This is a genomic window from Psychroserpens damuponensis (assembly GCF_000826655.1).
GTDB lineage: Bacteria > Bacteroidota > Bacteroidia > Flavobacteriales > Flavobacteriaceae > Psychroserpens > Psychroserpens damuponensis.
On the sequence record NZ_JXJO01000024.1, the window covers coordinates 346,028 to 393,390 of the forward strand.

Annotated in this window: 46 protein-coding genes; 14 read left to right on the plus strand and 32 right to left on the minus strand. The window is 31.5% G+C overall.

What is annotated here, in order from left to right; translation table 11 throughout:
- Positions 1-231 precede the first annotated feature (231 nt).
- The 5 genes from acs to TD29_RS15935 all read right to left on the minus strand — a co-directional run bounded on the left by acs (position 232) and on the right by TD29_RS15935 (position 6,085).
- Entirely contained in the window at positions 232-2,139 is a 1,908-nt protein-coding gene (gene acs / locus TD29_RS15915; protein ID WP_040282093.1) for an acetate--CoA ligase, read from the minus strand.
- A 5-nt stretch (positions 2,140-2,144) separates the two neighbouring features.
- Entirely contained in the window at positions 2,145-3,872 is a 1,728-nt protein-coding gene (locus tag TD29_RS15920; protein WP_040282243.1) for a sodium:solute symporter family protein, read from the minus strand.
- Positions 3,865-4,122, minus strand: a complete 258-nt coding sequence (locus TD29_RS15925) for a DUF4212 domain-containing protein (protein WP_040282095.1) — start codon at positions 4,120-4,122, stop codon at positions 3,865-3,867. Before TD29_RS15925 ends, TD29_RS15920 begins: the two co-directional genes overlap by 8 nt.
- Before the next feature lie 36 nt (positions 4,123-4,158).
- The gene (locus tag TD29_RS15930) at positions 4,159-4,515 is read right to left on the minus strand and encodes a DUF779 domain-containing protein (protein ID WP_040282097.1); all 357 of its coding nucleotides are present in this window, start codon (positions 4,513-4,515) and stop codon (positions 4,159-4,161) included.
- 70 nt (positions 4,516-4,585) lie between these two features.
- A complete protein-coding gene (locus TD29_RS15935; protein WP_040282099.1) occupies positions 4,586-6,085 on the minus strand; it encodes an aldehyde dehydrogenase family protein in 1,500 nt (499 codons plus the stop codon).
- Positions 6,086-6,312: 227 nt separating this feature from the next.
- On the opposite strand from TD29_RS15935, the gene TD29_RS15940 reads away from it, so the two are divergent.
- Positions 6,313-7,233: an AraC family transcriptional regulator gene (locus TD29_RS15940; protein WP_040282101.1), complete on the plus strand. Its 921-nt coding sequence runs from the start codon at positions 6,313-6,315 to the stop codon at positions 7,231-7,233.
- On the opposite strand, the gene TD29_RS15945 is transcribed toward TD29_RS15940, so the two are convergent.
- Positions 7,230-8,612, minus strand: coding sequence for an alanine/glycine:cation symporter family protein (locus TD29_RS15945; protein ID WP_040282103.1), 1,383 nt, complete (start codon positions 8,610-8,612; stop codon positions 7,230-7,232). The genes TD29_RS15940 and TD29_RS15945 overlap by 4 nt on opposite strands.
- Positions 8,613-8,699: 87 nt before the next feature.
- Here TD29_RS15945 and TD29_RS15950 point away from each other — a divergent pair, with 87 nt between their 5' ends.
- Genes TD29_RS15950 through TD29_RS15960 form a run of 3 tightly spaced genes read left to right on the plus strand, consistent with a single transcriptional unit; the run spans position 8,700 to position 10,963 of the window.
- Positions 8,700-9,788, plus strand: coding sequence for a heparan-alpha-glucosaminide N-acetyltransferase domain-containing protein (locus TD29_RS15950; RefSeq protein ID WP_052467148.1), 1,089 nt, complete (start codon positions 8,700-8,702; stop codon positions 9,786-9,788).
- Between the two features lie 22 nt (positions 9,789-9,810).
- The gene (locus tag TD29_RS15955; RefSeq protein WP_040282105.1) at positions 9,811-10,590 is read left to right on the plus strand and encodes a HipA family kinase; all 780 of its coding nucleotides are present in this window, start codon (positions 9,811-9,813) and stop codon (positions 10,588-10,590) included.
- Complete coding sequence (locus TD29_RS15960; RefSeq protein ID WP_040282106.1) at positions 10,580-10,963, plus strand: DUF3037 domain-containing protein; 384 nt, start codon at positions 10,580-10,582, stop codon at positions 10,961-10,963. The genes TD29_RS15955 and TD29_RS15960 overlap by 11 nt, the downstream gene beginning before the upstream one ends.
- Positions 10,964-10,997: 34 nt before the next feature.
- Here TD29_RS15960 and TD29_RS15965 read toward each other — a convergent pair whose 3' ends face one another.
- The 3 genes from TD29_RS15965 to TD29_RS15975 all read right to left on the minus strand — a co-directional run bounded on the left by TD29_RS15965 (position 10,998) and on the right by TD29_RS15975 (position 13,693).
- Positions 10,998-11,654 (minus strand): hypothetical protein, encoded by a 657-nt coding sequence (locus TD29_RS15965; protein ID WP_040282108.1) that lies wholly within the window; start codon positions 11,652-11,654, stop codon positions 10,998-11,000.
- 34 nt (positions 11,655-11,688) lie between these two features.
- On the minus strand, positions 11,689-12,639 hold the full coding sequence (locus TD29_RS15970) for a phosphoribosylaminoimidazolesuccinocarboxamide synthase (RefSeq protein ID WP_040282110.1): 951 nt from the start codon (positions 12,637-12,639) through the stop codon (positions 11,689-11,691).
- A gap of 100 nt (positions 12,640-12,739) precedes the next feature.
- On the minus strand, positions 12,740-13,693 hold the full coding sequence (locus TD29_RS15975; RefSeq protein ID WP_040282112.1) for a PhoH family protein: 954 nt from the start codon (positions 13,691-13,693) through the stop codon (positions 12,740-12,742).
- Between the two features lie 212 nt (positions 13,694-13,905).
- On the opposite strand from TD29_RS15975, the gene TD29_RS15980 reads away from it, so the two are divergent.
- The 8 genes from TD29_RS15980 (at position 13,906) to dnaN (ending at position 19,652) form a co-directional block, all read left to right on the plus strand.
- On the plus strand, positions 13,906-14,742 hold the full coding sequence (locus TD29_RS15980) for an SAM hydrolase/SAM-dependent halogenase family protein (RefSeq protein ID WP_040282114.1): 837 nt from the start codon (positions 13,906-13,908) through the stop codon (positions 14,740-14,742).
- Positions 14,743-14,756: 14 nt separating this feature from the next.
- Positions 14,757-14,954: a hypothetical protein gene (locus TD29_RS15985; RefSeq protein WP_040282116.1), complete on the plus strand. Its 198-nt coding sequence runs from the start codon at positions 14,757-14,759 to the stop codon at positions 14,952-14,954.
- A 29-nt stretch (positions 14,955-14,983) separates the two neighbouring features.
- The gene (locus tag TD29_RS15990) at positions 14,984-15,280 is read left to right on the plus strand and encodes a putative quinol monooxygenase (RefSeq protein WP_040282118.1); all 297 of its coding nucleotides are present in this window, start codon (positions 14,984-14,986) and stop codon (positions 15,278-15,280) included.
- 7 nt (positions 15,281-15,287) lie between these two features.
- Positions 15,288-15,515: a hypothetical protein gene (locus tag TD29_RS15995; protein ID WP_040282119.1), complete on the plus strand. Its 228-nt coding sequence runs from the start codon at positions 15,288-15,290 to the stop codon at positions 15,513-15,515.
- Positions 15,516-16,244: a gliding motility-associated ABC transporter permease subunit GldF gene (gene gldF, locus TD29_RS16000; protein WP_040282121.1), complete on the plus strand. Its 729-nt coding sequence runs from the start codon at positions 15,516-15,518 to the stop codon at positions 16,242-16,244.
- Positions 16,241-16,735, plus strand: coding sequence for a hypothetical protein (locus tag TD29_RS16005; protein WP_040282123.1), 495 nt, complete (start codon positions 16,241-16,243; stop codon positions 16,733-16,735). Before gldF ends, TD29_RS16005 begins: the two co-directional genes overlap by 4 nt.
- Complete coding sequence (gene gldG, locus TD29_RS16010; protein ID WP_040282124.1) at positions 16,722-18,395, plus strand: gliding motility-associated ABC transporter substrate-binding protein GldG; 1,674 nt, start codon at positions 16,722-16,724, stop codon at positions 18,393-18,395. The genes TD29_RS16005 and gldG overlap by 14 nt, the downstream gene beginning before the upstream one ends.
- Positions 18,396-18,533: 138 nt before the next feature.
- The gene (gene dnaN / locus TD29_RS16015; RefSeq protein ID WP_040282126.1) at positions 18,534-19,652 is read left to right on the plus strand and encodes a DNA polymerase III subunit beta; all 1,119 of its coding nucleotides are present in this window, start codon (positions 18,534-18,536) and stop codon (positions 19,650-19,652) included.
- A gap of 112 nt (positions 19,653-19,764) precedes the next feature.
- Here dnaN and TD29_RS16020 read toward each other — a convergent pair whose 3' ends face one another.
- The 4 genes from TD29_RS16020 to TD29_RS16030 all read right to left on the minus strand — a co-directional run bounded on the left by TD29_RS16020 (position 19,765) and on the right by TD29_RS16030 (position 21,898).
- On the minus strand, positions 19,765-20,100 hold the full coding sequence (locus TD29_RS16020; protein WP_040282127.1) for a DUF4870 domain-containing protein: 336 nt from the start codon (positions 20,098-20,100) through the stop codon (positions 19,765-19,767).
- 115 nt (positions 20,101-20,215) lie between these two features.
- Positions 20,216-20,380: a hypothetical protein gene (locus tag TD29_RS18710; protein ID WP_162835823.1), complete on the minus strand. Its 165-nt coding sequence runs from the start codon at positions 20,378-20,380 to the stop codon at positions 20,216-20,218.
- 132 nt (positions 20,381-20,512) lie between these two features.
- A complete protein-coding gene (locus TD29_RS16025) occupies positions 20,513-21,100 on the minus strand; it encodes a methyltransferase domain-containing protein (RefSeq protein WP_040282128.1) in 588 nt (195 codons plus the stop codon).
- Positions 21,101-21,898: a sulfite exporter TauE/SafE family protein gene (locus tag TD29_RS16030; RefSeq protein WP_040282129.1), complete on the minus strand. Its 798-nt coding sequence runs from the start codon at positions 21,896-21,898 to the stop codon at positions 21,101-21,103.
- 360 nt (positions 21,899-22,258) lie between these two features.
- On the opposite strand from TD29_RS16030, the gene TD29_RS16035 reads away from it, so the two are divergent.
- Positions 22,259-22,801 (plus strand): hypothetical protein, encoded by a 543-nt coding sequence (locus tag TD29_RS16035; RefSeq protein ID WP_040282131.1) that lies wholly within the window; start codon positions 22,259-22,261, stop codon positions 22,799-22,801.
- A gap of 16 nt (positions 22,802-22,817) precedes the next feature.
- Here TD29_RS16035 and TD29_RS16040 read toward each other — a convergent pair whose 3' ends face one another.
- The 8 genes from TD29_RS16040 to TD29_RS16075 form a co-directional block, all read right to left on the minus strand.
- A complete protein-coding gene (locus TD29_RS16040) occupies positions 22,818-23,828 on the minus strand; it encodes a LacI family DNA-binding transcriptional regulator (RefSeq protein WP_040282132.1) in 1,011 nt (336 codons plus the stop codon).
- A 609-nt stretch (positions 23,829-24,437) separates the two neighbouring features.
- Positions 24,438-24,851, minus strand: coding sequence for a response regulator (locus tag TD29_RS16045; RefSeq protein ID WP_206539803.1), 414 nt, complete (start codon positions 24,849-24,851; stop codon positions 24,438-24,440).
- 17 nt (positions 24,852-24,868) lie between these two features.
- The gene (locus tag TD29_RS16050; protein WP_052467149.1) at positions 24,869-26,704 is read right to left on the minus strand and encodes a PAS domain S-box protein; all 1,836 of its coding nucleotides are present in this window, start codon (positions 26,702-26,704) and stop codon (positions 24,869-24,871) included.
- The gene (locus TD29_RS16055; protein ID WP_040282136.1) at positions 26,685-27,107 is read right to left on the minus strand and encodes a DUF7793 family protein; all 423 of its coding nucleotides are present in this window, start codon (positions 27,105-27,107) and stop codon (positions 26,685-26,687) included. Before TD29_RS16055 ends, TD29_RS16050 begins: the two co-directional genes overlap by 20 nt.
- A complete protein-coding gene (locus tag TD29_RS16060) occupies positions 27,104-27,532 on the minus strand; it encodes a hypothetical protein (RefSeq protein WP_040282138.1) in 429 nt (142 codons plus the stop codon). The genes TD29_RS16055 and TD29_RS16060 overlap by 4 nt, the downstream gene beginning before the upstream one ends.
- A gap of 173 nt (positions 27,533-27,705) precedes the next feature.
- The gene (locus TD29_RS18790; protein ID WP_052467150.1) at positions 27,706-31,419 is read right to left on the minus strand and encodes a sigma 54-interacting transcriptional regulator; all 3,714 of its coding nucleotides are present in this window, start codon (positions 31,417-31,419) and stop codon (positions 27,706-27,708) included.
- Positions 31,420-31,427: 8 nt separating this feature from the next.
- Entirely contained in the window at positions 31,428-31,796 is a 369-nt protein-coding gene (locus tag TD29_RS16070; protein ID WP_040282140.1) for a response regulator, read from the minus strand.
- 86 nt (positions 31,797-31,882) lie between these two features.
- On the minus strand, positions 31,883-37,297 hold the full coding sequence (locus TD29_RS16075) for a PAS domain S-box protein (RefSeq protein ID WP_040282142.1): 5,415 nt from the start codon (positions 37,295-37,297) through the stop codon (positions 31,883-31,885).
- 173 nt (positions 37,298-37,470) lie between these two features.
- On the opposite strand from TD29_RS16075, the gene TD29_RS18545 reads away from it, so the two are divergent.
- Positions 37,471-37,620, plus strand: coding sequence for a hypothetical protein (locus TD29_RS18545; RefSeq protein WP_161792624.1), 150 nt, complete (start codon positions 37,471-37,473; stop codon positions 37,618-37,620).
- A 191-nt stretch (positions 37,621-37,811) separates the two neighbouring features.
- Here TD29_RS18545 and TD29_RS16080 read toward each other — a convergent pair whose 3' ends face one another.
- The 11 genes from TD29_RS16080 to TD29_RS16125 form a co-directional block, all read right to left on the minus strand.
- A complete protein-coding gene (locus tag TD29_RS16080; protein WP_040282144.1) occupies positions 37,812-38,642 on the minus strand; it encodes a universal stress protein in 831 nt (276 codons plus the stop codon).
- Positions 38,643-38,795: 153 nt separating this feature from the next.
- Entirely contained in the window at positions 38,796-39,185 is a 390-nt protein-coding gene (locus TD29_RS16085; RefSeq protein ID WP_040282147.1) for a hypothetical protein, read from the minus strand.
- 16 nt (positions 39,186-39,201) lie between these two features.
- Complete coding sequence (locus TD29_RS16090; RefSeq protein ID WP_040282149.1) at positions 39,202-39,621, minus strand: hypothetical protein; 420 nt, start codon at positions 39,619-39,621, stop codon at positions 39,202-39,204.
- A gap of 11 nt (positions 39,622-39,632) precedes the next feature.
- Positions 39,633-40,052: a GreA/GreB family elongation factor gene (locus TD29_RS16095; protein WP_040282151.1), complete on the minus strand. Its 420-nt coding sequence runs from the start codon at positions 40,050-40,052 to the stop codon at positions 39,633-39,635.
- 21 nt (positions 40,053-40,073) lie between these two features.
- The gene (locus tag TD29_RS16100; RefSeq protein WP_040282153.1) at positions 40,074-41,378 is read right to left on the minus strand and encodes a Glu/Leu/Phe/Val family dehydrogenase; all 1,305 of its coding nucleotides are present in this window, start codon (positions 41,376-41,378) and stop codon (positions 40,074-40,076) included.
- A 169-nt stretch (positions 41,379-41,547) separates the two neighbouring features.
- On the minus strand, positions 41,548-41,712 hold the full coding sequence (locus TD29_RS18550) for a hypothetical protein (RefSeq protein ID WP_161792625.1): 165 nt from the start codon (positions 41,710-41,712) through the stop codon (positions 41,548-41,550).
- A 186-nt stretch (positions 41,713-41,898) separates the two neighbouring features.
- Positions 41,899-43,227: a sigma-54-dependent transcriptional regulator gene (locus TD29_RS16105; protein ID WP_040282155.1), complete on the minus strand. Its 1,329-nt coding sequence runs from the start codon at positions 43,225-43,227 to the stop codon at positions 41,899-41,901.
- A gap of 7 nt (positions 43,228-43,234) precedes the next feature.
- The gene (locus TD29_RS16110) at positions 43,235-44,326 is read right to left on the minus strand and encodes a sensor histidine kinase (protein ID WP_040282157.1); all 1,092 of its coding nucleotides are present in this window, start codon (positions 44,324-44,326) and stop codon (positions 43,235-43,237) included.
- Between the two features lies 1 nt (position 44,327).
- On the minus strand, positions 44,328-45,635 hold the full coding sequence (gene nhaA, locus TD29_RS16115; protein ID WP_040282160.1) for a Na+/H+ antiporter NhaA: 1,308 nt from the start codon (positions 45,633-45,635) through the stop codon (positions 44,328-44,330).
- A gap of 38 nt (positions 45,636-45,673) precedes the next feature.
- A complete protein-coding gene (locus TD29_RS16120; protein WP_052467152.1) occupies positions 45,674-46,165 on the minus strand; it encodes an META domain-containing protein in 492 nt (163 codons plus the stop codon).
- 99 nt (positions 46,166-46,264) lie between these two features.
- Positions 46,265-47,191, minus strand: coding sequence for a sterol desaturase family protein (locus TD29_RS16125; RefSeq protein WP_040282162.1), 927 nt, complete (start codon positions 47,189-47,191; stop codon positions 46,265-46,267).
- Between the last annotated feature and the right edge of the window lie 172 nt (positions 47,192-47,363).

Genomic DNA, 47,363 nt, shown 5'->3' on the forward strand with positions numbered 1-47,363 from the left:
ATGCATTAGTGATTGAGCCATTGTTGGAGCTCATCTTTGATAGCGACTGGTGAAAGCACGACCTTTTACATTGATTACTTTAACTTATTTTAGTATATTTTGACTATGCGCAATCACCAAAATTAAATGATTAACAACATGACAGCAATGTAAAAGGTAATGCCCAAATTAATTAAAAGATTGTGAGGTCACACTTACTCTTAATGATCATCATACAAAATGATAGCACATCTACAACGCATTATCTTTTATATCCTGAACACATTCTGGATTGAGCAACGTACTAATGTCTCCTAGATTACTGGTATCTTTTTCGGCAATTTTACGTAGAATACGTCGCATAATTTTTCCGCTACGTGTTTTTGGTAAGCCTTCGGTAAATTGTATTTTATCTAATTTAGCTATAGGACCAATTCTATCTGAAATTAATTGATTGATCTCTTTTCTAAGATTGTCATGATTTCTACTTTCACCAACATCTTTTAATGTAATATACCCATACAAGGCAGATCCTTTCACATCATGAGGAAAACCAACAATGGCACTCTCAGAAATTGCAGGATGCTCATTGATGGCATCTTCTATTGGCGCTGTTCCTAAATTATGGCCAGATACAATAATAACGTCATCTACACGACCTGTTATTCTATAATAACCAACTTCGTCTCGCAAGGCACCATCTCCTGTAAAATACTTATTTTCATAGGTAGAAAAATAGGTATCTTTATAACGTTGGTGATTTCCCCAAATGGTACGTGCTATACTTGGCCAAGGAAATTTTATACTCAAACGACCTTCTACCTGATTGCCTTTTAATTCTTCACCATTTTCATCCATTAAACAGGGCTGGATTCCAATAAAAGGCAAAGTTGCATAGGTTGGTTTTGTTGGTGTGACATATGGGATTGGTGTTATCATAATGCCTCCTGTTTCGGTTTGCCACCAAGAATCAATAATGGGGCTTTTTCCTTTACCAACATTATCATTATACCAATGCCATGCTTCTTCATTTATAGGTTCTCCTACGCTTCCCAAAACCTTTAGGGATGATAAATCATATTTTTCTATGAGATCGACACCTTGCTTTGCCAAGGCTCTAATGGCTGTTGGTGCTGTATAAAACTGAGTGACTTTATGTTTTTGTACAATATCCCAAAAGCGTCCAAAATCGGGATAACTTGGCACTCCTTCAAACATAACTGTTGTTGCTCCATTTGCTAAAGGACCATACACAATGTATGAGTGACCAGTAATCCAGCCAATATCTGCTGTACACCAATATACATCACCTTCTCTATATTGAAAGGCATTTTTAAATGTGTAAGCTGTATAAACCATATAACCTGCTGTGGTATGTACCATGCCTTTTGGAGTACCCGTAGATCCAGATGTGTATAAAATAAATAAGGGATCTTCGGCTTGCATTATTTCTGCCTTACATTCATTTGAGGCGCTGTCTAATAAAGGTTGTAGCCATTTATCACGACCTTCTTTCATAGTTATAGCTGAGTTAATTCGCTTTGCGACTAAAACAGTCTCAACACCTTTACAGTTTTCTAATGCGTCGTCTACAATACCTTTTAAATCGATGGTTTTTGCGCCGCGATAAGAGCCATCTGCAGTGATCACTATTTTACAATCACTATCATTAATTCTAGTTGCTAATGCTGTAGAAGAAAACCCAGCAAACACAACGGAATGTATAGCTCCTATTCTAGCACAGGCTAAAATCGAAATTGCTAATTCTGGAATCATGGGTACGTAAATACAAACACGATCGCCTTTTTTTACACCTTGATTTTTTAACACATTTGCAAACTGATTAACGCGTTGATGTAATTGATTGTAAGTTATATGCTCTGCACCTTCGTTGGGATCATTAGGTTCAAACAAAATAGCGGTTTGTTCTCCTCTTGTTGCTAAATGTCTATCAATACAATTTTCGGTAATGTTTAATTGTGCTCCTTCAAACCATTTTACTTCTGGTTTTTTAAAATCCCAACTTAAAACCTTATCCCATTTTTTTCGCCAAAGAAAGTGTTCTCCTGCGATTTCTTCCCAAAAATTTTCAGGATCTCTAACTGATTTTCTGTAAACTTGATAGTATTCTTCTAAATGTTTTATGTGATAATTACTCATGATTATTAATGATTAATGGCATTATTTACTCCGCTTGGAATTCTAATATTTTCAACTATTTCTTGTACGTCTTCTGGTGGTGGTTTTGTAAACTTCATTACAACTATGGATACCATAAAGTTAAGCATCATGGCAATACTTCCAAAACCTTCGGGAGAAATACCAAACCACCATTCGTTTTTGCTTGGTAGTGCGGCATCAAACCAACCTAGTCTATACTTCATCATATAAAGTAACATGGCTGTAATACCTACAACCATACCAGCAATTGCTCCTTCTTTATTCATTTTTTTATAAAATATACCAAGTATAATTGCTGGAAAAAAAGAAGCGGCAGCTAATCCAAAAGCTAAAGCAACCACAGCTGCTACAAAACCAGGTGGATGTATACCAAAATATCCAGCGACACAAACAGCTCCTACGGCTGATAATCGTGCAGCGACTAGTTCTCCTTTTTCTGAAATTTTAGGGTTAAATACTTTCTTTATTAAATCATGAGAAACTGATGCTGAAATCACCAAAAGTAAGCCAGCAGCTGTTGATAACGCAGCAGCCAATCCTCCTGCAGCAACTAGTGCAATCACCCAATTGGGTAGTTTTGCAATTTCGGGATTTGCTAAAACCATAATATCTCTATCAACGACCAATTCATTAATAGTCTCATCTGCTACATATTGAATTTTACCATCCTTATTTTTATCAGTAAATGTGATTAACCCTGTAGTTTCCCATTTTTTAAACCATTGTGGAACATCTGAATACGGTTGATTAGAAACCGTTTCAATCATATTTGTTCTTGCAAAAACAGCTACAGCAGGTGCTGTTGAGTATAAAATTACGATTAACAATAGAGCAATTCCTGCAGATTTGCGTGCATCTTTCACACGTTTTACAGTAAAAAATCGTACAATTACATGAGGTAATCCTGCTGTCCCTACCATTAAAGCCAAGGTAATGGCAAACATATCTACTGTAGATTTAGAACCTTCAGTATATTCTGAAAACCCAAGTTCTGTGCTTAAACCATCTAATTTATCAAGCAAAAATGTACCAGAACCATCACTTAATTGGCTACCAAAACCTAATTGTGGTATTGGATTTCCTGTCATTTGAATTGAAATAAAAATAGCTGGTACCATAAAAGCAAAAATCAGCACACAATATTGAGCTACTTGTGTATAAGTGATACCTTTCATACCTCCTAAAACGGCATAAAATAAAACAATCAACATCCCAATAATAACACCAGTATTAATATCTACTTCTAGAAATCGTGAGAATACGATACCAACACCACGCATTTGACCAGCCACATACGTAAACGATACTATAAGAGCACAAAATACAGCTACGATTCTAGCTGTTTTAGAATAGTAACGATCTCCTATAAAATCAGGAACTGTAAACTTTCCAAATTTTCGCAAATATGGTGCTAATAATAAGGCTAATAGCACATAACCACCTGTCCATCCCATTAAATACACAGCTCCATCGTATCCTGCAAAAGAGATGATGCCTGCCATGGAAATAAATGATGCTGCACTCATCCAATCTGCTGCAGTTGCCATTCCATTTGCTAAAGGAGAAACTCCTCCTCCTGCAACATAAAATTCTTTTGTAGAACTTGCTCTAGACCAAATTGCGATACCAATATATAGCGCAAACGTAATACCAACTAAAATGTAAGTCCACGTTTGAACATCTAAATTTGCAATGAGTAATCCCTTATTCATCATAGCCATATTTTTTATCTAATTTATTCATCAATCTTACATAAACAAATATGAGTATCACAAAAACATACAATGACCCTTGCTGTGCGAACCAAAATCCTAATTTAAAACCTTTAATTTTTATTTGATTTAATTCGTCTTTAAAAACAATACCAGCACCATAGGAGACTAAAAACCATATAAAAAGTAAGATGAGCACATACTTTATATTTTCTTTCCAATAGGCTTTAGCCTTATTTACTTTGGACATAATTATAATTTAGAATGTTAAAAGTTTAAAAGATAGTTATTTTGTGTTAAAAAACATTTCTTCTTCCTTAGTTAACATTCTAGAATGAATTAAAAAACGAAGACCTAACGGGATTTCTAAAGAAAAACTTGCGCCACGACCTTCGGTAATATCAACAGTTAAATGTGTATGTTTCCAATATTCAAATTGATCTTGATTCATGTAAAAGTTAACATCATTTAGAGTTCCTAATAAAACATCGCTGTCATCTAGATACATATCTTCTTTTTCAAAAACCATTGGTGCAGATCCATCACAACAGCCACCACTTTGATGAAAAATTAAATCACCATGTTTTTCTTTTAATTGTTCTAAAACTTTTGCTGCTTTATCTGTAATTGTTACTCGCTCCATAATATAAAGGTATTAAAAAGGCTGAATTTAAATAAGAATCCAGCCTTTAGTGCTATTAATTCAATTTCTACTAAAAGAAACCTAATTTATTCTTGTCATACGAGATGAGCATGTTTTTAGTTTGGCGATAATAATTAAGCATCATCACATGATTCTCTCTACCAAACCCAGATTTTTTGTATCCTCCAAATGGTGCATGTGCTGGATACGCATGGTAACAATTCACCCAAACACGACCTGCTTTTATGGCTCTTGGAATTTGGTATAATTGATGTGCATCTCGTGTCCAAACTCCTGCTCCTAATCCGTAGAGCGTGTCATTTGCAATTTCTATAGCTTCGGCCTCATCTTTAAATTTAGTAACACAAGCTACTGGTCCGAAAATTTCTTCTTGAAAAACCCTCATTTTATTATGGCCTTCTAGAATTGTTGGTTTTATATAAAACCCGTTGGCAAAATCTCCATTTAATGTATTTGCTTCTCCTCCTGTTAATACTTTAGCGCCTTCATCTTTTCCTATTTTGAAATAGGATTGAATTTTTTCATATTGATCATTAGACGCTTGTGCTCCAACCATTGTATTGGTATCATAAGGATTATCTTGAATGATTGCATTTGTACGTTCAATAACACGCTCCATAAAAGCATCATAAATATCTTCTTGAACTAAAATTCTTGAAGGACAGGTACACACTTCTCCTTGATTAAAGGCAAATAAAACAGCACCTTCAATAGCTTTGTCTAAGTAAGCATCATCATGATCCATAACCGAATTAAAGAACACGTTAGGCGATTTACCTCCTAGTTCCATAGTAACTGGATTTAAATTTTTTGAAGCATATTGCATAATAAGTTGCCCTGTAGTTGTTTCTCCAGTAAATGCTACTTTATCAACTTTTGAACTAGAGGCCAAAGGCTTTCCTGCTTCTGGGCCAAAACCGTGAACAACATTCACTACTCCTGGAGGAAATACTTCTGCTATTTTTTCCATTAGTAAGGTTGCTGTTGAAGGCGTTTGTTCTGCAGGTTTTAACACCACACAATTACCTGTAACTAAAGCTGGTGGTAATTTCCAAGATAGCATGAGTAATGGGAAATTCCAAGGAATAATTTGACCAACAACACCTAATGGTTCTTTAATATTCATGGACAACGTATGCTGATCTAATTCTGTTGCGCTTCCTTCTTCAGAACGAATACACGCAGCAAAATAACGCCAATGGTCTACTGCCAATGGAACATCTGCATTGAGGGTTTCTCTAATTGGCTTACCATTATCACAAGTTTCTACTAATGCAAATTCTTCTAAATTAGCTTCAATAATATCTGCAACTTTATTTAAAAGTGTAGAGCGTTCTGTTGCCGATGTATTTCCCCAAGCTTCTTTAGCTGCGTTTGCAGCATCTAAAGCTAACTCGACATCTTCTTTCTGAGAACGTGGATATTTTGCTATTAAAGTATTATCAACAGGAGATGTATTTTCAAAATATTGGCCACCTATAGGATCTACAAATTTTCCATTTATAAAATTGCCATATTTCTCTTTAAATTTTGGTTTTGAATAACTCATTTTATACTAATTTATATGATTAAACTGATTATCTTACTATAAAACCCATGTTAAAAAAAGAACGCTAACCTTAACACATCCTTAACTTTTAACACCAAATATTACTGATAAGATAATTTTTATAAAGATATTTTATAGAATCCTAAATCAATTGCACATAATTATCATTATATTGAACATATCTATTATTATATAATTGTACCTATTAATTTTTTGTAATATTGTATATGAGTCATTTATTAAATCATCATAAAAGCCTGAGAAAACTCTCAACTTTGGTTGAGAATAGAACGACATATAATGCTGAATATGCCGAGTTAAACATTTATGAAACTCATGCTATTGCCGAAAAAGTGTCATTAACTTTTGACTTCCCAATCATTGCTAGTATGTTAACAGGAAAAAAAGTAATGCATATAGATGGCATCCCTTCATTTGACTTTTTCCCAGGAGAATCTGTAGTCATGCCAACCAATAAAGAAATGATTATTGATTTCCCTATTGCTAAAGAAAGTGATCCTACTCAATGTTTAGCTTTAGGAATTGATGCTACTAAAATTGAAGAAGTTGTAGATAATTTTAATAGGATTGTCGCTATTGAAAATGAAAATAAATCTTGGGATTTAGACGCTAATACTTCACATTTAATTAATAATACTGCTGTTAATCATCTCGTAGAGCGTTTAACTTATACGTTTACTAATAACAGTAAATCTAAAGATGTATTATTAGATCTTATGATACAGGAATTAATTGTGAGATTGCTACAAACTAAAGCTAAGTCTTTAATACTTGCCAATCAAGATCAAATTTTTAATGACACTAGAATTGGTACTGTTATCAAATTTATTAAGGAGAACCTTACCAATAAAGACATTACAGTTGATCAATTAGCAAAAAAAGCATACATGAGTACGTCTCATTTTCATAAACAGTTTAAAAACACCTTAGGCATCTCTCCTATTGATTATATCAATTCTGAAAAAATTAAATTTTCAAAACAACTCATCAAACAATCTAAAGATTTTAGAATGTCTGAAATTGCATTTAAATCGGGTTTTAATAATACAAGTTATTTTAATAGGCAATTTAAAAAGATGGAACTCATGACACCTCAGCAATTTAAAAATTCTGTTACCAAAATTTAAGTATTCTTCAAACGTTCGCGATACGCTTTAACCTCTCTCACAACTCGTGGAGCCATAATAATGGTTGCCAACATGGTAGGTATAGCCATAAACGCAAAAATACCATCTATTAAATTTATCATCGCTTCAAAAGGTGTTGTTGCTGCTAGAATAATACTAAGAATATAAAGATAGTTGTAATAGTGTTTTTTATTTGCTCCTATTAGAAATGAAGTACATTTGGTTCCGTAGTAAGCATAAGAAAACAATGACGATACACTAAAAATAAACACACAAATCATAAGAAGATATTGGCCGTAACCTGGCATCGCATTTTGAAAAGCAGAAGCTGTTAGTGACACACCATTATCTGAGGTCGTTTCCCAAACTCCTGTCACTAAAATTGCTAAAGACGTTAGTGTACAAACAATTAGCGTATCAATTACAGGACCTAACATAGCCACTAATCCTTCGCGTACAGGTTCATCGGTTTTGGCTGCACCATGTGCCATTGGAGCTGTACCAATTCCTGCTTCATTAGAAAAAGCTCCTCGTTTTATTCCTAAAAGCACAAGAGCACCAAGAACACCTCCTAACACATCTTTATTACTTTCTGGATCTAAATAATTAGCTTCAAAAGCATCTGTAAAAATCATAATGAAATATTTTGGTACTTCAGTATAATTTACTGCAAGTATAATAAGCACCAAAACAAAATATAAAATAACCATAGATGGCACCATTTTGGAAGCAATATTACTAATACGTTTTAAACCACCAAGAATGACCACACTGGTCAATACAACTAAAACTGCAGCTATAATCAGGTTACTTCCTAAACTTACTTCTACGCCATTTGGGATTAATATAATGTCGTTTATAGCTTGTTTTAATTGATTGACATTTACAACTGGTAATGCTCCTAACATTCCGAAGAAAGAAAACATAACTGCTAAAAACTTCCAATTTTTTCCTAAACCTTCTGTAATAAAATACATGGGACCACCTTGTAAATCGCCATTACTATCCTTACCTCTATACATAATTGCCAATGTTGATGTAAAAAATTTTGTGCTCATACCAACAATGGCACTAATCCACATCCAAAACATGGCTCCTGGTCCACCAACCGAAATCGCTAAAGCCACACCTGCAATATTTCCCATGCCAATAGTAGACGACAATGCAGTTGTTAATGCCTTAAAATGGCTAATTTCTCCAGGATCATTAGGATCATCATACTTACCACGAAGCACTTGAATGGCGTGACCAAAAAACCGAAATGGTAAAAATCTTGAGACGATAAGTAAATATAACCCTCCACCAATTAGTAAAACTAATAATGGAATTCCCCATGCTAAAGAAGAGAAATGACTCGCAAATTCGTTTATAAAATCCATATATTTTTCCTGAATTAATCTTCGAAGATATTAAACTTAGCCAACATAAAAATTAAAAGTATCTTTATCTCCTTAATTTCATCCCAATTGAAAACTAACCGACTCTTTTTTATTGATGCTGTGCGAGCTTTTGCTATCATAATGATGCTACAAGGCCATTTTATTAACACGCTACTCAACCCTATTTACAGAGATGACACTAATATAGCCTTTCAAATTTGGACCTATTTTAGAGGTATAACTGCACCAACATTTTTTACAATATCTGGTTTGGTTTTTTTATACCTGCTTTTACGAGCCAAAAATAAAGGTGACGACACTATAAGAATAAAAAAAGGCCTTTACAGAGGATTACTTTTAATTGGTATTGGTTATGCACTTCGTATTGATTTATTTAGTTTGTTTTATGGTCATTTTAATACTTCTTTTTTTATAATTGATGTCTTGCAATGTATTGGTTTATCACTCATACTTCTTATTGGATGCTATGTTTTACTTCGGAAAAAAGTTTGGCTACTGTCGTTGTTTTTATTCCTTTTAGGTTTTGGTTGCTTTTTAGCCGAACCTTTATACCGTAATTTAGATTTGAGTCATATTCCAATTATTTTTGCTAATTATATGAGCAAAGCCAATGGCTCAATTTTCACGATTTTACCTTGGTTTGGATTTACTGCATTTGGCGGATTTCTAGCAACAGTTTTCTTCTCTCATGCGCATAGAAACCGATTTAGATTAGTGACCGTTATATGTTTTGTGATTTTTGGAAGCATCTTAATTGAATACTCTTCATACTTGTTGATGAGATTGCATCATTTTACAAATATTGAGCTTTTTAAAGCCTCTGCTTATTATAATTATTTGTTTACACGCTTCGGAAATGTGCTTTTGCTTTTTGCTGTATTCTATGCTGCAGAACCGTTTTTAAAGGGTTCACTAATTGGAAAAATCGGACAAAAAACCTTATCCATCTACGTCATTCATTTTATAATCATCTACGGAAGTTTTACAGGTCTTGGACTCAATCACTTTTATTTAAAAGCGTTAAACCCTACACAAGCTATTATTGGAACACTTGTTTTTATCATTGTTGTGTGTTGTATTTCTTTTTATTACGTTAAAACAAATGCATTTATTTATAATGGTGTTAGAAAATTAATACACAAACTTAAAAACTAAAACTTTTACTACTTTAGTAATTATGAATACAATTGATATTAGAACAGTAAATGTTATACAATATATAAATCCCTTGCGAGAAGGCGGCTCACTTCCTGCCATCGTAAAGGCAGATGACGGTTTTCTATATGTATTAAAATTTAGAGGTGCTGGGCAAGGTAAAAAAGCACTTATTGCCGAACTTCTTGGTGGTGAACTAGCACGTGCCATCGGATTAAAAATCCCTGAATTAGTCTTTATGAACCTAGATGATTCATTTAGCAAAACAGAACCAGATGAGGAAATTCAAGATTTACTAAAATTTAGTGTAGGTCTCAATTTAGGACTTCATTTTTTATCAAGTGCTATTACTTTTGACCCACTAGTTGTTGAAGTAGATGCCATAACAGCTTCAAAAATAGTATTGCTTGATAGCATTATAAGCAATATAGATAGAACTGTAAAAAATACTAATTTGCTTCAATGGAATAAAGAATTATGGGTTATTGATAATGGTGCAAGTTTCTATTTTCACCATAATTGGAATACATGGGAAAATCATCTTACCAGAACATTTCCGCTCATAAAAGATCACGTATTGCTTAAAAGTGCTACAAATTTAAAAGAAGCATCTTCTCATATTACTACTACTCTCAATGCTAATAAAATTAAAGAAATCATCTCCTTAATTCCTGAAGATTGGTTAGAAAATGAAGCAGATACAATGGCTACAAGCGACATGAGAACTGCTTATGAAACGTATATTAATACGAGGCTAAATAAAATTGATGAATTAGTTAAAGAAGCGCAAGATGCAAGATAAAATTACATTTGAATATGCCATTATTAGGATTGTTCCAAAAGTAGAGCGTGAAGAATTTTTTAATGTTGGTGTTATTTTATTTTCTAAGCGCAAAAAGTATTTAGGAATCAAATACAATATAGATCCCATAAAGTTAAAGGCATTTTGTAGCGAGTTAGATATTGACGCTTTAAACAAATATTTACACGCCTGGGAATTAATTTGTGAAGGTCATCCAAATGGAGGTGCAATTGGTCAATTCGAATTATCAGATCGCTTTAGATGGTTGGCTGCTTCAAGGAGTACTATTATTCAAAGTTCTAAAACGCATCCTGGATTGTGCGATAATCCAGAACAATCTCTAGAAACCATTTTTGAAACTTATGTATTATAAAAACAATTACTGTTATAAAATGGTAATTGCATTTTCAATAATAAATGAGCGTTCTAGTTTCGGTATTCTCAATTTTATTTGAGTGCTTATATTTTCTTTTGATCCAATGGCCTTTGGTATCAAATTCATAATCATAATACTCTGAAACCCTTGTGGACTTTGAAGGATAAAAAGAGGTCCACTTAGTTTTTACTAAAACATTGTTTTTGTTTATATATTTTACTTGTTGTATAGTATCTCCATTTTGTTTTAAAAAAGTATGAATTGACTTTTCACAACCATCATATTCAAAAAGTACTTTTGTATTATTTTTTTCAATAATTTCTTTTAATCTACCATCTTTATAATGTACAGAAACAAACACTGTATCTACCTTTAACTTTGTTTCATAATCACTAGATGCATCATAAAAATCAGGTCGATTACTTTCATTAATTATGTATATTAATTTTGCACCTTGATAGTTGTAAGTTGTCTTTGTACCATTATTTTCATTGGCGCTTAACGTTGGTTTGCCATTTTTATCATAATGTGTTTCTTGAAAACCTACATCTATATCTTCATAATCGTTTGCGGTATAAGATTTTGCTATTTTAATACCTTTATTTGAGTAACAACCATCTTGAGAATCTGAACTTGAAGCACATGTTAGTATAAACAACAATGGAATTAAGCTATAGATTTGTATCATTTTTAAGTCTTCAAATTTATTAACTACGATCTTGTTAACCTAAATACGCCAAAACATTCTGCTCAATCCTACGCTCAATATCAGAAACATCAGCTTTTACAAAAGGTTCTCCCATAATATTTTCATACAACTCAATATAGCGATCACTTACCGTTTTAATATAGTCGTCACTCATTTCTGGTACCGTTTGTCCGTCAAGACCTTGAAAATCATTAGCAATTAACCATTGTCTCACAAACTCTTTAGACAATTGTTTTTGTGGCTCGTTATTATCTTGTCGCTTTTGGTAGCCTTCTGCATAGAAATAACGTGAAGAATCTGGTGTATGAATTTCATCAATTAGTACAATTTTACCATCTTTAGTTTTTCCAAATTCATACTTTGTATCCACTAAAATTAAACCTCTAGAGGCTGCTATTTCTGTACCACGTTGAAACAACTTACGTGTATAATCTTCTAATATTAGATACTCTTCTTCGGAAACGATATGTTTTGAAATAATGTCTTCTCTAGAAATATCTTCATCATGATCACCCATTTCGGCTTTGGTTGCAGGTGTGATAATTGGCTCAGGAAATTTATCGTTTTCTTTCATCCCTTCTGGCATTGCTACACCACAAAGCAAACGTCGTCCGGCTTTATATTCTCGAGCTGCATGACCAGACATATAACCTCGAATTACCATTTCTACTTTAAAAGGTTCACAAATATGACCTACTGCTACGTTAGGATCTGGAATAGAAGTTAACCAGTTGGGCACTAAATCTTGGGTAGCTTTCATCATGCTTGTTGCAATTTGATTTAAGATTTGACCTTTATAAGGAATCCCTTTAGGCATCACGACATCAAAAGCACTTAAACGATCTGTAGCAATCATGACCAACTCTTGATCATCAATATTATAGACCGCTCTTACTTTACCTTTATAAACACTTTTTTGTTTTGGAAAATTGAAGTTTGATTCTGTTATGGTATTATTAGCCATTATTTATTTTTTTGTTTACAATAACTTGAATTTTAATATTTCCGAAGAACCTATTAAATTCAGTAGTATTCAGTTTTACATTCTCAATTATACGAACGCTCTATTCTCTATTCTCAATACTCTTATAAGCAGCAATTACTTTTTTCACCAACTTATGACGAATAACATCTTTATCATCTAGATATACCATGCCAATACCCTCTACGTTTTTTAATACGAGAAGCGCTTCTTTTAATCCAGAAATAGAACGACGCGGTAAATCTACCTGACCAGGATCTCCTGTTAATAAAAACTTTGCATTTTTCCCCATACGTGTTAAAAACATTTTCATTTGGGCATGAGTTGTATTTTGACCTTCATCTAAAATGACAAAAGCGTTATCTAAAGTTCGACCACGCATAAAAGCTAGAGGCGCAATTTGTATGGTTCCGTTTTCTATAAAACTCGCCAAACGTTCTGCAGGTATCATATCACGAAGTGCGTCATATAATGGTTGCATGTATGGGTCTAATTTTTCTTTTAAATCGCCTGGCAAAAAGCCTAGATTCTCTCCTGCTTCTACTGCTGGTCGTGTTAAAATTATACGTTTAACTTCTTTGGCTTTTAAAGCTTTAACTGCCAAAGCAACACCTGTATATGTTTTTCCGGTTCCTGCAGGACCAATAGCAAACACCATATCATTTTTTCGCATACTCTCTACCAATTTACGTTGGTTTACAGTTTGCGCTTTTATGATTTTACCATTGACACCATGAATTATGGCTTCTCCACTTTTTTCTGAAGTATTATAATCATCGCTACTTTGACTTGTTAAAACCCGTTCAATTACGTTTTCATCTATTTTATTATACTTTCCAAAATGCACCATGAGCATGTTCATTCGTCGGTCAAACTCTTCTAGTAAATCTTCGTCTCCATAAGCTTTAATTGTATTGCCTCTGGCTACAATTTTAAGTTTAGGAAAGTAGGTTTTAAGAAGTTTAATGTTTGCATTTTGAGCTCCAAAAAATTCTTTAGGAGTGATTTCTTCAAGTTCTAAAATAAGTTCGTTCAAAAGCGATGAGAATTATTAATTAATCTGTTTTGTTTTATTAGATTTGTGATGAGACAAATTAAGACTCATTTTCAACATCTATACTACCAAAAATAATTAAACTATTTTACTCTTTAGGTTACCTAAAGGTTAAAATATGATTAGTTTTTAACAGTTTTATTCAAGATTTAAAAATGAGTTCCAACAATCATTAAAACTCTATTGCTTAATCTATGGCAATCATCACATTAACAACAGATTTTGGCGAAAAAGACCACTTCGCTGGAGCCATAAAAGGTGCTATTTATAGCGAATTACCTGATGTGCGAATTGTTGATATCTCACATTCTGTCTCGCCATTTAATGTACCAGAAGCTGCTTACATTATTCAAAATGCCTATAGTAGTTTTCCTAAAGGTACTATTCATATGATTGGGATTGACTCAGAGCTCAATCCTGAAAATAAGCATATTGCAGTGCTACTAAACGATCATTATTTTATATGTGCTAATAACGGCATTATGAGTATGATTTGTTCAGAAATTGTACCACAAAAAATTGTAGAAATAAATATTCATGATCGCGTTGCAACGAGCTTTCCTGTGCTAGATGTATTTGTAAATGTAGCTTGCCATATTGCACGTGGTGGAACGCTTGAAGTTATTGGTAAAATCATTGAAACTATTAAACCTATCAAAAATTTAATTCCGTTTGTGAGTGAAGAACGCAGTCAAATTATTGGAAGCGTTATTTATATTGATAACTACGGAAACGTGATTACTAACATTAAACGTAAGTTTTTTGAAGACATACAGAAAACGCGTAGTTATGAAATTTCTGCACGTAATTATAAGTTTAAAACGATATATGAAAAATATAGCGATGCTATTAATTTTGATATCCCTGAAGAAAAGCGCTATGATGATGGTAAACGCTTAGTGGTATTTAATTCATCTGGTTATTTAGAAATTGCCGTTTATAAAAGTGATAATGGAACTGTTGGAAGCGCTTCTACCCTTTTAGGATTAAAAGTTATGGATACGGTTACGATTAATTTTTCTAAAACCTAATAAAAAATCATTCAATGAAAGACAAACAACGTTGGTCGGAGAAACCAATACCAAGTTTTATAATAGCAATCATCGGCCTATTATTTATAGTATTTGCCTTAGTTAATCTATTAGGTTTTATAGAGCAACCTATGCAAAACACCTCTAGCATTTTAGGGTTAATATTAGGTGTTATCTTAATGTATCCTATCTTTAAGACAAAGCAAAAATAAAATTGAGATAAACTTATACAATAATTAATATGCTCATTAGAATCGTAAAACTAAGCCTAGACCCCTTAAGAATTGAAGAATTTCTAAATAATTTCGAATCTCAAAAAGAGCACATTAGAGGTTTTGAAGGCTGTGAGTTTTTAGAATTGTATCGCGATAAATACAACACCAATATCTTTTTTACGTATAGTTATTGGCAAACCGAAGCCGATTTAGAGAATTACAGACATTCCAATTTATTTCAAGGCATTTGGGCAAAAACAAAACCTATGTTTAATGGAAAGCCTGAAGCTTGGAGTGTCAATAAATTAGCCAGTTTACAGTAAAACTATAATGACCGAAGAAAACATCAAAAAAAGTTGGAGAAACTTACTAATACCAATTTGTATAGGTATTATTATTTTTTTGGTAGCTTTATATTTTAATCGTTTTGGAAGTAAACGCCCAACACCACAAACTATTAGCTTATTTGGTTGTGTACTTGGATTAATATTTATTATTTTTCCCGGAATTAGAATGATTAAATTCAAAACATTTTTAAAACAGCATAACAAACATTAAATGTTCTCAATACTAAAAAAAGAAATAAACACCTTTTTCGCGTCACCAATTGGCTACTTGGTCATTGCGGTATTTTTATTACTTAACGGTTTATTTCTCTGGTTATTTAAAGGTGATTTTAATGTGCTCGATAACGGTTTTGCAGATTTATCTACCTTCTTTTTATTAGCACCTTGGATTCTTATTTTCCTAGTGCCAGCCGTAACCATGAGAAGTTTTGCAGATGAGAAAAAACAAGGCACATTAGAACTTTTACTTACCAAACCCATAAGTCATTTAAACATCGTTTTAGGCAAATATTTAGGTGCATTTGTATTGATCATTTTTGCACTAATCCCAACACTATTATATGTATTTACCATCTCAAAACTAGGAAATCCTGAAGGTAACCTAGACATGGGAAGTGTTATGGGATCGTATTTTGGCTTATTGTTTCTAATCGCTGCTTACACAGCCATTGGTGTATTTGCCTCTAGCCTATCAGACAATCAAATAGTAGCCTTTATCGTTGCCGTATTTATTTGCTTCTTTTTCTATTTTGGCTTTGAAGGCTTATCAAATTACAATCTATTTGGAGATGCATTTTATATAGAAAAATTAGGTATGGAATCGCACTTTAAAAGTATGAGTAGAGGCGTATTAGACTCTAGAGATATCATTTACTTTTTAAGCATAACGGCCTTATTTATTGTATTAACAAAATTAAATATCAAACGCGCTAACCAATGATTATTACAATTAAGTTAGTGGTTTTTATGTGCATTACATTTGTGCTTGTTTTTCTATTTGTAAAAACGATAGACAAACGCATTTGGCTTACATTTTTAGTGAGTTTAGCATTAACACCTTTGGTTTATTTTTATGCTGTATATCCACTAATTAATATTTTTAGTAACTACCATCATGAAAAGCAGTTTTCTTCAAAAATTTGGCAAGACAAACCAGCATTACGTTATGAATTGTCTGAGGATATGATTACTTCGGAAATTTTAGTTGGTAAGACCAAAACAGCCATTGAATCACTTTTAGGAACTTACGAATGGTTATCTTGGGACGATACAAAAAAAGATCACAACCCAAATCAATGGAATTATGGATTAGGCCTAGAACCAGGAGCATTTAACACCAAAAAAGAATGCTTAGAATTAACATTCGAAAATGATAAAGTTGTTAATCTAAGATTATATAAAGAAGAACAAAAATTTGATGCTGAAGAGTAAAAAAAATATCATCGTTATCCTTATGACATTAGTTGCGCTTATCGTAATTAACGTCATTTCTAGTTATGTTTACCAACGCGTTGATTTAACACAAGATAAACGTTACACCTTATCTAATGAGGCTTTACAAACTGTTGAGAATGTAGATTCTCCTTTAATTATAGACGTGTTTTTAGAAGGTGAATTCCCTACAGAGTTTAGACGACTTCGAGATGAAACACAGCAATTATTAGAAGAGTTTACGGTATCTAATGCTCATGTGAAATTTCAATTTATAAATCCGTTAGCCGATGAAAAAACAAGAAACCAAAACATACAGCAATTAGCGCAACGTGGTTTACAACCGTTTCAAGTTAATATTCAAGAAAACGGAAAAACATCACAAGAAGTCATTATACCTTGGGCTTTGGCAAGTTATAATGAGCAAACGGTTATTGTACCGTTAATTAAAAATAAAATAGGTGCAACAGACCAAGAGTTGGTAAATGGTTCTATTCAAAATTTAGAGTATGTATTTGCCGAAGCCTTTAAAAAATTAGTTCATCCAAAGCAAAAAAAGATAGCGGTTTTAAGAGGTAACGGACAATTAAAAGATGTCTACGTTGCTGATTTTCTTAAAAAAATGAGTGAGCACTATTTTCTGGCACCTTTTACTTTAGATAGTGTAGCTAGAAATCCGCAAAAAACCTTGAACGACATTAAACAATATGATTTAATCATCTCAGCAAAACCTAGTGAGCCATTTTCCGAAGAAGAAAAATACCTGCTAGATCAATATACCATGAATGGCGGAAAAAGTTTATGGTTAACCGAAAGCATTATCATGGATCGTGATAGTCTGCTCAACGAATCTGGACGTGGTGTTGCAATTATGAAAGATCTAAATCTCAACGATTTTTTCTTTAAATATGGTGTACGTGTCAACCCAGTAATTGTTAATGATATGTACTCTGCTCCAATCACATTAGCCATTGGAGAAGGCAGTGAATCGCAATTTCAACCTTTACAATGGCCTTATTCTCCTTTAGCAGCGAGCAATCCTAATCATCCAATTACCACAAATTTAGATCCTGTAAAATTTGATTTTGCGAGCCAAATAGACACCTTAAAAAATGGTGTTGATAAAACAATATTATTACGTAGTTCTAAATTATCAAAACTTCAAGGTGTCCCAAGAGAAATTAGCTTAGAGGTGGTTACGCAACAACCAAATCCTGAAGATTATAACGAGCCAAATCAAACCTTAGCTGTATTATTAGAAGGTGAGTTTACATCTGTTTATGACAAACGTGTAAAACCTTTTAAAATTTCCGAAGATAAAACGTTAAGTACGTCAACTAAAATGATTGTTATTTCTGATGGTGATGTCATTAAAAACGAAGTATTAAGAGGACAACCGCAAGAATTAGGTTTTGAGTTTTTAACCAAACGTAAATTTGGAAATAAGGAGTTTCTAGAAAATGCAGTGAATTACCTTTTAAATGATGACGGACTTATAAACATTCGTACCAAAGAGGTAAAACTAGCCTTTTTAGATCCAGAAAAAATTGAAGATCAAAAAACAAAATGGCAAATTATAAATATTGCATTACCACTTGTAATTCTAGGTGTTTTTGGACTTTTATTTAACTATTTAAGAAGAAAACGATATTCAAAATAGATTAAAAACTTGCAATACTATTCTCTTTTTTGAGGGAAATGGTTGTTAATAAGTTTGTTTTAAAAAACAAACCCTTTAAGATATATTTGTAAGGCACAATTTTTATAGTGTTATCATAAAAATATATAGTATATACATATGAAATTTATAGTATCCAGTACATATTTACTAAAGCAATTACAGGTTTTAGGCGGAGTTATCAATAGCTCTAATACGTTACCTATTTTAGATAATTTTTTATTCGATTTAAAAGATTCAAAATTAACAGTATCGGCAAGTGATTTAGAAACAACGATGTCTTCTACGCTTGATGTAGAAAGCGATGTAGATGGTAGTATTGCATTACCAGCACGTTTACTTTTAGACACCTTAAAAACGTTTCCTGAGCAACCATTAACTTTTGTTGTTGAAGATAATAATACGGTAGAAATTAGTTCTAACCATGGTAAATATGCGTTGGCTTATGCAGATGGCAATGAGTTTCCAAAATCTGTAGAATTAGATACTCCTAGTACTACAACAATTTCTGGTGATATATTAGCTACAGCGATTAGCAAAACTATTTTTGCTGCTGGAAACGATGATTTACGTCCTGTGATGAGTGGTGTATTTTTTCAATTCTCTACAGAAGGATTAACCTTTGTAGCAACAGATGCACATAAATTAGTAAAATATACACGTGAAGATGTAAAAGCAGATCAGGTTGCAGAATTTATTATGCCTAAAAAACCTTTAAATTTATTAAAAGGTATTTTAGCTGCTACCGATGATAATGTAATTATTGAATACAATGATTCTAATGCAAAATTTACGTTTGAAAATACAATTTTAGTATGTCGTTTAATTGACGGAAAGTATCCTAATTATGAAGCGGTAATCCCTAAAGAAAACCCAAATAAATTAACGATTGACAGAACACAGTTTTTAAATTCTGTACGTCGTGTGAGTATTTTCTCAAATAAGACAACGCACCAAATACGTTTAAAAATTGCTGGTGCTGAATTAAATATTTCTGCAGAAGATATTGATTATTCTAACAAAGCAGAAGAACGTCTAACTTGTGATTACCAAGGTGATGACATGCAAATTGGGTTTAATTCTCGTTTTTTAACTGAAATGTTAAACAACCTCAATGCAGATAATGTACAATTAGAAATGAGTTTACCAAACAGAGCAGGTATCCTAACTCCTGTTGACGGTTTAGATGTTGGTGAGCAAGTGACTATGTTGGTTATGCCTGTGATGCTGAATAGTTAAACTGCAACGAACTTTGGCAATCGTTACTAAGTTTCCAAATAAAAAATAATAGAACTTAAAAAACGCGCACTTAATAAGTGCGCGTTTCCATTTTATCTCTATTTAAAAATAACTAACTAATAAAATTAAGAGATAAAGGGTATTTTGGTGATTCTCCATGACTTGCTCTAATGGCATTCATAATTGGAAATATAAACGATACTAAGCATAAGGCTAATAACCCAAAAATGCCTACAATTACAAATACCAACGGAATACATATAATACTATATACCAATAAACTTAGTTGGAAATTCACAATATTTTTTCCTTGTTCATCCATGTTATAGACGTTCTCTTTTTGTGATGCCCAAATAACTAAAGGCACTATGAGTCCGCCAAATCCAGTAATAAACGTGAGTAATTGACTTAAATGCGTAATTACTAAAAGTTGATTGTCTTGTCTCATGATGTTTTGAATTTGATTGATTACCTATAGGACGCGATCAGTATCAAAACGTTACATTAAAATTGTATTATTTTAAAAATCACTAAAACAACCTGATTTTAAGAGGTTTTCTCTCCTAAATTTTAGGATCTACATCTATGTCTGATTCTATTTCTTTTTTACCACTACTTGACATAGCTTTTATTAAAAATCCAACTAGCGCTAAACAGACAATAGCAAAAACAACAACCATTACTATGGTTACATTAGAATCGTATAAAGCAATACTTTGAAACATCATAAATTTAATTTAAGGTTATAAATTTACAACGCTTCGTCTAAAAAAAACATGACAAATATCAGGTGTGTCTTTTTTATTTATAAAATATAATAGGTTGTAATAAACAGTTAAGCACGACCAAGCTTAACAGATTTAAGTTTTGTGATGTAATTTAAAAAACAACTCTTTACCACGTCTGCTCTCTATAGAATTATAGCATTTTTCTAGGATTTGAATCTCAAAAACAGGTTCAAATAAATTTGAATACACAGCCTTATTTCCTCCAAAAGGTGGACCTTGTTTATCTAAAGGCAATATAAACAACACACCAACAAGTGTTCCTTTATTAGCTAATAGCGATTGCATTTTTAACACATATTCATTTCTAAGATTTGGCTGTAAGGCGCAAAAAAAAGTTTGTTCTATTATTAGATCGAACGTTAGATCTAATTCAAAAAAATTACAATGCATTAAATGAGCCTGAGGAAACTGAGGCACTCTTAATTTTAAATTTTGCAATGCTGTAGCAGATAAATCAACGACATATACATTTGTAAATCCGTTATTAAAGAGATATTCAGCTTCATAGGAGTTGCCACCTCCTGGAATTAAAATACGTATCGATTTATTTGTTAATTGATCAATAAAAGTTTTAATGGGAGGAGAAATTTCGCCTAAATCCCAACGATCGTCATTGTTTTTGTATCGATTATCCCAATATGAAGCATCAAGATTTTCCATTTAAGCCAGCTCTTTAAAAAGGATATAAATACCCATGATTAATACAAAAAAGCCAAATCCTTTCTTTAATTTTTTTCCGTCGATAAAATTAGACAGGTAGCTACCTACAAAAATACCAACTACAGATATAGCTGTAAAAGTTAATAGAAACGTCCAATCTATACTTAGGTTTTCTACATCACCAATAAAACCTATTAATGATTTTATGGCTATAATTAAAAGTGATGTTGCCACAGCTTTTTTCATTGGTAATTTGGCAAGTAAAACTAAAGCCGGAATGATTAAAAAGCCACCTCCTGCTCCAACGAGACCTGTTAAAACACCAACAACAAGACCTTCTAACGTAATTAATGGGTAATTAAATGTTACAACTTCGGAAATGTGCTTGGTATTCTTTTTTGTCTTTATCATCGAGATAGATGCTAATAGCATAATGATAGCAAAAAATACCATGATAGCGATATCTTTTGTAAGTGTAAAGTTTCCGAAGGTATATAGCTCATTAGGTATGGCTGGCACTACAAATTTTCTAGTTATATAAACGGCAATGAATGCAGGAATTGCAAACACAAAAGCAGTTTTAAAATCTACTAGACCTTTTTTTATGTTTTGAAACACACCAAAAGCAGAAGACACACCAACTACAAAAAGCGAATATGCTGTAGCTGTCACTGGGTTTATAGCTAATAAATATACCAAAATAGGAACCGTTAAAATAGAGCCTCCTCCTCCAATAAGTCCTAAAACGACACCAATGATGAGTGCTCCAAAATACCCTAAAATTTGCGTGAGATCCATAGTTGTAATTTCCTTCAAAATTAAGACCTTTTTTAAAGGTATTAAGTAACCAAAGTTACATTATATAAAATTGAATTAGGGTATGTATTAACGGAGTTTATGATTAACTTTTTTAATTACAAAAACATGTAATGAATTCACAAAGAAACAGCAAATTATAACCCATGAGAACATCAAACTAATTAGGACAGTATTATAAATAACTAATAAAATGCCTATGCTTTAAACTATATTTATTTTAGAATTTAGTTCTAGCTCACATACTAAGAGTACTATATTAACTTCCTTTTTATTTTAATTTATTAAATTAGTTACGTACAAAGATGTTACGCGTATTTTTATTCTTCATACAGCCTATAAATGACACAACTTACATCAATTTTAGCTCTATTATTTAGTGCATTAGTATTTGCTCAACATACTGAGAATTTTAATACAATAGCGTCTCAAATAAAACCATACACAACAGAACTCGTTGATCTTAAATTTAAAAACGGTAATCAAAAAGAAAAAGGAATACTTAACGTATTTCAAATTGATAATTATCAATACACGTTTCCAACAGGAGTTTTTAAAGAATATTATAAAAGTGGTGAATTATTTACGGAAGCCAATTTTGATGCATTTGGCAACGCTTTGTATTGGAAATGCTATGATAAAGATGGCACTTTAGTGATTGATTCTAAAACAATAAAAATAGATACGAATGCTCAAAACCTTAAGCAATTATTAGATTTGGGTAAATTTATTGAAGTGGTCACCTATGAGAAAGAATTTAGATATTCATATAAACTTTGTAAATGGTATCTATTTTCTGAAGGTCAAAGGTTAAATAACAAAAAAACCGGAAATTGGAAAAAGTATCATGACAATGGCGCTTTAAAAAAGGAAACTGATTTTTAAAATTTCCGAAGAAAAACTATTTTGTTGTCCCTCTTAAAATAAGATTTGCTTTAATCGTTTTAGTAATATTTTTTTGATCAGACGATTTATTATTTAATTTTTCAATAAGCATTTCTACTGATGCTTTACCAATATCTAAAGTATGTTGAGAAACGGTTGACAACTTTGGGTCTGTAAACTGAAGTACATTCTCATCTGAAAACCCAATAACAGACAAGTCTTTTGGGACATTAATATTGAGTTTTATAGCTTTTTGTAATGCAATAACACCTGTTGTATTATCGATACCTACTATGCCATCAATATCTCTATTATTTGTTAATAAAGCCTCGATTTTATTTTCAATAGATTCATCATGAGAAATTGTAATACAACGCGGTTCGGCTGTATATGTTTTGTCTTCGTTAAGAGCTTTTAAATAGCCTTTAACTCTTAATTTACCTACACTTAAATCATCAATACGACTAATTAATACGATGTTTTTTCTACCTTCAGAAAGGAGATGATTTGTAGCTTGGAAAGCAGCACCAGTATCATCAATTATTACTTTATCGCAATCGATATCCTCTGAAACTCTGTCAAATAAAACAATTGGAATATTTTGATTCAAAATAGAATTGATATGGTCTACTTTATTGGCCACTTGAGTTTCTTCGGCAATAGACATGATAAAGCCGTCAACACTTCCGTTAGATAATAATTGTAGACTATCATTTTCTTTAGATTGAAGTTCGTTAGATAAACATGTAATAATTTGATACCCTTGCTTTGCAGCTTCTTGCTCAATTGCAAATAAAGCTTTAGCAAAAAAGTGATTTAAAATATCTGGTATTATAACACCAATAGTATTGGCCTTACTGCTTTTTAAACTAACAGCTAAACGGTTAGGCTTGTAGTTTAAAAACTTGGCCAAAGCCTTAACACGTTCTATCGTATCTGGACTAATTTCTTCGCTATCATGTAAGGCTTTAGAAACCGTTGATATTGAAACGTTAAGTTGTTCTGCTAAGTGTTTTAATGTGACCATTTCTTAAAATAAATAGGGTTTACAATGATTGTTTTATATCACTATTATTTTGATAATTGTTGCATCGCTTTATTACTAGTTTCAATTGGTAATTTACAAGCACCATTTTCACAAACATAAATATAAGTATCCTCTTCAATAAATTTACGTTCTATGATAGATAATTTGCTTTCTGTTGTAGATCTAGCAATTAAAATATTAAGCCAATAGTAATTGTTTAATTCGTTGAGTTTTTATAAAGCATCAATTACAGAAACTACAACTTTATAATATGACTTATAAAAATTCAAATATAATGAAAGCCACTTTATATATGCAGATAGTGTAAAGATTAAACTTTAAATAGTTGGTCCTGTAAATTTTTGAATCTAAAACTGTATGCTTTCTTTGAGACGTTATGCTATCCATGTGTTTTAATAGTTTCCTACTAATCTATATAAATACGACTCACCTATATTTTATTTACAACCTTATAAAAACTACCCTTAATTTACTAAAAGTAAGACCATTAGTCTCTTTTTAGTGTAAACTCATTAATGATGCTGTTGAAGATGGAACTTAATTACTTTTTGTAATAAGAAATACAACCCGATTATATATAACTAACTCTTAACAGGTTCTAAATTTTTCCATCACATTATTAATGGCATAACTAGTTAAAGGTTTATTTATAAAACCAGTACAAGACTTCTCTTGTTTTACTTTTTGCAGATCTATGGGATTTGCTGATGATGAAAGCATATATATTTTTATTGGAATCTCTTTTTTTATATTTAACTTATTAAACTTATCAATAAATTGAAATCCATTCATCAAAGGCATATTGATATCTAAAAAAATAACATCTGGAGCGTTTCGCATGTGACATGATGTAAGGTCTTCTAAATTTTTTAAATAATCAATTGCATCACTTGCGTTAGTAAAAGTAATGATATTAGTAGGCACAGCTTCTTTCTCTATCATTTTTTGATTGATAAATAAATCAATAGCATTATCGTCAATTAATAAGAACTTTAGAGCCACAATAATTGGTTTTATTATTAATAATTTGGCAAATGTATTTCAAAGCAAGTACCAATATTTAATTCACTGCTTACCGAAATTGATCCATCCAAACCATCTACTATATTTTTAACTATGTATAAGCCAATACCATTTCCAGGCGTATTTTCATTATTAGACCTATAGTATAAATCAAATATTTTATCAATACATTTTAAATTAATACCTTTTCCATTATCACGAACTATTATAGAGACGTCGTCTATTTTAGTTTTTACAGTGATGTCAATACATGGTGTATGCGCATCTGTTTGTTTATTAGAGTATTTTATTGCATTATGTATTAAGTTTTGAAATATAGAGTGCATTAATTTTGGTTTTGACGTAAAGACTTTATGATCATCAATACTTATTTTAAAATCAATACACTCAAAATTAGTTGCATTACTTAATGTTTTCAATACATCATTTACAATGTCATTGAAATCTATGGTTTTGTATTCATAATTTTTAGCTAACACCATCGACGCTTCTGATAAATTATTTGACAACACGCGACCACTATCAATAGTTTCACTCAACATATCTATTAAAACTTGAGCTTTTTCTTTGTTTTTTTCTTCTTTTAGTAAATTTAGCAGACCTTGAGCTGAAGCAAATGGCGCTTTTAGGTCATGAGCTGATCGATATAAAAACTGTTCTAAATCTTTAGTTTTTTGTTTTAATTTATTTTGCAACGATTTACGTTTAGAAATGTCATGCATCATAGCACAATAAGATGTTTTTTTATTCACCCTTATACTGCTTAATGCAAACTCTACTGGAAATTCTTCTCCATTTTTTCTAACACATTGTAACTCTATGATATCACTATTTATATTGTTTTTTATTTTTTTTACGGCTTTTACAAACGCTGTGATATTTGATTCTCTATAGCTTAAAGAGGTTAAAATAGTTAGTGGTCGCCCTAATATTTCTGATTCAGAATAGCCAAATGCTAATTTTGCACCTTTATTCCATTCACGAATTTTACCTTTATCATCGGCAACAACTATTATTCCTACATTAATTGATTTATATATTAATCTATATTTAGCTTCTCTATCGCGCTCCTCTTTACTTATACCTTTATAATTTGTAATATCATGAATACAAACAGTTGCTGATGTCAGGCCTCCAAAATCAGTAAAAACAGGAGAGATTATTGATGAAAAGAATAGTTTTCTTCCGTCTTCATCAAAATCAAAAAACTCAAATTGTTTTGAAATTTTGTTTTTAAAAACTTCGTCTACATTCTTTTTAAAAATATCGTAACTATTTGATCCAATATGATCGTATATATAGGTATCTATAAGGTTCTCCTTTTCTTGGTTGCAATAACTTTTATTGGTATTTAATATTTTACCATATTTAGTAATAGAAAACACGTGCATTGGCATATTTTCTAAAAACACATTACTCCTGTAGTCACTTTCTTTAAGCCTAACCTTTTCAGCATGTAATCTTGTAACGTCTTTTGATACAATCACATACATCAAAGTATTATCTTTTTTCATTGGAACAATAATAGTGTCTAATGTAATTGGTTTTCCATTAGATTTTTTTGTAGCCAATATACCAGTCCATTTATGTCCTGCCTTTATAGTTTTCCATAGGTTTTTATAGAGGGCTTCTATATGAATAGGTGATTTTAAAAGATCAAGTGTTTCTCCTAAAAGTTCACTTTCAGTATATTCTAAAGTATCACAAAAAAGAGTATTTACGTATTCTATCCTCCCATAAACATCTATTATTGAGACTATTGAATTATCCTCTATGATACTTAACACATTCTCATTAAGCTTGCTTAATAAATTATATTTTACTGCTTCCATAGTATATGTTTTTAGTTTCTAAACAAAAATTCTTAGCAGGTTCTAAATCATTGAAGACTTTAAATGGTGTAATGGGATCATACAATCGTTTGTAAAATGCAATCAATAATTTTACACCCAGTCTATCGATTAAATATGATTCAGAAATTCTTAATTTGATAAGATCTGGGTTTTTAGCCACTAATTTTGCCGCAGTCATAGAAAACGTACCGCAAGTATCTTTTAAATCTATAAGAAATGGCATCGCTTTACCATCACATAGTGTCGTAATAGCTTTAATATATGACATGACATTATCAATATCTAATTTAAAACTTGGATCATTATTACTAAATTCACAATACAGAATCCCAGTATCATCTGTCCAAAAAATTGCATTTTTAAATCCTATCATTTTGCTCATACTAATCTCTGTTTATTAAAATTTTTATAAACTAAGTGCTCATTATTGCAATAGGCTATTGCTCGATTAAAATCTTTAAAAATCTTTGTTGGACTTATACGATGTCCAATATTGTGATGAAGAGAAAGTAACATTTTTAAACTACTAGAATGAACCAAAAAAACTCGAGGTAAATCTAATGTTCTCATTAGTTTACCATTTGACAGAACATTAAATGTTTTTAAAGAGTTAGAATTATTGATTTCTCCAAAACTGATTAGAATAGGCAAATAACGTCCTTTCGATAAAATAGAAATTGCATTATAAAAGATGTCATCAATATCTACCCATTGATGATTTTTAAAAAAACCAGTATTAAGTTTGCAGCAAATTACATTTTGGTCTATCCAAAACTTAATGCCATCAAATTGAATTACGTTTCTCATAATTTTTTATTACAAAAACCTAAATCAATTGATATGCCAAAGAAGTACAATAGCACAATATAGTACTAAAAATCAAGTAGTTGTGTTTTTATTTTTGATGTTTAAAAAAAAACACTCCACGGTATACCGTGGAGTGTTTAAAAAAAAATATACATTAACGGTATACCGTTAACTTAACTAGGCTTTTTCAAACCTAGTTTATGCATTCTATCACGTAATGTACTTGGTTTTAACTTTAATAATGTAGAAGCGCTATTTTCGCCACTAATTTTCCAATTGCATTGTTCTAACACTTGAAAAATATGGTTACGTTGAATTGTATCTAACGATAAGTCTTTGTTATTAATTGATTTTGTTTTTTGTTTAGACGATTCAAATCCTGGTATAAGCAAAGTTTCGTCAGTTGATAAAATAGCGGCTCTTTCAATTAAATTTTCTAGTTCCCTAATATTACCAGGCCAATCGTAACTTTTAAGTTTATGCATTGCATCATCTGCTATATACTGAATATTTTTACCATAAGCTTTATTAAATTTATGCACAAAATGTTCTACCAATATGGGAATATCATCTTTTCGCTTATTTAAAGGAGGCACCATTACCGGAAACACATTTAGTCTAAAATATAAATCTTCTCTAAATTCCTTCTTTTCTATTGCTTCCTTTAAGTTACGGTTAGTGGCCGCAATTACTCGTACATTTAAATGTTTTGAACTTGTGCCACCAACAACCTCTATTTCACCTTCTTGTAAAAATCTCAATATTTTCGGCTGCATATCTATTGGTAACTCACCAATTTCATCTAAAAACAATGTTCCATTATGTGCCAATTCAAATTTTCCAATTTTATCGCTAAATGCGCCTGTAAAAGATCCTTTTTTATGTCCAAACAATTCACTTTCTAAAAGCTCTCTCGGTATGGCAGAGCAATTAACCTTAATTAACGGCTTTTGATTACGATTGCTTATATTATGAATTGCTCTAGCAAGCAATTCTTTACCTGTTCCAGATTCACCTAGCAATAATACTGTGGCATCAGTTGGTGCTACTTTTTCAATTTCGGTTAAAACATTACTAAATTCCAAACTACCATACACCATTTCTTCATAATTAAATACCAGATCCAATTCATCTCGTAAATAAATATTTTCTTGTTCTAATTGGCTTTTTAATTCGATGATTTCAGTTAATGAATTATTAAGTTCTTGATTTTTTATTACTAATTCATCTTCTGCCAATTTACGCTCTGTACTCTCTACCATTAATGAAACTATACTAGCCATAGAAGTAGCAAATTCTTGCTCATCATGGGTCCAAACTCTTGATGTTACTACCTGTTCAAAACTCAAAATACCATAGTAACCGCTTGTACTATTTATAAATACATCCATTAATGATCTCACTTTAAAAGGCATTAGATAATCATTAAAAGAGTCTCTTGTAATTTCATCGTTATGAGCATCATTGACAATTAACGTCTCATTTAATTGCAATGCTTTAAAATATTTAGGGTGATCACATGCTTTTAATTTTTTTGCAATGGAATGCGTTTCACTTTCCAATTCATACAGTTTTTGACAAAAAAGCACTGTATGGTCATGATTAAACTTCCACACACTAACTCTACCAATATTTAAGGTTTGAGCTGCTAATTCGGTTATTTTATCCAACGATCTATTAAAATCCTGGCCAACAAGATTCGCTAATTCTAAAATAACTTTTTTCTTTTGTTGAGATTTAGCTGCAATATCTTCTAATATTTTTTTTGCTTTTTCTTCTTCGGAAATATCTTTTACCGTAGCAAAAATGGCTATAACATGGCCATTATCATCTTTTATATTCCCAGTTAAAAATGAGGCAATAAATTGTGTGCCATTTTTTCTAGAGAATTCAAATTGAAATGAAGGCGCTTCTCCATTCGCTACTCTTTTAACAATGTCCTGTATTCTAATTAAATCTTCAGGTTTAACAAATGGATATGGCAAATCTAAACCTATTAGCTCTTGCTCTGAATACCCTAGAATTTTACAAAGTGATTCGTTCACTTTTATAATTTCACCTGTTATATCCAACATTAAAAGCCCTTCTTGCATCGACATAACGAGCTTATCATTAAACTCTTTTGCTAATATTAAATCTATTTCAGCTTTTTTACGCTGCGTGATATCTTGTACTGTAGCAAAATTTGCTCTTTTATTACCATTTTCGTCAAATACACTCGAAATATATACCTGTACATGAAAACGATCACCATTTTTACGCATGTATATATTTTCGTAATCTCGCTTATTTTTATTTTGAATAAGTAACTTATAACGTTCATCATTGGCATCACGTAATTCGGGAGGCGAAAAAGGGTACGGTCGCTTTACTCCTATTAGTTCGTTTTCTTTAAAACCTGTCATTTTACAAAATGACGGATTTACACTAATTATCGTAGAATCAAGACTTATGGCATACAACCCTTCATGCATTGATTTTAGGAGATTCGAAGAAAACTCATTAGCCATTTTTAAATCTAACTCTGCTTTTTTACGCTCTGTAATATCTCGAGCAATGGCAACTATCCTCCCATCTTCTCTTAATTTTGAAGATATTTCAACATCTCTAAGCGATTTATCTTTTCTTTTAAACTTACGATTAGAAATTATCGCCTGGCCATTACGTAACTTTTCAAGATTGTCTTGGTTAACAATGATATCACCAATATTAATATCTTGTATTTTTAATTTTACAAATTCTTTTTCTGTATAACCTAAATTTTTATATGCTGCTCTATTAAAATTATACATAGTACCATCTAAAGTATAAGTTACTATTGAATCACTAGCCTGATCAATTAATGCTTTATACGATTCATCTTTCTTTTTGATTTCCTCAATAATAATAGAACGTTCTATTGCAATTTTAGCCAAGTTTACAGCAAAATTCAACTCTTCAATTTCACTTTTGGAAGGCGTGTTTATGGATTTACTATATAACGCAAAAGTACCTAAAACCCTTTTGTTTTTTGACAATATAGGAATAGACCAGCAAGACTTTAATCCGTATTTTAAAGTACTATTCCTATATTTTACCCATAACTTATTGGTACTTATATCTGATACAATTACGGTTTTTTTTGTGAATGCTGCTGTAGGGCAAGATCCTTGATTGTTAGCTATTTCCAGGATTTCACACTCCAAGTTATAGTCTTTAGGTAATGAAGGTGCAGATTTTAAATTAAGATATTTACCATCATGACTTACTAAACTAATAGCGCCAAAATAATCTGGATGAATATACTCATAGTTTAAAAGGAGTTGATCAAAAATTTCATTTAAAGGTGTATTGACCGAGAACATCGCAAGCACCTCATTTTTATCAACTAATAATTTTTCAGCTTTTTTACGTTCAATAACTTCTTTCTCAAGATCTAAATTTTTTTGCTCTAGCTTACTTATTAGACGCGCACTATAAAGATTTAAAACCTCTTCTTTGGATACATTTGAAATGTTGGTAATTTTTTCTTTAGATTTTTCAGTAGATAAAATACGATCAACTATTAAAAGTATATCACTTGGATCTGTAGGCTTTCTTAAAAATTTAGCTGCACCCAATTTTATTGCAAAGTCTTCGTCTGGTTTTTCAATATATGTTGAAGTATAAAATACAAAAGGAATATCCTTATATGATGCGTCCTTTTTACATTCTTGACAAAACATATATCCATCCATAACTGGCATTAAAATATCTGAAATAATCAGGTCTATCTTATTCTTATTTAATTTTTCAAGACCTTCTTTGCCATGTTCTGCTTCAATAACTACATATCCAGCACCTTCAAGGATAACTCTTAGTAAATAAAGGTTTTCAAAAATGTCATCAACTATTAATACGGTTTTCATATTTTCAATTATCCATTATAAATATCTTCCATTTGTTTTATAAAGGTATCTGGATTTATAGGTTTTTCAATATATCCATTAGCTCCAGACTCAATGGCTTTTTGTTTGTCTCCTCCCATTGCATATGAAGTTACTGCAATTATGATGGTACTTTTTGGTAATCTATTATTTCTCAACTTACTACAAGTTTCGTAGCCATCCATGTCTGGTAATTGAATATCTATCAAAATAATTTCAGGATGATTATCATGTGCTAACTTTAACCCGTCTTTTCCATTGTAAGCCGAGAGCACACTAAAATCACTACTAGCAAGTAGAAAAGATAACATATACATATTTTGCTTGTTATCTTCGATTATTAAAATAGTAGGCTTCATGCTTCTGATTATATTCGTTTTAATATCAACATGTGGATTTCTAAATATATTAAAAACTAAATATAGAATATATGTTTTTTATAAATTTATTCTTTTTTCATGTAATCTAATGGTAATTTAAAACTAAAATTACTCCCCTTCCCGATCTCACTTTTTACGCTTATTGTACCTCCTAATTTTTCTACTAAACTTTTACAAATTGCCAATCCAAGACCTGTACCTTCATGTTTTCTACTCAATCCATCTTCAAGTTGTATAAAAGGCATGAATAGCTTAGCAACATCGGCTTTTTTTATACCAATCCCTTGGTCTATTACTTGCGTAGTGAGTACATCATTTTTAATATTAACTTTGACTAATATTGTCCCTTTATCTGAAAACTTAATCGCATTTGACAGCAAATTCAATAAAATTTGTTCTATGCGCCTTTCATCACTTATGATGATGACATCCAAATCAGAAATTTCTGTGCTTATTTTAAGTCCTTTTCTTGAAGCTTGAGGTAAGATAAATTCAATGGTTTTTTCTAATAAGGATAAAAAATTAAATGCATAAAAGGAGACTTTTAATTTACCTGCTTCAATTTTAGATATATCTAGTACATCGTTAATTAAGCCTAATAAATGTTCGCCACTGTTTTTAACCATAGTTAGTTGCTTTCTTTGCTCTTCATTTAATGGTCCTGCTAATTCTTTTAATAATATACCTGTAAACCCAATTATAGAATTCATTGGTGTTCTTAACTCATGCGACATGGTTGCTAAAAAGGCAGACTTCATTAAATCGGCAGATTGTGCCTTAACCTTCTCCTTTTCTAATTCAGAAGTTCTCATATCAATCAGTTCTTCTAGGTTGTTTCTATGGTTTTCTAATTCTGCTTCAACATTTTTCTTTTCGGTTATATCTATCACAGATATCAAAACATGACCTTCATGATTTAATTGAAGTGCTTGTAAGGAAATTGATAAAAACAATTCTTTACCTGTTTGCATTTGATAATTTAATTCAATGTTTGAGACATAACCTTTTTCACTAAATTGACCCCAAAGTTTATCTTCATTATCTAAGTTTTTCTGATTATCAAAATTAAATAAACCTATTTCTTGAGCCGTGTTCCCTAACATATCTTCTCTTGTAAATCCTACAATATTTGCTAAGGTTTCATTTACTTCAACTATCCTTTTTTCTTTATCAAGAATTGCTTTCCCAATCACTTTAGAATTAAAAGCTTTTGAAAATTTTTCCTCATTTTCTTTTAGCGCAATTTCTGCTTTTGTTTTATCTGTAATATCAACTACCGCAAAAAGTGCATGAGTTTCGCCTGCAATTTCAATTTCTTCTAGTGAGGTTAAAAGACTTATTTCTTTTCCGCTTATTAGTTTTCTCGTTATCGTTTCATTATTTAGAAAACCTTCTGCATGAATCTTTTCGGTTATCCATTTTTTTTGCTCAAAATAAGCATCATCTAAGATATCTACTTTGGCCTCTTCAAAAGTTTTACCTATTAAATTCGCGCGATTAGTCTCTAATATTCTAGCTAATGTTTCATTTGCATCAATTCTAACCTCATCTTTATTAACGATAGAATACCCTATTAGATTAGACTGAAAAACTTTAGAAAATTTCTCTTCACTATCCTTAATAAGTTTATCGGCTTCCACACGTTCAGTAACATCCATAATCAACGATAATACAGTTTCCACTTCTCCATCTGAAGTTAACAGTAAAGAGTTATACCATTGACAGTAAATCACTTCTCCTGTTTTTGTATTATTTCGATTAATGATTTTATTACTTTTCACTTTACCGCTTCTTAGCTCTTTAGAAATCTCGTTTGTAGAATCAATATCTTCTTCGTAAACCAAATTTAGGTCGACTAATTGCTTTCCTATAGCCTCAATCTCGTTCCAACCAAATATCTTTTCTGCTTGCGCAGACCAACTGGTAATAAAAAAATCTTTATCCCATTCTACAACCGCCAGTGGAGAATTATTTAAATGAGTAGTAAGGCGTTGGTGTGCCATCCTTATTTCTTCTTCCGCTTTTCTACGAGCTGTAATATCTCTTATAACTCCAATTAAAAATTTTTTACCATTACTATCTATAAATCGTGTTTTTTTTGTTGAAATGGTACGCTTTTTCTTACTACCAAAACTTAATGTCTCTATATTAACGTTTTCAACACCAGTTGATAGCACCTCTTTATCAATATTTAAAAAACGCTCTCTTTCATTGATAGGCACATTACCTGCTAAAGTATTCCCAATAATTGAATCTCTAGTTAAGTTAAATAGCGCACAAAGGGCATCATTTACAAGTATCATCCTGCTGTTTTCATCCTTTACAAAAACTGGATCGCCAATATTATTGATGATATTATTTAAATAGTTTTCACTTTGCTTAATTCTTTCTACAGAGTTTCTTTGTTCTGTAATATCTATACATGTCCCTACATAGCCCTCTAATTCATTTTTAGTATTAAATAGCCCTATAACTTTAACAGAAACCCAAGTTATTTTACCCTTTTTATCTACAAATCTAAATTCAGTAATAAAATCTTTTTCATTATTTACAACCTCCAACCATTCTTTTAACACAAATTCTTTGTCTTGAGGATGTACAGCTTTTGTCCAATTAAGCCCTAAAGATTCTTCAAAAGATAAACCTGTATATTTCATAAATTCTTCATTAACAAAACTACAACCGCCTCTTTTTGTAGTTTTTACAATGGCAACTGGCGCATTAGATGTTAGTTCTCTTAACAACTGTTCGTTTTTCATTAATTTTATGACAGCCTCTTTACGCTCTGTGATATCTAAAAGCGTCCCTATATATCCATTTATATTGTTGTTAGCATCGTACAAACCAACGGCTTTAGCCGAAAGCCAAGTTGTTTTCCCTTGTTTACTAAGAAATCTAAAGTCTGTATTATATTCCTTTCCTTCTAAAAGAGCTTGCTCCCAGATTTTGAGAACTCGTTCTTTATCTTCGGGATGCAGAGCATTAGACCACCCAAAACCTAATGCTTCTTCAAATGTGATTCCAGAATATTTAATCCATTCTTGATTTACATAATTACAAACGCCATCTTTATCTGTTTGAAAAATCCCAACTGGTGCATGTGATGATAACCGTCTAAACAATTGTTCACTGTTTAGTAATTTTTCTTCGGATTCTTTTTGCTCTGTTACATCTACAATTGTACCTATATATCCATAAAACTTATTATTAGAATTATATAGCCTAGTCGTTTTAGCAGACACCCATTTTATTTCTCCTTTTTTATTTCTTAATCTAAAATCTGAAAGTGATTCAAGTTCACTAGATACATTTATTTCCCACTCATCTAGTACTCTATCTCTATCTTCTGGATGAATCGCTTCAGACCAGCCATAACCCATAGAATCCGCATATGTTAACCCAGAGTATTTTATCCATTCTTCATTAACATAATTACAATAACCTTGATCATTTGTTTGATAAATACCTACAGGTGCATTAGAAGACAATCTTCTAAATAATTGTTCGCTAGTTATAAGTTTTTCTTCAGCTACTTTGCGTTCGGTAATATCTAAAAGCATGCCTATATAACCATATAACTCTTGGTTTGCGTCATACAAACCAACTGTTTTAGCAGAAACCCAAGTTACATGATTATCTTTATGAAGAATCCTACAATCTAATTTAAAATTAACTCCAGAAACAATTGATTTTTCCCAAGCATCTAGAACCCGATCTTTATCTTCTGGATGTAAAGTACTAACCCAACCAAATCCTCTAGCCTCATCAAGGGTGAGTCCAGAATATTTCATCCACTCCTCATTAACATAATTACATCCACCGTCTATATCAGTTTGAAAAATTGCTACAGGTGCATTGGCAGATAAGCGTTTAAACACCTCTTCGCTTTTCATTAATTTTTCTTCTGCTTTTTTTGCATCAGTAACATCAATAGCCATACCTATATAACCATATAAATTATTTTGAGCATCATAGGTTCCTACCGTTTTTACAGTCACCCATATAACGTTATTATTGGTATGCAAAAACCTAAACTGAGTCTCGAGCTCTTTCTTTCCAGATATAACATATTTCTCCCATTCTAGCATAATCCTATCCTTATCATCAGGATGAATCGTTGCTGCCCAACCATAACCCATAGCCTCATCAAAAGTAAGATCTGCGTAGGCAGACCAGCTCTCATTAACATAACTACAAGAGCCATTTTTATCAGTTTGAAATATTCCTGCAGGTGCTTTAGAAGTTAAGCGTTTAAACAATTGTTCACTTTCTATTAGTTTATCTTCTGTTGCTTTACGTTTACTAATATCTGAGGCAACTATACCTAGCGCTATTGGTTCATTTGAAATTTTATTTTTAATCAAAAAACCAGACATTTCAATAGGAATTAAAGCTCCTGTTTTGAGATTTTGAAATACTGCTTCTCCATTCCATTTGTTTTTGTTAAACATAGCAGGCATATGCTCACTCGCTACTTTAGACTGGTAGTCTTTAGGAAACACATGACCTATAGAATTTGGCAAGTCCTCATTTGGCTCTAATCCTATTAATTTTCTACCATTAACATTCAAATATGTAGGTATCCCATCCAATGTTGCGAGCCCTACAAAATCGTCACTAGTTTCTATTAAAGACAGTAACTTTTGATTGTTAGTTTCTGTTTCTTTTTTTTCTGTTATATCTGTAAAATATATGGTAATACCTTCTGGTGAAGGGTATATTCTATTTTCAAACCATTTACCTAATGGTTCGTAATAATCTTCAAAATAGAGTGTTTCTTGAGTTTCAAACGCTTTATGATATGCCTTATAAAAAGACTGACCTACTCCTTCTGGAAACTCAGTCCAAATATGTTTTCCTACCAAACTTCTAGGCGTTCTTCCTATGAGCGCTGCTGCTTTTTTATTCACATATGTATAATACCAATCGGTGTCTAGAGATATAAAGCCATCAGAAATATTATTTAAAGTAGTTTTTAATTGTGAGCTCGCTTTATTTTTAGCAATAAGTTCTAGGTACTTCTTTCTATAATTTAATACAGAAAAAATCTCTTTATTTTGAGCTAATTCAGGCGTTGAATTGTCAAAATTTGAATAATCTTGGATAAGCGCTAAATGCGCTATGACGTCATTTTTTGGATTCCTTATACTTGCAAAAAAAATACTTACCGGAAAAAGCTCTCCATTTTTATGTTGATGCAAAGATTCAAACTCTCCATTTAAATTATTTCGTAACACCTTTTTAAAACGCGCACCATATTCGTCATATTTATTGGATGGCCAAAACGGAAATGCAGATTGTAACCCAATTATATCTGCTCTTTGATAACCACACATTTTGCAGGTTGCCTCATTAACCATCAACAATTTACCGTCGGTATTAAAAATTAACACGCCTTCTTCAAAGGACTCCAAATAATCTTGAGAAAAACCATATATAGTATTTAATTGTTCAATTAAAGTTAAATCTGTATGACTCATAATTAAAAATAATGTTTATCTAATTCTATTTTAAATTGTGCCATCACCTAATAAATTAAGCATTTTAATATGGGAACACTGCATATATATGCAGTGACATTAAGGCATCAATAAGCATCTTAGACTATAAAACCTGTAATACGTAGATTATGTGTACCTAACAGTTAAGCGCTATGATATTACAATCAATATCACTAAAGTCATCTTATAATCTTTTTAAAGATAAACTTAAACTTAAAATTTTCTTCGGAAATCTTATAATTTATTCTTTTTTGGCTATTGCATGGAGCGTTAGAATTTCCGAAGTTAAAGAACAACGTTAATTGCAGCGCTTTTTCTAAGCTGCTAATAATTTTAAACAAACCTCTAAACATAGTATTTAATGAGTGTTATGAAAACAAGGATTTAAGTAGAGTACTTCATAAATCTATTTAAAAAAAAAAGGCTAATAGCATAACTATTAACCTATAAATAAGTAGATTTAAATATGGTTTTTAAAACCTAAACATAAATTTTATTGATGAATAGTTAATACGGTGTTTGATCGCATATGCATCATTGTACTAATCACTTTAGATTTTAATAATCCTATTTTTCTAAATACATCTGGTTTTTTATCAACCACACACATCACTGTGTTTTGGTGAGACTGTGCATAATTTTTAAGTTCTCTTGGTGAATTTGCATACTGCCAAGTTATTGGTGTTACAATATGTTTTTTTAAATGCTCTAGCAACACGTTTAAATTAGAATTTACAACTTGTGATAAGGTGTTTTGATTGTCTAACACCAAAATTTCTATTTTAAAATTGGTATTGGTTAGTAATTCACAAAATCTATCAATATCATTAGTATTAATTGTTTGTCTAAAATTTGATGCTATAGTAAGTTGTAATCCATTGCAAATTGATGATTGTGGTGGCACTATTAGTATTGGGCAAGTTCTTATTTGAGCTAGTATATTTTGATTGTTAGTAGACATTGATTTTTCTCCATTACTAGAGAGAATCATCAGGTCGATATTTAGCTTCTCAATGTGAGTTTTTATACTATCTACTAATTTTGCGTATTCTGAAATGACATTAAACTCATGTTTTGTATTGTTATATGTAATTGTACATCGTTCAACTAATTGGCCTAATTGTTTTATTGAGGCTTGCTTTGGTTTTTCAAACCAATCTTCATCTGCTTGAAGCATCTCTATTGCATTGAAACCTGAAATATCAAAGGCATACGTATGAAGAAAATAAAACTCACAATGGTCATTTTTAAAAAGTTCGATGACATAATCTATGGTTTGATTACTTGTTTCTGAAAAATCTGTTGGTATTAAAATCGTCTTCATATGTAATTATTTTAAAGTATTAATAATTTTATTTATAACCGTGAAAGCATTCACTTTCACGGTTATTACTACTCAAAACCAACAAAAATCAACTTGATTACTAACCAATCACAGTTTTGAATAACTTTCTTCTAGATGTTGTATTTTCAAATGTTATTTACGATGATATTTCCGAAGCAAAACATAAAACTGATGTTTAAGTATATTATAGTCTTCTATTACTTTTAAATAGCTGTCTCGTTTTTGCTCGTGGAGTTTTGATCGTGTTACATCGTACTCAATTTTCCCATATTCTTGTTCTACTTTTAGTGCTTGCTCATACTTACATAAAGCTGCCATATTTAGAATATTTTTTCTGCGTACGGCTTGTATTGTTCCTGATAGAGACGACTGCTTAATGAGTTGCTTTTCTATGATTTTGAAATGATCTAGTTCATTATTAAAATGTTCTAAAACACCAATCCAATACTTTACTTCTTTTACATCTTTTTGTAGGCAAAGCCTTCTATGCATTTCAATTTTGTAGCTTATTTCTGTTTTCAAATATGATGCGTTTGGACTAATTAAATTTTACAAGCGAAAATTGGCCTTGCACTTTATTAAAAAACTCATCTTTTAGTCTGCGATACTTATCTAAATGATACAAATAACTTCTACGATAGGATTCATGCTCTGTGATATAAACCATGTCGCATTGCGTGTCTTCACACTCACTAATATTGGTTCGTGACGCAGCATATTTTGTAAGTGCATTAAATAGGTTTTCGTTTTCTACCTCTCTCTTTTGAAATCGTACATAAACACTATCATTGTCTAATTTTTTATTTAAATCTTCATTACATAAATTGATAAGATTTGTAAGTTCTTTTCTAATGTATTTTACATGATTTATCCAGTTATCTAGCTCAATTGTATTAATTTTATGTGTGACATCTACATCATTATCATGATCATATATTTTGGTATTTAAACTTGTCATGTATTTACGTTTTATATTACTAAATCAATCCCTTTTACACTTTTTTCTCGGCTTACATCTGCAATTTTTATCACATGGTTTCCACCAGGAAAATCCCATTCTAGACGATCTCCTTTGGAATAACCTATCAAAGCAGATCCCATTGGAGTGAGCACAGAAATTTTATGCTCTCTAGAGCTTTTTTCAATAGGAATTACAAGCTGGATCGTTTTTTTTAATCCATTTTCAAATTCAATATTAACGACACTACCAAAGCGTATAACATCCTCTGGCATTTGATCATTATCAACTATATGAGCAGTTTTTAGCTCATTAGATAGTTTAATAAGCGACTTTTGTACCACTTGATCTTTTGCGTATCCCGAAATATTAAGCAGTCGTTTTAAATACACATACTCTTTCTTTTCTAAAATTAAACTTCCGTATTTCATCTCTAATCGTCTTTAAATTTATCAAGGGAAAATCCCTCTTTGTATGTAGGCTTTTTCAATACGCTGTATGGCAATACAAAATGCTGCTGTACGTAAATCAACGCCTTCATTTAATGCATAATCGTAAACCTTATTAAAAGATTCTTTCATCTTTTTATCAAGTTTAGCCATGACTTCATCTAATTGCCAAATCTCTCCATTTCGATTTTGTAACCATTCAAAATAACTTCCTACAACACCACCTGAGTTGCAAAGAATGTCTGGAATTATTGTTATCCCTCGTTCTAACAAAATTTTCTCACCTTCTACATTTGTTGGTCCGTTGGCTCCTTCGGCAATAAGTGTTGCTTTTATTTTTGCAGCATTATCTTTAGTAATTTGGTTACCTAAAGCTGCAGGAATACAGATATCACAATCTAAAGTGAAAAATATATTTTTATCGACCGCGTTACTATTTGGAAAATCTACAATACTACCATCATTGATTTTGATATACTTAAAAAGGTCTTCTACAGTAATGCCTTTAGGGTTATGAATACTTCCAAAAGCATCTTGAACACCAACTAATTTTGCGCCATCTTTTTCTAAAAAATGTGCTACCCAATAGCCAACATTACCAAAACCTTGAACTATAAATGTTTTGTCTTTTAAGCTGGTTTCATTTTTATCTGCCCAAAATTTAATTGATAAATACACACCATAACCTGTTGCTCTATCACGACCTTCTAAACCACCACTGCCATCTGGCTTACCTGTGACTACATGTTGATTTGCTGTACGTTCTGCAGGCGGACGTGTGCTCATATATGTATCTGCAATCCAAGCCATGGTCTGGCTGCTTGTATTTACATCTGGAGCAGGAATATCATGCTCTGGACCAATATTGTCGGCTAAGGCGAAAGTAAATCGTCGTGTAATTCGTTCTAATTCAGATAGTGAATATTTAGAAGGATCAATTTTAATACCTCCTTTTCCTCCACCATATGGTAAACCTGCTAAGGACGTTTTCCAGGTCATCCACATTGCCAATGCTCTAGCTGCATCAATATCTACTGTTGGATGATAGCGCAAACCACCTTTATAAGGACCTAATGCATTGTTATGTTGCACACGGTAACCTTGAAAAATTTCTACGTCACCATTATCCATTTTTACTGGAAAATTTACTATAATTTCATTATTGGTGATACTTAAAATTTTTCTAATGTTAGGATGTAAATTAATTTGACCTGCAGCACTATTAAACTGCTCCATAACGTTATCCATCATACCTCTTACAGGTACTTTTTTGGTTACTTTTTTCAAATTTGCTGTTGCTATTGTCATTATATTATATTTACTATTTAAAATATCTATTTGTTATTGATCTTTCGTTATACTTATCTGTTAAGTATTTATGTCTACAAGCTTTCGTATTTGATTTATTGTCTATTGAATTACGAGTTGCCTTTGCTGATTTTAATGCGTTAAAAATCATAATCTTCTTTTTTAATTTTTATACTAATTCAAGTTCGCGTTTAGGTTGTTCTTCAGGTTGTGCATACACTTGTTGGGTTGCTATGTCATCAAATTCACTACAAGACCAAACCTTTTCTTTTTGTTCTGTTAATACGCACGAGTTGCAATGCATACAACTCGAACAAATATTAAAGTGATTCATACTTTATGATATTATTGTTATCACATACCAATTGGCAATGCTTGTGCCAAATAAAATACCACAAAGCACTAAATACACGAAAACCCTTATAAATAAAGGGTTTTAATTAATAACGAATAAAAAATGTGAAATGACAGACTGAGACAAAATTACCCAGTTGGGTAAAAATGTTTCAGTAATTAAGGATTATTCTAAAAGTTTTTGCCGAATGGTTTTTCTATCTATTTGAAGAATTTCTGCAGCTTTCGTCTTGTTGTTTCCTGTTGCTCTAAGTACCTTTTCTATGTATTGTTTTTCGATGACTTTTAAAGGTTGTAACGTTTCCGAAGTTGACTTTAAACTATATTTTAAATGATCGGGTAAATGAGAAACCTCAATTATTTTATCACACATTATTACAGCGCGTTGTATGATATTTTCTAATTCTCTAATGTTTCCTGGCCAATCATAGCGTTCTAAAATTTTAAGAGCATCTGGTGTGATTTTTACAAACCTATCCTTATACTCTACACCATATTTAAACAAAAATTTATCAACCAATAAGGTAATATCATCTTTTCGTTCGCGCAATGGTGCAATTTCAATTTCTACAACCGTAAGCCTATAATACAAATCTTCTCTAAAGGTTTGTTTTGAAATCATATCTTTCAAATCACTATTGGTAGCAGCTATAATTCTAACATCAATTTTCTCTGCTTTTGTAGCACCAACTTTAACCACTTCTTTTTCTTGTAATACACGTAACAAGCGCGATTGCACAGTAAGCGATGCGTTTCCAATTTCATCTAAAAAAATAGTTCCACCATGTGCAGCTTGAAATAAGCCTTCTCTATTGGTTTCGGCTCCTGTAAATGCTCCTTTTATATAACCAAACAATTCTGCTTCTAATAAATTTTCAGGAATTGCGCCACAGTTTACAGCAATAAAAGGTGCTCTAGAAAATTTACCTTGGTAATGAATTGCTCTAGCCACAAGTTCTTTACCGGTACCGCTTTCTCCTTTAATATAAATAGTGGCTTTATTATTTTTTACGCGTTCAATTACCTGAATTACCTTGTTTATTTTTTCAGAATGACCAATAATTTCTCCGTAAGCTTTATTTTTTTCTTCGGAAATTTTAGGTGTAATAGACCTCTGATCTTGAGAAGTCATTATAGAAGCATCTAGCGCAGTTTTTAGTTCATCTTTAGTGAAAGGCTTAGTTAAATAATCAACAGCTCCAGATTTAATAGCTGCCAATGAGTCTTGAACCGAAGGATAACCAGTAACGACCAATTTAGGTAAATTTGGATAGTGCTCAGACACAAATTTAATAAGTTCAGAGCCATCAATATCTGGCATTTTTAAATCGGTAATTAATAAATCAATTGTTGTATCTTTTAAAATAACAACGGCTTCTTTAACAGAAATTGCTTTAAAAACATGAAAATTCCATGATTGTAAATGACGTTGCAGCAACTCTAATATGTTTACATCATCATCAACTATAAGTATGTTTTCTTTGCGTAATTGCATATTGTATTTATTCTTTAGGAAGCATTACTGTAAAAATAGCACCTTTATTTTTATTGTTCTCTGCAGAAATCTTGCCTTTATGGGACGCTACAATACCATGAACCACACTTAATCCCAAACCAGCTCCATCACCAATTGGTTTAGTGGTAAAAAACGGTTGAAATATTTTATCTAAATCTTCTATCTGAAACCCTATACCTTCATCAGATATTTTTAGAACAATATCCCTTTTAGTTTGATAGGCTGTAACCGTAACCAAACCATATACTGGAGAAAAATAGATTGCATTTATTAATAAGTTAAAAATAATTTGTGTGAGCTGTATTGGATCGGCCTTTAACAACAATATGTCATCTTCAATTTTTACAACATATTTTACCTGCTCTTTTCTAAACGTAGCATCTAATAAATCTATTGCATTTTTAATATGAGGCACGAGATTAACACGCGTCATTTCTTGTGGCATTTCACAAGCAAAGAACATTAATTTTTTTACAACTTCTCTTGAGAAGATGGCATTTTCAATAATTTTATCGAGATCTCTTGTTGTAGAGTTCTTTGCATCTAATTGATCTTTTAACAACTCTGCAAAACCTAATATATTTGCTAAAGGTGTATTAAGTTCATGAGCAATTCCGGCAGTGATTTCTCCTAAAATACTCAAACGATCTGCACGTTCCATTTGACGTTTTAATGAGGTTTCGCTATTTTGTATTTCAATACGCTCTAGCAAGCTTCCAACTTTTAGCGCTACACTATTTAATAATAATTGCTCTTCGTTTAAAAAATCTTGTTCACTAAATTTTGGAGTTCTTAAATGGGCTTCAATTTTACCATTAGGAACATTAAACAGGCAAATTTCTGAAGTAATAAAAACCGTATCATTTTGTAATGAACTTGTTTTAATATTTAAGGTTTGGGTGGTTATAATAATCTCTGTGTCATCTCCAAATTGAAATGCTTTTTTTAAACTAAACGCTATAGCTGTTAGAGTATCTTCTATATAATCTGCATCTGCATTTACAATTATGGATGATACGTCATAAAGGCACGTTAGTTCTTTTATACGTTCGCGTAAGGCTTTATCTGTAATACTCATTCTATACTGGTAGTTTAGTGTTAGTTCCCATTCGTAAAATAATATAACCAATTATTGCTGAAATGAATGAACCTATAAGAATCCCTATTTTAGCTGAATCAATATACTCTGGAGTTGAAGCAAAGGCCAAACTGGCAATAAATATAGCCATCGTAAAACCTATACCTGCTAAAAAAGAAACGCCTACAATTTGTTTAAAACTAATATCATTTGGTATGGTGATTAATTTTAATTTTTTAGTAAGCAGCACTAAAGATGTGATTCCTATGCCTTTTCCTAAAATTAAGCAAATAACTATATTAATGACTAATGCAGTGTCTAATTCAACCGAACTATCAATTAAAACTCCTGCGTTGGCAAGCGCAAAAATTGGAATAATAAAATAAGCTACCCAACCATGTAAGTTATGCTCTAAATGCTGTAAAGGTGATTGAAATTTAGAAGACCAATCTTCTAAATTATCAATATGTTGAATCTGTTCTGTTGACAAAATTGGCTTTTTAAGGATACTAGCATTTTTGATATCGTCATATACATTTTCTAATTGTTCTAAAAATGTAGATGTGTCTATTTTTTGCCTAATTGGCACTGAAAATGCCAGTAATATTCCTGCAACAGTTGGATGGATCCCTGATTTTAAAAATAAAAACCAAATGACAATTCCGAAGAAAAATAATACAAATCTCGAGTAAAATCCTTTAAATGACATAAAATATAAAACTGCTAATAGTATCAAAGCCATAACTAATAAGGTCATATTAATGGTACCACTGTAAAACATAGCAATAACCAAAACTGCACCAATATCATCTACAATGGCAAAAGCTGTTAAAAATACTTTGAGACTTAGTGGCACTCGTTTGCCTAACAGATTTAATATCGCTAAAGAAAACGCTATATCTGTAGCCATTGGGATTCCCCAACCTTTGGTAGTTTCAGGATTTTGATTAAGTACTAAAAAGAAAATTACAGGTACTAACATTCCTCCTAAAGCTCCAACTAAAGGAAATGCAATTTTTCGGGCAGAATTGAGCTCACCAATTAATAATTCTCTTTTAATTTCTAAACCAATTAAAAAGAAAAATATAGCCATTAAACCATCATTAATCCAAAGAATTAAAGGCTTTTTAAACTCAAAAGTTTTGGTTACAATCCCAATATCATATTGCCAGATTTCTCTATAAATATCTCCATAAGGCGAATTCGCCCAAACTAATGCAATAATCGTCGTTAGCATGAGTAGAATACCACTAAAACTTTCAATTTTTACAAATTTTTGAAATGGAGTAAGAAATACTTTTTTTATCATTATGGTTGGTTTATATTTTTATAACTAAATTTTATTATTTATTGCGAATAAACAGCTTTAAAAACGGCTAATGGTGCTCGTTTACCCTTATTTAGAGATAGCACGCCTCCTTTAATTGAATAATTATCTGCAAGTTCAAAAACTTGCAAAACCGCTGTTTCATTAATACTAGCATCTGGACACATCATTCTAGTTGATGCCATTTTTGAGAATGAAATACGATTACCCTCTGTTATAGTGTAATTTCCCATAAAAGTATTACATCCAGAAAAACCGTTGACACGATTACCATCAGGCTGCAATATAAAATGAATAGCTTTATCGTTAATTTCAGGATTTGTAATCTCTACGCCTTTTAGAGCTGTAATTACCCATTTGGTATTTTCTATTAATATCTCTTCGGAAATATGAGATGCTTTATACTTGGTTTCAGTCTCATCATTAGTTTGATCTGAATTCTTTTTTTTATCAGTATTGCAACTCATGAAAGTCATCATGAATATGGAAAGCATTGTAATTTGAATCTTCATAGTTTGACATCTAATTTGTGTATTCAAATTTAATATTACTTACTATAATAGTCGAAAATTAATCCCTAAAGTATTGTTATAATAGTGCGTGAGGTTGTGTCATTTCGAGCTTTTAGCCTGCTGTTCTCGCCTTATTTGCTTTATTGTTAAAGTACTACCATCATGGCTCCAACCAGGAGGACCAAAAACATACATGAATTTGTGAGACCAATTTCTAGATTTTTTCATATCCTCCCAAATATTTTTATATTCATGGGTTAGTATGATAAAAATATTATAAGAGTTTGGAGGTGTAGACACGCCATATTCTATTTCTATAGATTCATCGAGTTCTTTCCAAGTGCCAAAAATTCTATCAAAAATATTGAGAAAACCACCATGATTTTTATCCATGTATTCAATATTTCTGGCGTGGTGAACTTGATGCATGGTATGTGTATTTAGGATTTTTTCAATAAAGCCCATTTTTTTAATATACTGTGTATGAAGTTGAAATTGCCATAATGCTTCAATACCTAAACAAACAACTAACATTTCTGGAGGAAAACCAATAATGACAATCCAAACATAGAAAAAGGGTTTATAAAAAATTGTGAACCAACCGTTTCTTACAGCAGTTCCTAAATTAAAATTATCTGAAGAGTGATGCACAATGTGCGCTGCCCAAAGAAATCTTACCATATGGTTTTGGCGATGAAACCAATAATATGTAAAATCATCTAAAAGCATGCAAATCACCCAAATATACCATGCATAACCAAAAGATTCCCAACCCATAATGTTTGTACGAACACCATTAACCATTGGGTTAAATATATCATAAGCAAAATTGAGTATAAAAATGACTGAGACGGTTTTTATAAGCGCTCCAAGAATAACAGAACCAACACCAAGAGATACGCTAGATATTAAATCTTTCCATTTATAAAGATGCTTATCATCATACACCTTACTATAAGTTAATTCTAATGCAATAAATCCTAAAAAACAAGGAATACCGTATACTAAAGGGTTTGTAAAATCCATTTACTATTTATAAAATTTGAGATGAGAAAAAGTTATTTGGAGGATAACTTTAGTAATGACGACAAAAAAATAATTTATTAAAAATTAAAATGTGTGCGTATTATTTTTTGTAAATATACATGATAGCTTTTATAATTAAGCATGTACATAGTATTACTTCCCAATACAAAAA

What these genes read in the sequence shown, in the direction of transcription:
- acs (WP_040282093.1), bottom strand. Translation starts at nt 2,139, where the DNA reads ATGAGTAATTATCACATAAAACATTTAGAAGAATACTATCAAGTTTAC.
- TD29_RS16020 (WP_040282127.1), bottom strand. Translation starts at nt 20,100, where the DNA reads ATGAGACAAGACAATCAACTTTTAGTAATTACGCATTTAAGTCAATTA.
- TD29_RS16055 (WP_040282136.1), bottom strand. Translation starts at nt 27,107, where the DNA reads ATGAGCAAAATGATAGGATTTAAAAATGCAATTTTTTGGACAGATGAT.
- gldF (WP_040282121.1), top strand. Translation starts at nt 15,516, where the DNA reads ATGTTCTCAATACTAAAAAAAGAAATAAACACCTTTTTCGCGTCACCA.
- TD29_RS18545 (WP_161792624.1), top strand. Translation starts at nt 37,471, where the DNA reads ATGATATTACAATCAATATCACTAAAGTCATCTTATAATCTTTTTAAA.
- TD29_RS18710 (WP_162835823.1), bottom strand. Translation starts at nt 20,380, where the DNA reads ATGATGTTTCAAAGTATTGCTTTATACGATTCTAATGTAACCATAGTA.
- TD29_RS15995 (WP_040282119.1), top strand. Translation starts at nt 15,288, where the DNA reads ATGACCGAAGAAAACATCAAAAAAAGTTGGAGAAACTTACTAATACCA.
- TD29_RS15945 (WP_040282103.1), bottom strand. Translation starts at nt 8,612, where the DNA reads ATGGATTTTATAAACGAATTTGCGAGTCATTTCTCTTCTTTAGCATGG.
- gldG (WP_040282124.1), top strand. Translation starts at nt 16,722, where the DNA reads ATGCTGAAGAGTAAAAAAAATATCATCGTTATCCTTATGACATTAGTT.
- TD29_RS16120 (WP_052467152.1), bottom strand. Translation starts at nt 46,165, where the DNA reads ATGAAGATTCAAATTACAATGCTTTCCATATTCATGATGACTTTCATG.
- TD29_RS16025 (WP_040282128.1), bottom strand. Translation starts at nt 21,100, where the DNA reads ATGGAAAATCTTGATGCTTCATATTGGGATAATCGATACAAAAACAAT.
- TD29_RS15985 (WP_040282116.1), top strand. Translation starts at nt 14,757, where the DNA reads ATGAAAGACAAACAACGTTGGTCGGAGAAACCAATACCAAGTTTTATA.
- TD29_RS18790 (WP_052467150.1), bottom strand. Translation starts at nt 31,419, where the DNA reads ATGAAAACCGTATTAATAGTTGATGACATTTTTGAAAACCTTTATTTA.
- dnaN (WP_040282126.1), top strand. Translation starts at nt 18,534, where the DNA reads ATGAAATTTATAGTATCCAGTACATATTTACTAAAGCAATTACAGGTT.
- TD29_RS16030 (WP_040282129.1), bottom strand. Translation starts at nt 21,898, where the DNA reads ATGGATCTCACGCAAATTTTAGGGTATTTTGGAGCACTCATCATTGGT.
- TD29_RS15930 (WP_040282097.1), bottom strand. Translation starts at nt 4,515, where the DNA reads ATGGAGCGAGTAACAATTACAGATAAAGCAGCAAAAGTTTTAGAACAA.
- TD29_RS16080 (WP_040282144.1), bottom strand. Translation starts at nt 38,642, where the DNA reads ATGAAGACGATTTTAATACCAACAGATTTTTCAGAAACAAGTAATCAA.
- TD29_RS16090 (WP_040282149.1), bottom strand. Translation starts at nt 39,621, where the DNA reads ATGACAAGTTTAAATACCAAAATATATGATCATGATAATGATGTAGAT.
- TD29_RS15920 (WP_040282243.1), bottom strand. Translation starts at nt 3,872, where the DNA reads ATGAATAAGGGATTACTCATTGCAAATTTAGATGTTCAAACGTGGACT.
- nhaA (WP_040282160.1), bottom strand. Translation starts at nt 45,635, where the DNA reads ATGATAAAAAAAGTATTTCTTACTCCATTTCAAAAATTTGTAAAAATT.
- TD29_RS16005 (WP_040282123.1), top strand. Translation starts at nt 16,241, where the DNA reads ATGATTATTACAATTAAGTTAGTGGTTTTTATGTGCATTACATTTGTG.
- TD29_RS16075 (WP_040282142.1), bottom strand. Translation starts at nt 37,297, where the DNA reads ATGAGTCATACAGATTTAACTTTAATTGAACAATTAAATACTATATAT.
- TD29_RS16110 (WP_040282157.1), bottom strand. Translation starts at nt 44,326, where the DNA reads ATGAGTATTACAGATAAAGCCTTACGCGAACGTATAAAAGAACTAACG.
- TD29_RS16035 (WP_040282131.1), top strand. Translation starts at nt 22,259, where the DNA reads ATGACACAACTTACATCAATTTTAGCTCTATTATTTAGTGCATTAGTA.
- TD29_RS18550 (WP_161792625.1), bottom strand. Translation starts at nt 41,712, where the DNA reads ATGAATCACTTTAATATTTGTTCGAGTTGTATGCATTGCAACTCGTGC.
- TD29_RS15980 (WP_040282114.1), top strand. Translation starts at nt 13,906, where the DNA reads ATGGCAATCATCACATTAACAACAGATTTTGGCGAAAAAGACCACTTC.
- TD29_RS16125 (WP_040282162.1), bottom strand. Translation starts at nt 47,191, where the DNA reads ATGGATTTTACAAACCCTTTAGTATACGGTATTCCTTGTTTTTTAGGA.
- TD29_RS16095 (WP_040282151.1), bottom strand. Translation starts at nt 40,052, where the DNA reads ATGAAATACGGAAGTTTAATTTTAGAAAAGAAAGAGTATGTGTATTTA.
- TD29_RS15960 (WP_040282106.1), top strand. Translation starts at nt 10,580, where the DNA reads ATGCAAGATAAAATTACATTTGAATATGCCATTATTAGGATTGTTCCA.
- TD29_RS15970 (WP_040282110.1), bottom strand. Translation starts at nt 12,639, where the DNA reads ATGGCTAATAATACCATAACAGAATCAAACTTCAATTTTCCAAAACAA.
- TD29_RS16100 (WP_040282153.1), bottom strand. Translation starts at nt 41,378, where the DNA reads ATGACAATAGCAACAGCAAATTTGAAAAAAGTAACCAAAAAAGTACCT.
- TD29_RS15955 (WP_040282105.1), top strand. Translation starts at nt 9,811, where the DNA reads ATGAATACAATTGATATTAGAACAGTAAATGTTATACAATATATAAAT.
- TD29_RS16040 (WP_040282132.1), bottom strand. Translation starts at nt 23,828, where the DNA reads ATGGTCACATTAAAACACTTAGCAGAACAACTTAACGTTTCAATATCA.
- TD29_RS15925 (WP_040282095.1), bottom strand. Translation starts at nt 4,122, where the DNA reads ATGTCCAAAGTAAATAAGGCTAAAGCCTATTGGAAAGAAAATATAAAG.
- TD29_RS16060 (WP_040282138.1), bottom strand. Translation starts at nt 27,532, where the DNA reads ATGAGAAACGTAATTCAATTTGATGGCATTAAGTTTTGGATAGACCAA.
- TD29_RS15965 (WP_040282108.1), bottom strand. Translation starts at nt 11,654, where the DNA reads ATGATACAAATCTATAGCTTAATTCCATTGTTGTTTATACTAACATGT.
- TD29_RS16070 (WP_040282140.1), bottom strand. Translation starts at nt 31,796, where the DNA reads ATGAAGCCTACTATTTTAATAATCGAAGATAACAAGCAAAATATGTAT.
- TD29_RS16105 (WP_040282155.1), bottom strand. Translation starts at nt 43,227, where the DNA reads ATGCAATTACGCAAAGAAAACATACTTATAGTTGATGATGATGTAAAC.
- TD29_RS16050 (WP_052467149.1), bottom strand. Translation starts at nt 26,704, where the DNA reads ATGGAAGCAGTAAAATATAATTTATTAAGCAAGCTTAATGAGAATGTG.
- TD29_RS15940 (WP_040282101.1), top strand. Translation starts at nt 6,313, where the DNA reads ATGAGTCATTTATTAAATCATCATAAAAGCCTGAGAAAACTCTCAACT.
- TD29_RS15935 (WP_040282099.1), bottom strand. Translation starts at nt 6,085, where the DNA reads ATGAGTTATTCAAAACCAAAATTTAAAGAGAAATATGGCAATTTTATA.
- TD29_RS15990 (WP_040282118.1), top strand. Translation starts at nt 14,984, where the DNA reads ATGCTCATTAGAATCGTAAAACTAAGCCTAGACCCCTTAAGAATTGAA.